Below are 57,671 nucleotides of genomic sequence, written 5' to 3'. Positions count from 1 at the left end.
TTGATGATTCTGAGGTAGCTGATTATCTCAGCAGAATTGGCACCAGACTGGTGGCCGTATCTGATCGCTATGTGGTTGAGCATTCATTTGAATTTTTTGCACTCAACAATTCGGAAATCAATGCGTTTGCGTTGCCAGGAGGTTTCATGGGGTTTCATAGTGGGCTGATCACAGCTGCACAGAGTGAATCCGAACTGGCCGGTGTCATGGCGCACGAAATCGCACATGTCACGCAGAAACATCTGGCCAGAATGATCTCTGGTAATCAATATACCGGGATGATTGCTTCGATTGCAGCGTTGGCCATTGCCATTTTAGCCTCACGATCCAATCCTCAGGCTGGCTCAGCAGTGATGGCCGCCACGCAGGCCGGGCTGATTCAGTCACAACTGAATTTTACGCGCAAGCACGAGAAAGAGGCCGACCGCATAGGATTCGATATGTTGATCAAAGCGGGGTTTGATCCACATGGCATGGCTTCATTTTTTGAACGCATGCAACATGCCAGCCGTTATCATGAAAATAGCGCGCCTTCATTTCTCAGAACTCATCCGATAACGTATGAGCGGATTGCTGATATTCAGAATCGGGTTCGTGAAGTGAGTTATCGCCAGGTACCCGATAGCATAGAATTCCACCTCGTTCGCGCCAAGCTGCGTGCTCTGCAGGGGAGCGCATTTCAGAAAGTATCGGAGTTTGAAGTGCGGCTGCAAGACAAGCGCTACATTAACGAGACTGCGGAGCGCTACGGCCTGATTCAGGCGCTACTCCGCGCCAGGCAATATGGGCGAGCTGAAAAAGAGTTGAATGTGCTTTATCAGACTGTTCAGTCCGATCCCGCCGCTCAGCTGCTCAAAAACCACAGGCTAGGCAAACCTATCCAGATAGTGGGGGATTATATACAAGCTGCAGCCATGATCGATACCCTCGCTTCGCGGGTTAAATTTGAGAATGGGCAGATTGAAGATGCTTTCAAACTTTATCAGACTGCCCTGGCAGCTTATCCCCATTACCGCGCTCTCATTTACGACTATGCCGACGCGTTACTGCGACATGGCCAGCCACAAACGGCGCTCGATTTCGTCAGGAAGCAATCGCAATTTATGCGCAACGATATCAGACTTCACCAGCTTGAAGCACGTGGTCATGAGGCAATGGGTAACCGTTTGCTACAACATCAGATGCAGGCCGAAGCGCTGATTCTGGAAGGAAAATACAAGCAGGCAATCGGGCAGCTGGAAATTGCGTTACGCCAGAAACACGAAAATTTCTATCAGCTATCGAGTGTGGAAGCGCGTTTGCGGCAATTGAAAGAAGCGGTTGCTGAATTTGAAAAAAATAAATAGGCATCATTTAACGCTTGCATTTCGATATTCCATTTGCTGTACCTGATTCTGTCAAAACGCTGGATTTTTAGCAGAAACGATTAATCCAACTAAGGCGTTATTCTTGCCACAAGAAAAAACAAAACATGTTAAAAAAAATTATAGTTATCATTGTCTTGCTGGTAGCCGTTTTTTATGGCTATGCTTTCTTCAGTAATGATACCGATCCTGTTCAGTATAAATCCGGGCAGGTTGATCGTGGCAAACTGGTACGCACAATTTCCGCCAATGGTACGCTTACCCCGCTGGAGCTGGTCGAGGTTGGTACCCAAATTTCCGGTACGGTTACCCGGATTTACGCTGACTTTAATGATCAGGTAAAAACAGGCCAGATACTGGCGGAACTTGATCCGGCATTGCTCAATGCCCAGTTGCAGCAATCCGCCGCCAATCTAAAAAGTGCGCAGACCAATCTGTCCCTTGCTATCAATAAGCTGTCGCGTAGTCGTCAACTGGTCAAGAAAGGATTTATTTCCGGTGAAGCCCTGGATGAAGCCGAGCAGCAGCTCAGGGCTGCCCGTGCACAGGTTGAGGTCAATCAGGCGCAAGTTATGCGGGATCGCGCCAATCTTAACTACAGCGTCATCCGCTCACCGATTTCCGGTGTGGTGGTGGCGCGTGATGTCAATGTTGGACAAACCGTAGCCGCCAATTTCCAGACACCCACACTGTTTCAGATTGCACGGGATCTGCGGCAGATGCAGATCAACATCAGTGTTGCTGAAGCTGATATTGGACAGATCCATATAGAACAACCTATTGCCTTTAGTGTAGATGCCTTTCCAGAACACAAATTTTCTGCCGTCGTCAAGCAAATCCGTTTAAATCCCACTATTCAGGAAAATGTAGTGACTTATAACGTAGTCGCAACCGTGTTTAATGAAGACGGCAGTCTATTGCCTGGGATGACCGCCAACGTGCGTTTTATCGTGGCTGAAAAACCGGAAGTACTCCGCATTCCTAACGCGGCACTTCGCTACAAACCTGCTCAGGACAAAATGGGTGGGAGTATAAGCCTACAACCTGGCTACCGACTGGTTTACCGGTTGGACAACAATCTGCCTGCTCCCATTCAGATTCGGACAGGTATAACGGATGGCAAGCTTACCGAAGTGCTTTCGGGTGAACTGGCAGAAAATGACTTGCTGGTCATTGAAGCGATCTCTGCCAGGCAAAAGAATGACAAGCCAGCGAGCAATATCCGGTTTCGGATGTTCTGATGAATACGTTAACCAGCTTATCTGATCAGGTTGAAACCCCTGAGCTTGCAACCGTCGTTCTGGTTGAGAATCTTTGTAAAAGCTATTATCTGGATAGCGCGAACGAGCAGCCTGCCGAACTCAGAGTACTGATCGACATCAATTTCAGTATTGCATCGGGTGAATTTGTCGCCATCATGGGGCACTCCGGCTCCGGTAAATCTACCTTGATGAATGTGCTCGGCTGTCTGGATTCACCATCGAGTGGACATTTCTGGCTGGGCCAGCAAGACGTTGCCACTCTGACCAATGACGAACTGGCAAATGTACGCAATCGTCAGATCGGATTCGTTTTTCAGGGGTTCAATCTGCTCAGACGCATGACGGCGCTCGATAATGTAGCGGCTCCTCTACTGTATGCCGGAGTGGGTCGCAAGCAGGCTCGTCAACGTGCCATGTCGCTTTTGGAGCAGACTGGGCTGGGTGGTTTTGCCATGCATCATCCCAACCAGCTCTCCGGGGGGCAGCAACAACGGGTCGCGATCAGCCGTGCACTGGTTAACCAGCCACAACTTATTCTGGCAGATGAGCCCACCGGCAATCTGGATACGCAAACCAGCCACGAAATCATGCAGCTATTTGATCGACTCAATCGTGAAAATGGCATCACCATTGTGATCGTAACGCATGAAGATGATATTGCCGCCTGCGCCGGTCGTTTGATCCGTCTGAAAGATGGACGCATTATTGAAGATACTGCAACCCATCATTTGAAGAACCCCGCGATGCTCGCCAGACAATGAATCTGTTAACCATTTTTAGTGAAGCAGTACGTGCGCTGCAAGCCAACCGCCTGCGTACTTCACTGACCATGCTTGGGATGATTATTGGTGTTGCCGCCGTGGTATTGATGCTGTCAATTGGTCAGGGCGCGCAAACCAAAATCAATGATGCGATTGCCTCGATGGGTAGTCATTTGCTGATTGTCACACCCGGAGCTACATCCGCAGGTGGATTACGCTTTGGTGGTGGCAGCGTCAAAACCCTTACTATTCAGGATGCACAGGCAATTGCAGAATTATCGACAGTTACCGCCAGTGCGCCAGTTGTCACGGGAACCGCTCAGCTTAATTACGGCGCGAATAATTGGAGCACCTTTCTCAATGGCATCACACCAGATTACTTTTCAGTCAGCAACTGGCAAATGCAGGCCGGCGAAATCTTTACCGAAAGCGATCTGCGTGCTGGGGCGCGCGTAGCTGTTCTGGGAGCTGTCTCGGCAAAAAACCTGTTTGGTGATGATGATCCGGTGGGCGAAACTATTCGTATCGCTGACCGGCCTTTTACCATAACAGGAGTGCTTGCCGCCAAAGGTCAGGCGCTCGATGGCCGGGATCAGGACGACCGGGTATTCGTTCCCCTGACAACTGCGCAACGGCAGATTCTCGGCAATCAATTTCCGGGTGTGGTCAACTTCATGCTAGTGCAAGCTACCTCAGCTGACAGCATGGAAGCCGCGCAACAGGAGATCACCGAATTGCTACGCCAGCGCCACCGCCTGCTTGACGGCATAGAGAATGATTTTACCGTCAACAATCTGACGGCGCTTGCATCCGTTGCTAGCAGCGCAGCAAAAATCATGTCGTGGATGCTGGGGGCAATTGCATCCATTTCATTGCTGGTTGGAGGTATCGGTATTATGAATATTATGCTGGTATCAGTAACCGAACGCACCCGTGAAATCGGCATACGCATGGCAATCGGCGCCAACCGTCGTGTGATCCTGACACAGTTTCTTCTGGAGGCGTTGATGATCTGTATTCTCGGCGCGTTGATCGGTATTTTGCTGGGTATGGGCGGCGCCTGGCTCGTGAGCGAGATGGCTGACATTCAGATTGTGATCACCCTGGGCATGATCAGTCTCGCAGTTTCTTTTGCATCCATCATCGGTATTTTCTTTGGTATTTATCCGGCCAGAAAAGCCTCATCACTCAAACCAGTTGAAGCCCTCCGTCATGAATGAGGTTTGACTCTTCACACAAAGCAGGCAGAGATTTTAGTCAGGTCTGGTCTGGTTTGTTGGAAGATGACATCACGGCAAGCAAATTTTCCAGTTGCTGTATTTCCGGCAGGCATCGTCTACCCTCGCATACCCAGGCACCAACCTTGCCATCGACTGGCAAGGGTTTGTTGATGTTATCCGGTAGATTAGTCAATTCTGCTGACAGGGTAACTATCACAGCACGCAAAGTGTGAGGCTGTAACGTTGACCGCCAGGTTGACAGTGCTGTTTGCGCGCCTCGTAAAATCACAATTCTCGGTGGAGTCAAGAATTCTTCGAGTGCGATCACCAGGCTGCAATGGGTGCCCGGCTGTTGCGCCATTCCACCCGAGAATAGCTGCAGGGCGCGCTCTGCAGCCTGCAGATAACGCGGCTCACCAAGAAGATAACCCAGCCGCTGCAGCGCAATGGTAGCCATTCCGTTGCCGGCAGGAATGGCGTTATCGTGCCCTGTTTTGCTGCGATGAATCAGTTTTTCATGATCATGACTGGTAAAGAAAAAACCACCAACTGCCGGATCTTCGAACTGATCGAGCAGCATTTCTGCCAGTATCGTCGCAAAATCAAGGTCACTCTGGCGAAAATTGATTTGCATCAGACTGAGCAATCCGTCCAGTAAAAAAGCATAATCATCCAGATAGGCATTCAAATGCGCCTTGTCATTCTTGATGGTCGCAAGTAATCGACCGTCCCTCCATAGCCGTTGATGGATAAAATCCACAGTCTGTTCCGCCAGAGTGACCCAGTCTAAACGCTGAAATACCTGTCCGGCCCGCGCCAGTCCCTTAATCATGAGCGCGTTCCAACTGGTGAGAATCTTGTCATCCCGGTCAGGCCGAACGCGCTGTGCACGTGCCAGTAACAGCTTCTCGCGGGCAGATTCAACCTGTTGCCGCAGAAACAGCTCGCTTAGCTGATGCTGACTGGCAATTGCCGCAATCGATTGAACGACTTCCAGATGCCAGAATGTATGTTCGAAATTGGGTGGGCGATCCAGGCCATAGTAAGCAGCCGTGACGGTATATTCCTCTGGAGTCAGAATGGCCTGAATGGCTTCCCGTGTCCAGACATAGAATTTGCCTTCGTGCCCTTCTGAATCCGCATCGAGCGACGAACAAAATGCCGCTGAATCTTGATCATCCCGAGAAACCCACATTTCCCGGACAGCCCAGGCAATGGTTTCCTCCACCACTTGCTGGAACAGGGGATTTTGGGTCAATAACCAGGCATCGGCATAAAGCGGCAGCAAGAGCGCGTTGTCATAGAGCATCTTCTCGAAATGCGGAATGCGCCAGTAACGATCGGTGCTGTAGCGGCAGAATCCACCACCAAGTTGATCGTAAAGCCCGCCAGTAGCCATTTTTTCAAGTGTGTGGGTGACGAGTTGCAAGGCATCGCTATTGCCATCGATAACAAAACGCTTCAGACAAAATGCCAGTTCAGCCGGGTGCAGAAATTTGGGGGCGTCACCAAATCCACCAAAAGTACTGTCATGCAGCTGGCGCAGGCGTATCCATGCATCCTCGATCGGCTGGTGAGAGTGGAAAAAAGCAGCGTCAGGAAACGAAGTATCCTGAGCAGGTAAAGTCTGGGTCAGTAATTTCAGCAAGGTATGGTTTTGCTGCGCGATATCTGCCTGTCGCGTGTGAAAAAACTCGGCTACTCTCGGTAGCAGATCGACAAAGCCGTGCATGCCATGGCGTGCGGTTCGGGGAAAATAAGTGCCTGCAAAAAACGGAATCTGATCAGGGGTAAGAAACATCGTCAATGGCCATCCACCGGAGCGGTGGTTAAGCATGTAATGCGCCTCCTGGTAAATCTGGTCGAGATCAGGCCGTTCCTCGCGATCCACCTTAATATTGATAAAGTGGGCATTCATAATCGCGGCTACTTGCGCCTCCTCAAAAGACTCATGCGCCATGACATGGCACCAGTGGCATGCCGAATACCCGATCGAGAGCAGAATCGGTTTGTTTTCGGCACGCGCCCGTTGCAGGGCAGCTTCCCCCCAGGGGTGCCATTCCACCGGGTTGTCAGCGTGCTGCAGCAGGTAGGGACTGGTTTCCCCGGCGAGGTGGTTAGTCACGTGGTATGTTATCCGGTTGTCAGTCCGTTACTGCGCCACGGCTCGCGGTCGAAACCAGTTTGGCATATTTCGCAAGCACACCACGGGTGTAACGTGGCGCAGGCGGCTGCCAGGCGGTGCGACGTCTCACCAATTCGGAATCCTCAATATTGAGTTGCAGCAGGCGGCGATGCGCATCGATGGTAATGGAGTCTCCTTCTTCCACCAGCGCAATCACTCCACCTGCAAATGCTTCTGGTGCAACGTGACCGACGACCATGCCATAGGTGCCGCCGGAAAAACGACCATCGGTTATCAGTCCGACTGAATCACCCAGTCCTTCTCCGATCAACGCTGAGGTCGGTGAAAGCATTTCACGCATACCAGGCCCGCCTTTTGGCCCTTCATAGCGAATGACAACAACATCACCTGCCTGGATTTTGCGCGTCAGAATCGCTTCCATACAGGCTTCTTCAGAATCAAACACACGTGCCGGGCCAGTGATAACCGGATTTTTGACGCCAGAAATCTTGGCTACGGCACCTTCCGGTGACAGATTACCCTTGAGAATTGCCAAATGTCCCTGTGCATAAACCGGGTTTTCCCACTGGCGAATCACATCCTGGTCCCGGCGCGGCTGGGCAGGGATATCCCGCAATACTTCGGCTACTGTTTGGCCGCTGATGGTCAAGCAGTCACCATGCAGCAGGTCGTGTTCAAGCAGTATTTTCATCACTTGCGGAATACCGCCCGCATGATGCAGGTCGGTCGTCACGTAACTTCCGGAAGGTTTCAGGTTACACAGTACGGGTACCCGCGCACGAATTTCTTCGAAATCATCGATACTGAATGTAACTTCGGCAGCATGCGCGATGGCCAACAAATGCAGGACGGCGTTGGTCGATCCTCCTACGGCCATGACGACTGTTACTGCATTTTCCAGGGATTTTCGCGTGATGAGATCCCGTGGGAGAATCTGCTTCTTGATTGCTTCCACCAGTACCTCGGCTGAACGCACCGCACTCAGCCGTTTTTCCTCATCTTCTGCTGCCATCGTGGAAGAGTGTGGCAGACTCATGCCCATTGCCTCAATGGCGGATGACATGGTGTTGGCAGTGAACATTCCACCACAGGAACCCGCACCGGGGCAGGCGTGGCGTTCCACCGCCAGCAACTCGGCCTCATCAATTTTGTGGGCTGAATATTGGCCGACCGCTTCAAACGCGCTGACAATCGTCAGATCCTGGCCACGATAATGTCCGGGTTTGATGGTGCCGCCATAGACAAAAATCGCGGGTACATTCATTCTGGCAAGGGCAATCATCGCGCCAGGCATGTTTTTATCACAGCCACCTACTGCCAGAATGCCATCCATGCTTTCCGCCTGCACACAGGTTTCGATCGAATCGGCGATCACTTCCCGCGAGACCAGTGAATATTTCATGCCTTCGGTACCCATTGAAATACCATCGGATACCGTGATGGTGCCGAACATCTGTGGCATCCCACCTGCCGTTTTGATGGCGTGTTCCGCGCATTGGGCGAGTTCGTTCAATCCCAGATTGCAGGGGGTGATGGTTGAGTAGCTATTGGCGATACCCACGATTGGTTTATCAAAATCTCCGTCACCGAAACCCACTGCACGCAACATAGCGCGATTGGGTGTGCGCTTGGCGCCCTGAGTAATGTTCTGGCTGCGTCGATTATCTGGCATTTTTTATCCTTGAAGTGTAATGGTTACTCAATTTAAGCTAGGCGGGTATTGCCGTATAATGGCCATTTTACCGTAAATCTAACCCTCAACCGCATGCTCATTCACCCACAATTCGACCCAGTTGCGCTGGCTATTGGCCCTCTGAAAATACACTGGTATGGACTGATGTATTTACTGGGATTTCTGTTCTTCGTGATTCTGGGGCGTTATCGCATCAAACAAAAACCAGAAGCCGGCTTTACGCGGGAAATGCTTGATGATGTGCTTTTCTTTGGCGTGCTCGGTGTTGTGTTGGGTGGGCGGCTTGGGCAGGTGCTATTTTATGAACCTGACTACTACTTTCAACATCCACTGGAAATTATGGCTATCTGGCAGGGGGGTATGTCGTTCCATGGCGGTTTCCTTGGTGTGGGGATCGCCATGATTCTACTGGCCAGGAAGTATCATCTTTCATGGCTTAAGGTTACAGATTTCATTACGCCACTCATCCCGCCAGGGCTGGGAATGGGGCGCATCGGTAATTTTATTAATGGCGAATTATGGGGACGTCCAGCCGATATGCCATGGGGAATGGTTTTTCCGTATGTTGACAATCTGCCACGGCATCCTTCGCAGCTATACGAATTTGCGTTAGAAGGTGTGCTGCTTTTCATCATCGTCTGGGTGTATTCTGCAAAATCCCGACCACCGGGTGCTGTTCTCGGTGTGTTCATGATTGGTTATGGTCTGTTTCGCTCATTCGTTGAGCTTTTTCGCGAGCCGGATGATGGTTTTCTCGGTCTGATGACATGGGGTCTCAGTATGGGGCAATGGCTGTCGCTGCCAATGGCAGCAGTTGGTGTGATGCTGCTGTTTTGGTCACATCGCAGATCGGTGAAGAAATAAGAATGACGCACAAATTACGCGCGCACCAAGACAAGTTTCTGATGCCATTGAAACACCTCTTAAAGTTGTGATGAACCGGGAAACCACTGGCGATACCAGATATCAAATTGCACTTTCGTCGGATTGTACCTGTCTCAAGCTGACCGGAAATTTTACGCTGACCGCCTTCGGCAGTTCACTGGCAAAGGTATCTGCCGAGCTGGCGCAATATGCCGAACGGACTGATTTAAGCTGGGATTTACGAGAAATCCAACAACTCGATTATGCGAGCGCCGTCATACTATGGCAGGCGTGGGGCGGAAAACGACCCGAAGGGCTGTATTTGCGTGATGAACAGGCCAGGATGTTCAATCGGTTACAAAATATTCCACCGGTACCGGATAAGAACTACGCCACCATTTTTCTGCCAGTTTCTACATTAGGCAAAAAAATTTTTGAGGTGCTGGATCACGTGCGAGGAATTATCAGCCTCTCTGGTCAGGTAGTGTTGGATTGCCTATATTTGCTGACCCATCCTGCCAGGATTCCTTTCCGAGAAATTTCTGCGACCCTTTATCGTGCCGGTGCACAAGCACTCGGCATTACCGCAATCGTTGGTTTTCTGATTGGAATCGTGTTGAGCTACCTTTCCTCTGAACAACTGCACATGTTTGGTGCGGATATCTATATTGTCGATATCCTGGGGATGAGCATCATTCGCGAATTGGGACCGATGCTCGCTGCAATATTGGTTGCTGGCCGCTCCGGTTCCGCCATGACGGCACAATTGGGAGTGATGCGCGTTACCGAAGAGCTGGATGCGCTGACTGTAATGGGTATTCCGTATAGCCTGCGACTGATTTTACCCAAAATTATCGGCCTTGGCATTGCCATGCCATTGATTGTATTATGGACCAGCGCCATTGCTCTGCTTGGCGGCATCATGGCGGCAGATTTACAGATTGGACTGAGCTATCACTACGCCATTACAAACCTGCCAGGAGCCGTACCGGTTGTCAATTTATGGCTGGCGCTTGCCAAGGGCGTGGTCTGTGGCATGACTATTGCCCTGATTGCCTGCCATTTCGGATTACGCATTAAACCAAACACCGAAAGCCTGGGTGAAGGAACTACCCTGTCAGTAGTCATTTCCATTACTTCCGTCATCATCATCGATGCAATATTTGCAATTATTTTTTCGGATGTCGGGATTCAAATCGCTGGCTAATGGATGCCCCAGAAAATCTGGATTTGAGATTCAATGGTTTTCATTTTTTTACGGCTGATATAGAAATTACAGGGAATTGAACCGGTAACGATACCGCCACCATTTAGAGCTGTTTGGCTGAGCCAGTAATACAAGCCCGCCACCATCGGATAACTTGTAGGCTTTCTCTTTGGGCTTTGCTGCCTTGATTGCTGTATCTGTGAGCTTTATATGAGGGTAAGTTTTCAGAGGTACTTGAACTTACCCTCGATATTACCCGCATTTTAATCTTGTTACCCACATTTCCCGTTGTTGCTCAGTGTCGCCTTAAATCTATTGAAACTGTTTATCTACAAGGGTATATTTGGCAACTGTGGGCGACTACTGGTGCATAGCTGGCGGAGAAGGCGGGATTCGAACCCGCGGTACGGTTAAAGCCGTACACACGCTTTCCAGGCGTGCACCTTAAGCCACTCGGTCACTTCTCCACTGGTTATTGCAATAACATTAGTAGCGCGGCCGCCAAGCATAAACCAGAACTCCCCAGGGGGCAACTATATTGCCCATGTCGCGCATAGTTAACTTCAGACCCGCTGGAAAATTGCTGTAATAATTTACTGTCTGTACAATGCAAACAGTAGCCAGGGGCACTGAAACACATTACCAGCTATGATATATCCGGCTTGGAATAACTATTCTATTAGCGAGGCTCTATTTTGCAAAGAAATACCCCTTTTTTCTGCACCAATTATCAATCTGCGTTATTCGTTCTGGCATGTTTGTTTTTTATGTCATGCTCGTTGTCAGCGAATATGGCAACGCATGAATATTTCCTGGATAACGGCCTCAAACTCATCATCAAAGAAGATCATCGCTCTCCGGTGGTGATTCAACAGATATGGTACAAGATCGGCAGTATGGATGAAGTCAATGGTAAAACTGGTGTGGCGCATGCACTTGAGCACATGATGTTTAAAGGGACAGCTCAAGTTCCTGCAGGTGAGTTCTCTCGCAGAATAGCGGCGGCAGGTGGTGTAGAAAACGCTTTTACTGGAACGGATTACACCGCCTACTTCCAGCAGTTACACAAACAGCACCTGCCAATGGCGATGAAACTGGAATCAGATCGCATGCGAAACCTGATACTCACGGAAGAAGAGTTCTCCAAGGAAATTCAGGTGGTGATGGAAGAACGGCGGTTGCGCACTGATGATCAGGCACGTTCGCTATTATTTGAAAAAATGATGGCGACAGCTTTCCAAACTCACCCCTACCGCCGTCCGATTATTGGCTGGATGAATGATCTGGAACATATGCGTGTCAGTGATCATCAGGAATGGTATGACAAATGGTATGCCCCCAACAATGCTGTGCTGGTAATTGTTGGAGATGTGAAACCGGCAGAAGTACTTGCATTGGCCAAACAGTATTATGGCCAGATCAAGTCCTCCCCTCTGCCAGACCTTGCTGAACGCAACCCACAACACGAGCCAACACAAGTGGGCATCAAGCGCTTGCGGGTCAAAGCACCCGCCGAGCTTCCCTATTTACTCATGGGGTATAAGGTGCCAACCCTGAGAGACCCACAAAATGACTGGGAGCCTTTTGCACTTGAAATTCTGGAAGGGATTCTGGATGGCCATGCTTCGGCCAGACTTAATAAAACACTGGTACGTGAAACCCATATGGCAGTTTCGGCAGGTGCAGGTTATAGCGCGATCGCCCGTGGACCCGGTATGTTTTATTTGGATGCCACACCCAGTCAAGGAAAAACTGTTGAGGAGCTGGAACAGTCCATTCGGCTGGAGATTGATAAGATCATCCAGTCCGGCATTACGGAACAGGAATTGAGCCGCGTGAAAGCGCAGGTTATCGCTAGTCACATTTATCAGCTGGATTCGATATCGGCACAGGCAATGCAGATTGGCCGCTTGGAGAGTGCAGGTTTCTCACAACGGGATGAAGCAGTCATTTTGGAAAAATTAAAAGCAGTTAAAGCTGAACAAGTCAAAGAAGTTGCCAAAAGATATCTAGCAGATGACGTGCTGACTGTCGCCGTACTGGACCCACAACCCCTCGATAAAAAACCATCCACCAATAAATCGATTAACTTGAGACACTGACCTGCAACCGTTATCTGCAAATAGTTCGCAAGTATTACACTTGGGTGGTTCTTTAATTTCCTGCCACACATCAGAAAAATATTCGCTTGCTGTTTAATCCAATGTTTCGGCCGACACGCACCATCATCGATACCACCGCATTACAGCACAATCTTGCAGTGGTTAAGCAAAAAGTCGGCCACGCACGCACGATCGCCGTCATTAAGGCAGATGCTTATGGTCACGGCTTATTGCATTCTGCACGCGCCCTCAGCGCAGCAAATGCCTTTGCTGTACTTGAGCTGGAAGCAGCCATACAACTAAGGGATGCGGGATTTCAGCACCCCATTATTTTACTGGAAGGATTTTTTTCGCCCTGTGAACTTGATGTGATCAGTCAATATCGTCTGAGTACGGTTATCCATCATCATGAGCAACTCTACATGCTCTCAGCTTACCGAGGAAACAGCAAGCTAGACATTTTTCTGAAAATAAATACAGGTATGAACCGCCTCGGTTTCAAGCCAGAGTCAGGGAATTCAGCGTTTTATGCATTAAAACAACAGGAGTTCATTGGAGAAATTACGTTGATGACACATTTTGCCTGCGCAGATAATGCGGCAGAAAATCATCTGGTGACCCAGCAACTCGACAAATTCTCGGCACTCAGAACAGAATGTGGCATGCAGCTGCCCTGCTCTCTTGCAAATTCTGCCGCCATTCTACGTTATCCGCAAACACATGCAGACTGGGTACGTCCAGGCTTGCTGCTCTATGGGGTATCTCCACTACCAGAAAAGACTGGCGTAGAAATGGGATTGCAACCTGCCATGACATTGACAAGCCAGATTATCGCCATTCAGAAGCTTAATCCGGGAGACAGACTGGGGTACGGTGCGCAATTCACTGCCAGTGAAACCATGCGAATTGGTATTGTAGCTACTGGCTATGCCGATGGCTATCCACGTCATGCGCCCACTGGCACACCCGTGCTGGTAAATGGCCAACGCACACGAATCATAGGAAGAATTTCCATGGATATGCTCAGCATCGATTTACAAGGAATAGACCACGCAAACATCGGCAGCACAGTGACTCTTTGGGGAAGAGGGCTGCCAGTTGAACAAGTCGCTGCAGCAGCACAAACAATCGGCTATGAACTACTGGCGGCGATCTCTCCAAGAGTGCCGCGTTGCGTCACGCCTTGAAGAGTAGTGCGGCTGCCCACTATTGAACAAGCGTTTTTATAAAATCCTATTGAACGTTTGCTGCTTTGCGTAAAGCTTCCACCGTTGCGGCAAAGTTTCGCTGCAATATTCTTTGTTCCATATTTTGCCTGACTTCTTCAAAGGATGGTGGCGTAGCTTTTCTGACATCATCCAGTTGAATCACGTGCCAGCCAAAAGATGTTTGAACCGGTTGCTGTGTCATTTGCCCTTTTTTAAGATTCTGCAATGCATCAGCAAATGGTTTTACATAAACGGCCGATGAGGTCCATCCTAGTTCCCCACCCTTTTCTTTGCTACCGCTATCTATAGAGTGATCTTTGGCAAGCTTTGCAAAAGGTACTTTTTTCTTAATTTGAGCAATAATATCTTTTGCTTCTTTTTCTGTTTCCACAAGAATATGGCGCGCGTTATATTCCTGATCGCCCATTTGAGCTTTGACAGCATCATATTCCTTACGAAGCTCTGCCTCGCCGATCTGATTGCTGCGAATATAATCGGCCTGGTAGGCTCGAATCAATACCGCCTGACGGGCCAGATCAATCTGAGTTTTAACATCAGAATCACGATCCAACCCTTTTTTAATTGCCTCCTGAGCCAGTATCTCCTCGGCAATCAGATTTTCCCGCAATGCATTTCTCATTTCATCTGAATCTGGCTGCCCTTGTGCTACTGCTGCCTTAATCATTAAATCAAGGCGTGCTTGCGGAATGGCAACACCATTCACCTTGGCGACTTCACCACCACTTTGAGCATTCACCACAGTAGTCATGGTCATAATAAGCACGAACATACAAGATACTAATTTAGTTAAGCGCATAAAATTCCTTCTCTTTCCAGAAAATAAAGTTAAATAAACACACAACGATCCATACAAAATTCAGCTAACGATAATCAGACTTGGGCAGTCAAACGCGATCCCAGTCATTTTTCTACTCAAATTCACCCACGGGACAGCCCTGTTTACAAATTCAGGATACTACAAGCAATTGAATGATTGATCAAAAGATAATTCGCAAATTGTCATATTGAATGTCGCACTGCGAGCGTTCACGCTGCCAGATCGCTATCAGGCAATCCGTCAATCTGGCAAAACCTTTTTAAAGGGCTTTACGCTGACTTTTGCATAAACACCAGCCAACACATAGGGATCCAGATTTGCCCAATCCCGCGCAGCACCTAATGATGCAAACTCAGCTACAATGGCACTGCCAGAAAAACCAGCATCTGCCGGATTCTCCGCATCGATCGCTGGACATGGCCCTGCCAGAATTAGTCTACCTTCTTCCTGCAGATGCCGTAGTCGTGCCAGATGCGCAGGTCGATTGGCCATCCGTAATGGCAAACTATCCGCCACATCTTCGGCGTAAATCAAATAAAGCATATAGCTTCGCGCTCCATTAAAACTACAGTTCTGTCGTTAAGCAGCAACGATATCATTAAGATATAACCGGTGGCAGCTGGGCTGTCAGCGCTCCTCGCTCTGCAGTTGCCGTTCCCAGTAAAGCAAATCCCAACAAGTTTCCTGTTTCAGATCGATATAAGGCTTTCACTTTGTCCATGTCCACTTCGATCTCCCATTTTCCACTGACCGCCGGATCGGGAGGTGATACTACGGTTGGGCAGGCAGGCGTTTTCACCAGCACTGGCATTGCCGGATAATGCAGCAAGGTAGGTGTGCCTGCAAGCGTAGCTGACAAGGCGCGTCCCGCATGGGTAATAGGCATAATGAAAGGCAACACTTTTCCTTCCACTTCCGCACAATCACCCAATGCATAAATTTCCGTAAAATTGGTTTGTAAATAACGATTTACTTTGATGCCACGATTAACATGGATACCTGCAGCCTCCGCCAGCGCGATGCGAGATTTCAGACCTATGGCGGACAAAATCAGTTCCGCTTCAATGAATTCATTTTCCCCGAAGAAAAGTCGATATTGCCCAGCATGTTTATCGATTCGGCTAACGCTACAATTAAATTTAAAATCAATTTTGACTGCAGCCAATTTGTCATGCATAAACTGGCCAGCTTGCGGAGGGAGCAATCGTCCCAACGGCTGAGGGCTAAGATCAAGTACAGTTACCTGATGGCCCTTCCCAGCGAGATCATTAGCAAATTCGCAACCAATTAAACCCGCACCAAGTATGGCGATACGTTTTTTCCCTTCCAAGGCCTCACGAAACCGGCGGTAGTCATCCAGATCATTGACTGACAACACTGCTTCCGCTCCATCTCCAGCAAGCGGCAATCGAATGGGATCCGCACCCAAGGCCAAAACCAGACGCTCAAAAGGCAGCTTTTCACCGTTTTCGAGCATAATGCTGCTGCCCACAGGGTCGATAGACGCCACCCTGGTATGGGGGTGAATATTCATATTCAATTGTGAAGCCATCTGAGCGGCATCTGCACTCAGGATCGAATCGGGCGTTTTACCGGTTGTTAACGCATTGGATAACATTGGTTTTGAATAAAAACCACCATGATCGGCTGAGAGCATCGTAATCTGGATTGTGTCACTCAGCTTTCTGAGTTCACGCGCAACTGCATAACCTGCCAATCCGCTACCGACAATCAGAACTGAACGCAAGATGATCTCCTTATCCATAAAAATGGGTAATTGTACCTCACCAATTTATAGTCTGTCGGTGCGGGCAAGCTATATTAACGCTTGAAAAAGTAAAATGTGTCATTATATAACTCGCTGCAGTGAACGATTAGCGTTTACCCAATTCAAAAACTTTTATTAAGCCAATAGAGGGAATAAAGATGAAACGAATTTTTCTGTTTATTGTAACCAACCTTGCCATATTGGTTGTGTTGAGCATCACGCTGCGTCTTCTGGGTGTTGATCGAGTACTGGATGAAGATGGCAGCGGGTTGAATTTTAACGCGCTGCTTGTTTTTTCAGCAGTCATTGGATTCGGGGGTTCATTTATTTCGCTCGCCATGTCGAAGTGGAGCGCAAAACACATGACTGGCGCAGTAGTAATCGATATTCCCTCCAATGCGACGGAAGGATGGCTGGTAGACACCGTCAAACGTCAGGCCCGAATAGCGGGAATCGGTATGCCAGAAGTGGCCATTTACGACTCTCCTGACATCAATGCTTTTGCAACAGGCATGAATAAAAATAACGCTCTGGTCGCGGTGAGTACTGGTTTACTACAAAAAATGACACAAGATGAAGCCGAAGCAGTACTCGCTCATGAAGTCAGCCATGTCGCGAACGGCGATATGGTAACCCTGGCGTTAATTCAAGGCGTGGTTAATACCTTTGTTATCTTCCTGTCTCGTATCGTGGGGCACTTGATCGATCGTGTGGTCTTCAAAACAGAAGAAGGCCACGGCCCGGCCTATTTTATTACCAGTATTATTGCCCAATTGGTATTGGGAGTACTGGCCAGCATCATTGTTATGTGGTTCAGCCGTCAGCGTGAATTTCGTGCGGATGCGGGCAGTGCCGAATTATCAGGACGCGACAAAATGGTCGCCGCGCTGCAAAGACTGCAAAAGGAATATGAGCCTTCCCATTTACCAGAAAAAATAGCAGCATTTGGTATTTCAGGACAAAAAAGCAAATTTGGCCAGTTGTTTATGTCCCATCCGCCACTTGAAGAACGTATTGAAGCACTTCGTGCGGCTCGCTGAGAGCAGGAACCATGTAATGCTGTGCACTGATCAGCGCATACTGATCAGTGCATTTCTCAAAAGTCTATCGCTTTAAAACCATTTCCCTAGAACAAATCGCCATTAAGATCTTCAAATTCTTCAATATCTTTCTCCCTGGGAACATCCCCATCTTTAACCAGACTCTTACGACGTTGCAAATAAGCATCGCGTACAAATTCATATTTATCCAGCGCGGCCTCCTCCAGCGTTTTATCGAGATCCAGATTTTGTGCACGAATATCGATGACTTGTCCGGCTGTTACCGGCAATCGTACCGTTAAGAAATTAAATTTGTTGTACAGAGAGGATCTCAGCGGATCAAAAATTACACTATCGACACCCATGCCGACCGCATCCCTCATCGTGCTTGGACCAAGCATGGGTAGAACAATATAAGGACCCGTACCCACACCGTAATACCCAAGAGTTTGACCAAAATCCTCGTTGCGCTTACTGATATCGATGTCACTAACCTGACTGATGTGACTGGCCAGGTCAACCGCACCCAATAATCCAAAAGTTGTATTGATCAGCACTCTGCTCGAACTCGCCGCTGCATCGGCAAATTTAAGCTGCAACAATGAGTTGGCCGTGATGGCTACATCTCCAATATTTGAAAAAAAATTACCGACTATCATTTCGATAGGATCCGGAACAACGGCACGGTAGCCCCGCGCAGCAGGTTCCAGAACAAACTCATCGAGCTTTTCATTAAACGAAAATATGGTGCGATTCATCGACTCCAAAGGATCTTGCTGATTATTTATGGAAGCGCAGCCAGAGATGAAGCAGATCGGTATCGTCAGTAACAGTATTTTCTGTGGATAAGAAATCATCATTTTTATTGATTATTAAGTCGTAACAGTATTATGCCGTGACAGTACCAGCATCACAATAAAAGATGCAAATACTACAAATTCTGCTTGAATACGCGCTCAGCAGCGGTCAAGGTTTTTTCAATTTCTGCATCACCATGAGTGATCGAAACAAATCCCGCTTCAAAACTTGATGGTGCAAAATATACCCCCTCAATTAACATCGCATGGAAGAAACGATTAAACGCTTCTCGATCGCAAGCTATCACCTCAGCAAAGGTTTGGGGTGGGTTTTCGCTAAAATAGATACCGAACATACCCCCTTCAGACTGAGCACTGAATCTCACGCCATACTTTCTGGCAGCGGCAACTAAACCATCTGTCAATTGCCTTGTTCTGATCGATAGTTTTTCAAAAAAACCTTCCACTTGAATCTGACGCAATGTTTCCAGACCAGCAGCCACAGCAACCGGATTACCAGAAAGTGTGCCTGCCTGATAAACCGGACCCAGTGGCGCCAGACATTGCATCACATCACGTCTTCCACCAAAAGCAGCCATCGGCATTCCCCCACCGACAACCTTTCCTAAAATTGTCAAATCGGGCTGAATGCCATAAATGCCTTGTGCGCATTGCAAGCCAACACGGAACCCGGTCATTACCTCATCAAGAATCAGCAGACTGCCGTGCTGTACACACAATTTCTGTAACGTCGTCAAAAATTCCGGATCAGCTTTGATCAGATTCATATTGCCAGCAATCGGCTCAACAATCACTGCAGCAATCGCACTGCCCAACTCACTGAAAGTTTTCTCCAGCCCCGCAACATCGTTGTAATCCAGCACCAGGGTATGACTGACCGTCTCTGCAGGAACACCAGCCGAACTAGGATTTCCAAAAGTCAGCGCACCCGACCCCGCCTTGACCAGCAACGCATCGTCATGCCCGTGATAACAACCTTCAAATTTGATGATACGACTTCTGCCCGTGAAGCCACGCGCCAGCCGGATGGCGCTCATAGTTGCTTCTGTTCCTGAACTCACCAGCCTGATTTGCTCAATAGATGGCAGCAAGGTACACAATAATTCAGCAATTTCCAGTTCGGCTGCAGTAGGCGCACCAAAAGACATGCCATTCTGCACCGTTTCCTGTACCACCTTAACCACTGCGGGATGCGCATGCCCCAAAATCAGCGGTCCCCAGGAACCCACATAATCAATGTAGGACTTCCCTTCTACATCCCAAAAATAAGCGCCCTGACCACGCTGAAAAAAAACGGGTGTCCCTCCGACCGACTTGAAAGCTCTTACCGGAGAATTCACCCCACCCGGAATAAATTGCTGGGATCGTTCAAATAATTGCTGATTAGTTATTGTCATTTAAAAATATGCGTCTAAAGTTTATTGAACAAACGGGAAAATTCCTGGGTGGTTGCGCAGATATCGTCGCCAGTAAACAAACCCTGACAAACTGCAATGGCAAAGCAACCCGACTGGAGCAAAGCAGGGGCGTTATACAGATTGATACCACCAATCGCCACTGCCGGTATGCGCAAATCATCCTTCGCTCTCTGCAGAAGCTCCACCCCGGCCTGAGCAGCATTTATTTTAGTTGCAGACTGAAAAAAAGCACCAAATGCAACGTAGCTCGCACCTTGTGCCTCTGCTGTTACTGCCCTATCGAATTGATTGTAGCAAGAAACCCCGATAATTTTATCGTCAGCCAGATATTTTCTTGCCACCGGTACCGTAATATCATTCTCTCCCACATGCAAACCTTCTGCATCAATTTCCAGGGCAAGATCAACATCATCGTTAATGATCAGCGGAACATCATATTGCCGACATAACCAGTGAATTTCCCTCGCCTGCGAAAACCGAAGGGACTGATCTGCAGCTTTATTTCGATACTGCACGCAAGCCACTCCATTCGCCAATACCTGCTCAATCATCTCACACAAACGAACGGTACAATTCGTATCGGGTGTTATCGCATACAAACCTGCCGGAAAGGACTGAAGCATCATCCCTTCTCACCCTTTATTTTTATCATGTGGCTGCTCATGCTTGTTCAGACTTTCATCATCCATCCAAAAAAAACGATCCGGTATATGCTGCCCCATCCCCAGGCGAAACCCTGCTTTGAGCGTTTGCCAAGTATATTCCTGGGCCTCAAAAACACTATCGTTGATGGAAACTCCCTGCGCCAGCAATGCGGCAATAGCAGAAGATAAAGTACAGCCAGAACCATGATACGATCCAGACAAACGCTCCCACACATCCGAGCGTAAAACACCACCATGACCATAAAGTGTATTCACTACCTTGGGCGTATTCTCGTGGCTACCCTTGATCAATACGTACCCACACCCCCATTCCAATAGTTTATTTGCACACTCACCTAAACCATCCACTTCCTCATCATCTTCATATTCAAGCGCAATACGCCTGGCTTCGACACTATTCGGAGTAATAATAGTCGTCTGTGGAAATAACATTTCACGCATTGCCGTAATAACCTGGTCATTTGCAAATGAATCTCCCCGCCCTGAGCTAAGGACTGGATCCAGCACTAAAGGAATATCGGGATAATCCGAGACAATTTCAGTAATGGCCGCAATAATTTCAACACTACCAACCATTCCAACCTTGAAAGCCTGAACCGGCATATCCTGAAGCAGCGCGCGCGCCTGATCGATGATCCACTCCGCATCCAATACGAAAAAATCTTCCACCCCAACCGTATCCTGCACAGTCACGGCAGTCAGAACCGAAACGGGATAACACCCCAAACCGGTAATCGTCATAATGTCAGCCTGAACACCTGCCCCGCCACTAGGATCACTTGCAGCAAAGGTCAAAACAACGGGAGGTGGGGTAGTAGGTGGTTGTAGCATGTAATATTGTCGTAAAATGTCGCCTCATTCTAACTTAACAGGACACGCTAATCCATCATGACCATTGAGAATAAAAACACCTACAATCGCTACATGTGCATGATCTGCGGCTTTATCTATGATGAAGCCGAAGGCTGGCCACAGGACGGTATCCCCGCAGGCACACGCTGGGAAGATGTCCCCATCAACTGGACCTGTCCAGAATGCGGCGCCCGTAAAGAAGATTTTGAAATGGTCAAGATATGAAATAAGCGCATATCGATATACCACTCACGGCGTTCATCTCTACCAGGGGAAACAAAAAATGCGGATATTGCATACCATGCTGCGTGTCGGCAATCTCGATCAATCCATTCATTTCTACACCCAAGTGCTCGGCATGCGAGAGCTACGTCGCAAGGATTACCCGGAAGGTAAATTCACCCTTGCTTTTGTCGGCTATCAGAATGAATCAGAAGGCGCGGTACTGGAACTCACCCACAACTGGGACACCGATCACTACGATCTCGGAACCGGCTTTGGCCATATCGCCATCGAAGTTGATGATGCCTATAGCACCTGCACAAAAGTCAAACAACTCGGTGGCCAGGTTACCCGCGAAGCCGGCCCGATGAAACACGGCGCCACCATCATTGCCTTTGCAACCGATCCTGATGGCTACAAAATAGAATTTATCCAGAAAAAGATCACCTAAAAACCCGGCAACTCAATCATTTTTATGGCGTTGCAAAAATAATCACGACAAAAAGGAAAATTCCTGCCAGATAAGTGCTACGAACCACGCATCTCATACGCCAATGAAATTCGGACGTAACGATCCCTGCCCTTGCGGCAGCGGAAAGAAATACAAACAGTGTTGCCTGCAAGCCCGGGAAGCGCAGCAAGCCGAAGATTTTTTATGGCATCGAATACGCCAGGTAATTGAGGGACTGCCTGAAAGACTGCTGAAATTTTCGCAAAACCATTGGGGCGAGGGTGCCTTGCTGGAAGCATGGGGAGATTTCACGTTATGGCGTGAAGAGGATTTTTCTCCAGACACGCCGCACATGCAGTTATTCATGCCCTGGTTCTTTTTTAACTGGCACCCGGATTATTCAATCCACGATACAGGCGTTCCGCGTAAAAAAACAACCGGAGAAGCATTTCTCGGCAAGCATGGTCCGCAACTCGATCCGCTCCTGAAACGCTACATCGAACAATGCTGCACAGCGCCATTCAGTTATTTCGACATTGTTTCGGTGCGCCCCGGTGATGGGTTCATGCTGCGCGACATTCTGACCGGCGAAGAATGTTATGCCACCGAGCATTCCGGGTCAGCCCAGGCGCAAGCTGGACAAATCATATTTGGCAAACTTGTCAAAGTGGATCATGTCGCCATACTGGAAGCCAATGGCGCTTTCTTTCTTCCACCCGCAGAGAAACTTGCCATTCTGGAGCTGCGGAAAGAATTATGCGCATTGGAGAATCCGCCGTCGCACGCATTGCTCGGAAAATATGAACATGCAATGCTCGCGATTTATCATGAAATCTATGACCGGTTATTCAACCCCCCCATGCCGTCATTGCGCAATACCGATGGCGATGCGGTAGAATTTCAAAAACTTATTTACGACATACCCTCCCCGCAAGCCGCTTTCAGCGCGCTCAAACAGCTTTGTATCAACAGCACCGAAGACGAACTTCTGGAAGACGCCGAGTTTAACGCCGCAGGCGAGCTACGCCGTATCGAATTTCCGTGGCTGAAGAAGGGCAATGCGAAACACAAATCCTGGGATAACACCATCCTCGGCCAAATCCGGATCAACGACCGCCAGCTCACCGTCGAAGTCAATTCCGACAAACGAGCGCAACAACTCCAGAAACAAATCAAAAAATTACTACCTGAAGCCCGCTACAAAACCAGTGTCATCGAGTCGCCGCAGGCTATGCTGGCACACATGCAGGACGAAGGCGAAAGCGAAAGCGCCCAAACCAGGCAACGGCGGCAAGAACAGGAAGAACTGAACAATCGCCCGGAAGTACGGGAAGCAATTATGGAATTCATGCGCGAACATTACAGCCAGTGGCCGCATGCAAAACTGCCCGCCCTGAACGGTAAAACACCGCTACAAGCCATCAAAACCAAAGATGGTCGGGAAAAAGTCGAAGCGCTGCTACGCGATTTTGAGTTAAGAAATGTAGACTCCAATTTGCCGACCGACCCATCCATTCTCGACGAACTGCGCGAGCGACTGGGTTTAAGCAAGCCTGAAAAATAAATTCACAGACTCAGTTTTTGAGCCTGTGACTTCGGAATAACGCAAGCCTGTAAATTATTCCGAATGGGAAGCAGCATGTCTCGACGCGCATAGCCCTAAATCAATCACGGCACTGATCAACGGGCTTTTCCTGCCTGCAACAGCGCACGCCAAGCCTTACCGGGCAAAATAGAAAACCTTGCAAACTTCATCCGTGGCCAGATTCCGGCATTACCAGAGCGAATTGCTTTGGCCGTAACTGCTGGATCTCGGAGAAGAAATATCGGCTTTGATTGCACGGTTGAAAAAAAGGCAATAATCCTTGGGATCGAATTACCACGAACCCATAGATTTTGTCTGGGACAACTGACTATTTCTGGAACTCGAATTTCGGTCGAGCTGATTCTTGATCACCTTGCCGCCAACTAGATGAAGCATAACGGAGATCATAGAGAGTTATCCGCGTATCACACAGGAAGATATTTGGGCTGCGTTGGCATTTGCAGTGAATGTTATGCAGATAAAGCCGTTTATTACAGTTTACTGATATTGAGAAAACATATTCAAATGGATCAATTGACTGACTTAAAAGCAATTCTGCACTCCAAACGGGCTAACATTTATTACCTGGAAAAATGCCGTGTCATGCAAAAAGATGGCCGCGTTCTCTATTTAACAGAAGCTAAAGATGAGCAGCTCTACTGGAATATCCCGATAGCCAATACCACCGTCATTTTATTGGGCACCGGCACCTCTATCACCCAGGCCGCAGTACGCATGCTTGCATCGGCGGGTGTTTTGATCGGTTTCAGCGGCGGCGGTGGCACGCCACTGCTGGCAGCCAGTGAAATCGAATGGCTTACGCCGCAAAGCGAATACCGGCCCACCGAATATGTGCAAGGGTGGCTGTCCTTCTGGTTCGAGGCGGAAAAACGTTTGCAGGTAGCCAAACACTTCCAGCTCCTGCGCATCAATTACTTGCAAAGTGTATGGAGCAAGGACAGAGATATGAAGAATGAAGGCTTCCTTATCGACGACCAGGACGTCACGCGAGCATTCTCGGGGTTCTCAAGCAAAGTAGAGCAAGCGAGCAATGTCACCGAATTATTACTGATTGAAGCCCAGCTAACCAAAAACCTCTATAAAGCTGCTGTCAGCCGCACCCAGCAAAAAGATTTTGTCCGCAACTATAACAATACGGATAGCGCAAACCTGTTTCTCAATCACGGCAATTACCTGGCCTATGGTCTGGCAGCCAGTACACTCTGGGTATTGGGCATACCTCATGGTTTTGCCGTCATGCACGGAAAAACCCGGCGCGGCGCTTTGGTGTTTGATGTGGCGGACTTGGTTAAAGATGCTTTAATTCTGCCATGGGCCTTTATTTCCGCTAAGGAAAAAATGACTGAACAGGAATTTCGACAACAATGCTTGCAGAAATTTACCGAACATAAGGCGCTGGATTTTATGTTTGATACCGTCAAACAGGTCAGTTTGCAAGGTGGTGCAATATGATGGTCACTTTCGTATCCGAGTGTGAGAAAAAGGCATTGACCAGAACTCGCCGGGTACTGGATGCTTTTGCCAACCGCATCGGCAGCCGTACCTGGCAAGCCGTAATTACTGAAGACGGTTTGATCGCCGTCAAAACTTTATTAAGAAAAACCGCCACCAAAAATACCGCCGTTGCCTGTCACTGGATACGCTCCAGAAGCCGAAGTGAGCTAGTTTGGATTGTGGGGAATCGAGATCAATTTAATCCACAAGGCATCGTACCCGTAAACACCACTTTTAAAGAATTAATCATGGATATACCAAGCGATAAACCCAATCCCGATTTTTTGTATGCCAATACTCATTTGCAACCATTAACTGAACATTTATTTGCCGTTGGCTATGTTGCGGAACAACTGTACAAACGACTGATGCCGAATCATGCAAAGCAATCAACCGCTACTTTTGTGGCGGGGTGTTTGCATGATCTAGGAAAAATTGACCCATGCTTTCAGGATTGGGTGAGGAATCCAAAGAAAAAGGGCTTTGTAGCAGAAGATGGGCAGCATATTGACGATACAAAATTTAGTTTTGACAAACATCCTCGCCACAATGAAGTTTCAGTACTGCTTTACCATTTACTCGATCACATTGCGCTAAAACAGATCAATACAGATAACAAAAAATCCATTAAACATGTTATTTATTGGCACCACGCCAAACCATTTCGTAAAGAAAAAGATTTTGTAAATTATGGCGACATTTACAAAAAATTGAATGGCAACCTAAAAGACCTAACATTCACTGAATTTTTAGCAAAAGTAATTCAATTATTGAAAAGCTTATGCACGCTCGATGCAAAGTATCGGACGGTGGAAGAATCAGTAATTTCAAAAATCTTCAATGAAGAAGTTGATTTAGACATTATCAAAACATTAGATGAGTCACTGTTACCGTATTATAAGAAATATGATGCTCAGGACAGTATTGAGAAATACCCCTCACAAATTCAGCATAATGCTGACAATAACGTCATGCGTGCCTGCGTTATTTCGGCGGATCGCTGGGTATCAGCACTTACTCCATCAGATTTACACGCACATATTAAAAATAGCTCGTTCAATTCACTAACAGATGAACTTCTATTATTGGAATCGTCGCTTTGCTCACATATTGAAACCTGTTTAACGAAATTTCCAGCCAGCGAACGCAGCAAGAAACAAAATGAAGTTGCAAACCAGCTAACTGCCGCACGGGGCGTTGCTGTGCTTGCAGGACCGGCGGGTTGTGGCAAAACCAAAATCGCATTGGAATGGGCTAAATTGAAAAATGCTCAGCAACTAATTTGGATTTGTCCGCGGGTGCAAGTCTGCCAAGGCATATTTGATGACTTAATATCTAAAGATTATTTTGAAGAGCTGCTTCCAAGTGCGCAGATAGAAATTAATACCGGAGAATTTAAATTTACCAACCAGTGGGGAAAACTCACTCCTGAAGATGAATATTTCTCAGGTAATATCATTATTACCACGATTGATCAAATATTTAGCGCCATCATTACCCACGGCAGAGTTAATACTTTAATTAATTTTTTGAACGCACATGTGGTGTTTGATGAGTTTCATGAATATATCAATATGCCCGCTTTTAATTTGCTATTTGCTGAGTTGATAGCTTGTAAACAACAGCAGGAGCAATTAGCTAACACCTTATTGGTTTCGGCCACACCATATTATTTTTATCTGAAGCAAGTATTGCAAATCGATCCAGAAGATATTGTTGCTATGCCTTCATTTAATCCAAGCCGCTACCGTATTGAGTTCAAGGTATTTGATGAAACTAAGCAAGACGACACTAATCCACTGTATCAATCGTATCAATCCAACACCATCGTTATTAGCAACACAGCTATAACTGCGCAAAAAAGCTTTATTCGCAATCAGCACCAAGAAAACGCAGTGTTATTGCATTCCAGGTTTAAAAAAAGTGATAAGCAGAAATGGTTTGAAGAAGTTTATGAGTCGTTCAAAAAAGACGGCACGCTCAAATTTAATGTTTTACGCAGCGGACCAATTGTTCAAGCCTCCCTGAATATTACCTGTGATCACATGGTCGCAGAAATCACCAATGCAGAGAATTGTTTGCAGCGCTTAGGCCGGCAAGATCGTTTTGGTGTGAATAAGGAGGTCAATGTTCACTGTATCGCGGTTCCTGAAGCTATTGATCAAGGCAAAGGTACAGGAACCGCTGCCCGGTTTTTATCGCGCATGTACACTTTTGGTTCTACAAAAGCTTGGTATCAATTTATAAAAGCCGAGTTGAATGATCAATCTTTTACATTGCCGCAGTTATACAAGTTATATGAACGGTTCTATCAATCTGATAACGGTCAAAAATTCATAGCATCCGACCTAACTTCATCGCTTAAGGAACCTCTGAAAAACAAACATTCTGAACGGCAGTCACTCAAAAACTGACCACTACTTCAAATAGTGACGCTGATTTTTATGAAAACAGCCGTTCCTCTCTGGAAACAAGCTCATTTACTGGCTTGTTTTCAAATTTCAGACGCAACAAGACATCGACGTTCATAAGCATCACCACGGATGACGTTGGCAATGGCTGTCAGGAAGGTCAAACGGGCCGCATTTTTGGCCAGGCCGCGATAGCGATTTTTAGCATACCCAAAGCGGATTTTGATATCCCGAAACACGTGTTCGACTTTGGCGCGGCGTTTCGCCAGCTCACGGGCGGCACCGCGCAGTAGTTGAGCCGCCCCGGAATCGTCTTTCGTGAGCCTGGCCAGTTTGCCCGGACGCACCGCGATCACGCAGGCTGGAGGGCTTTCCGCCGGCATCTCCGGGCGTTTATCCAGCCCCTGATATCCGGCATCGCCATGAACAAACTGTTCCTCGCCATGCAGCAGGGCGGCGGCTTCGGCAACGTCGCTGACATGCCCCGAGGTTACTTTGAGCGTATGCACCAACCCGGTTTCATGATCGACGCCGATATGAAACTTGCTGCCGAAAAACCATTGATTGCCCTTTTTGCTGGAATGCATTTCTGGATCACGCGACCGGCTCTTATTTTTGGTTGAAGTCGGCGCGGCAATCAGGCTGGCATCGACGATGGTGCCGGCTTTCAAGAACAACCCACGCTCACCCAGCGTTTGGTTGATGACCTGGAAGATCTGATCCATTAACCCGTGTTTTCCAGTAAATGCCGAAATTGCAAAATGGTGCTTTCATCCGGCACGGCTTCCAGACGAATGCCGCAAAAACGGCGCAGTGATTCAATCTCATACAGCGCATCTTCCATGCCCGGATCGGAATAGTTGTAGATAATTTGCGCAACATGCGCGCGCAGCATCAATTCCAAGGCAAATGGTTTGCGGCCACGCCCATTGCCTGGCGCATAGTGTGGTTCAATAACATCAATCATAGCCTGCCAAGGCAATAATCCATCAAGTTGATCGAGAAACTTCTCGCGGCGCGTGACTTTGCCCTTATTGGCGTATTCGGCATCAGCAAAACTCATCTGTTGGTAAGGTTTCATGAAGAGCTTCTCGAAAAAGTTTGATGCAGAATTATATTACTTGCGGGGAATTAATCAGAGGTTCCTTAAGGCAAGTGTGAATTTAATTAATCAGAAAGTAATTGATCCCATCACTATTCCACCCAAAAAAGCGTTGCCGAAAGGCCGAGCCAAAATCAGCAAGAACTCCTTGCGTGGAGAAAACCGCTTTGTGCAAATGGCGGTATGCGATGTCAATGAACCCAATCAACCAAAATTTCTCGATCAATACGCTTACCAAACACCAATCAATGAACGGGATGACTTTGATAATCTGACGGCTTCCAAGGATGAAATCGAAGGTTATGGTGACAGCGATAAAAACTTGCTGGCCTACATGAAAACTAAACACCATAACATTATGGGTGGTACCAAAGCCTACAAAGACTTTATTTTGCTCAATGAAGCAAGAGACCCGGAATTTCCCATTTACCTGAGTTATACGTCTAATGATTTAATTCGGGTTGGGGGAGAAAGCGCACGGCATAGCCATGCTATTTACTATGCCGTGTGCGACAAACAGCCAATCGGTGCAATTTCAATCAAGCAACTTAATTCAAGTGAGGAATGATGTATGCAAAAAATAACCGGCATTAAAAGCGTGGATTTTAAAGTGGTTGCGCTGGGTCATGGAGTAGTCAACTGGAATGGACCGACAACACTTGCAGGCGATGATGGCAAGACAGTAGATAACCATACGCTGCCAAAACTTAGGGGATACAGCAACTTAACCGGCAAGATAAAAGAGGAAACGGGCTATAAATACAAAAAGCAGGCTGCTGATATAGATTTTAAAGAAACCCCCATGTATATCAGCCAGAATTGCATCCGACATCATTTATTTAGAGATCAAGCATTTGATTTGCACTATGCCAAAGATAAAAACCTACAAAACGTGTTGGCTTCAATTACGGGTTTGATACGTGGTTATGTTGTGCCTTCAAGCCAGTGCAAACGCACAAGCCCATTACTGCTGGAAGATTTTGTTGACCAATTGGGCAATGGCAATTTTGAGCAAATGGGGCGTTCCGGCTCAAAAGAAAAAGGTAAAGATGATAAAGGTGATGATGTAGCCAGCAACTCCTTTTTTTCCAAAACTACTTTTGGTGAAACCCAATATCTTGCATATGGTTCTATCAGCATTGAGCAACTACAATTTATTTCGTTGGATAAAAAGTTTGATCGCGCTTCCATGACTATTAAAGAGGGTGAAGGTGAAAAAATCGCCGAAGCTGTGCAAAACTTTATCAAAAGCCTTGACTCTGCCCGTAATCCAAAAGCTATTTTCAATAAAAACTATGTTCGCGGTGGCACTATATTTGAAGAGGGAGAAGTCGGCATTTTATTGGATAACGAAGCCATTGATATTTTGATTCAAGAAACCCTCCGCATGATTGACGAATTAAGCATTCGCCAGGCCAAAGGCTATATGTACGCGGATAGTGTGCTCGTGGACTATAACGACAGCCATAAAATGATGCGTATAAAACGCTCCGAGAGTGACATATCAGAGACCCCAGAAGCGAACTACGCTGTTTACTTCTACGCTAAATAGAGGTTAGTTATGCGTATTACGATTAAATACGAAGCGGCTTGGCAAAATTCATTTTTGGATGGCTCTAATAATGAGTCATTACCCAAGGGTGGACGTGGGTTTATTGGTTCTATGACAAATCTATCTAAACGGAATAGTGATGGTAAATTTCCCAATTTTATTCAACGAGCAATCAGTCATGATACGGTGATGGGCGTCTTAAATAGACTGATTGGTGATCAACGAAAATTGTATCAAGCCAAAAAATGCCCAAGCTATTTTTTTGCAGAATTAGAAGGCAAAATTACCTTTGAAAATATTCATGATCGATCCAAACCCATCAATAAGGAAATTGTATACATTCGTAACATAACGGGGAGTACCGATCAAAATTCTTTCACTGGCATGATCAAAAGCAATGACCCTATTTTTAGCTCTGATTATTCAGATGCTTTTTGGGGGATACTGACTTTGGATTTTGAAGATGTATGCCAGTTCATCGTAAAGCCTGATTTTGTAGTTGAGAATACAAAAACGTTTGACCCTTTAGGTGTTCTTGATCAGTTAGAGCAATTAAACAAACTGAAAGCAATGGAAGTAATTGGGGTTGTTGAGAATGCGTTGGCAGAACTACAAACCAAGTTTCTCGATGCTGAATACATAGACGCCAAGGGTATGATTAAGCCAATCATGTTTTATTGTTCAGCTTTGTATTTACAGATTTCAAGATTAAATCAGCGCTTCGATTTATCTAATGCTTTGACAAAAAGTGGCGGGATCAGCGGCATTTCAAAACGAGGGTTTACGCCCAAGGATTTCATGGATCGTTTTACCACCGGCAGTAAAAAACCAATTTGGGGTAATCCCTATCTGTTAAAAGAAAAGCGCAAAGGTGAGGGCGAAGTGACTTCACTGCTAACTAAAGCCAATGGCATACTCGAAATTTATTTGGACATTTCTCAAGAAAAAGCTATACAGCTCAGAGACATGATAGAAGCCGCAGGTGTTTCAAGCTTTTATATGGGCAAAAAAGGGTTGGCGTATGTCGATGGCCTTAGAATATAGGGATAAATTATGAAACATTACATTGAAATAACCTTATTGCCCAATTTAAACATTAATTTGTTCAGCCTCTGGTCAAAAGTCTTCCAACAGATCCATCTTGGTCTGGTCGAAATGCAGGATGACCAGAAGCGAGTACCGATTGGCGTTTCATTTCCTGAATACGTCATTGGTGAAAAATATAGCGTGCTTGGTGATAAGTTACGGTTGTTTGCTCAGGATGAAGCTACACTTGCCCGGTTTGATACTCCAAAGTGGTTGTTTCGCTTGAGTGATTATGTGCATTGCACCAGCATTCGTTCCGTGCCGGTGAAAATAATAGGCTATGCAATATACCAACGCTATCAACCAAAGATAAACGCAGAGCGGCTGGCGCGGCGTTATGCGCGTAGGCATGGGGTTGATTATGGTACAGCTTTGGTACGCTATGGCGAGATGTCCAACAAATGTATTCCATTACCATTCATTCGCCAAAAAAGCCTGAGCAGTGGGCAGGAATTTTGTTTGTGGATCAAAAAAAATAGGGTGATAGAGCCAGCGGGATCGGCCTATAGCAGCTATGGATTAAGCGCGAGTACAACAGTCCCTGAGTTTTGAGTTTGGTTTTTTTATTTCTTCAAAATTGCTGGAAAAATGTAGCAGAATGCTACAATATTTTTGTTGTTTGGTAGAGTGAAAGAATTATGGCAAAAGCGATATCGCCTATACGATTGCAAGAAGAATTGATGCAGGCAGCGACACTGGCCGGTAAGCGCCATCACCGGAGCGCGGCAGAGCAGATTGAGTATTGGGCGGAAATAGGGCATAGCGTTGGTGCGTTCCTGAAGCCAGATGATCTATTGTTGGTCTCAGCGGGATTGGCAAATATCCGTGTTGAGCTAGTAATGGGGCAGCCTGTCATCCCGAGTGCGGTATTTCAAGTACTGGAGCAGAGCCGTGCAAGCGGCGCATTGGCACAGGCGGTTACATCCAGTCCGGCTAGGTATCAGGTTTCATTAGCTTTCCCAGGTATGTTGGAGCAAATCAGCGCGAACGGCGAAATCAAGGTGGGGAAATTCGAGCATGGCCAGTTTTTTGTTAAAACTGACGAATCATCCTGATGGAGAAGCAGCAGTTATGGCTACTTGCGGGCGGTAATGGTGCAGGTAAAAGTACGTTTTACCGCATGTATTTGGAGCCGAAAGGAATGCCCTTTGTGAACGCTGATCTGCTCGCCAGGCAATTATTTCCTGATGAGTCTGAAGCACGTAGCTACGAAGCAGCGATGATCGCAGGTGAGATTCGCGCACAACTCCTGCAGGAAGGGCGTACCTTCTGCTTTGAAACAGTATTCTCGCATCCATCAAAAATTGACTTCATCGCCCAAGCAAAGGTGATGGGTTATGAAATCATTTTAGTGTTTATTCATTTGGGAAATATTGCACTCAACCATGCGCGGATTGCCCAACGGGTCATCGAGGGAGGGCATCATGTCCCGGCTGAGAAAGTCAACAGCAGAATACCCAGAACCCTGACGCACATTCAGCAAGCGCTGTCACTGTGTGATTACGTGTATATCCTCGACAATTCCCGTGCAGATGATCCTTTCCAGCAGATCGCCGTTTTGCGCCATGGCCAGCTAGAGATTGCCAAGCAACCACTGGCGGAATGGAGCAAAGTGATGCTGACGGATTACCTGAAATAGCAAACAGATTACCAAATTTTTTCTGGCTCTTTAACAAGTCATAGTTATCAATTGGTTACAAAGCAGCCCGATTATTTTGGTTTTTTTGCGTTAGAATGATGTAACCATATGTTACAAATGGCTATTTGTAATGTATCGCTAAGTTCGCTGCCGCACAGGCAGCTTAGAAACATAACCGGTGCTTGATGGCAATACCGCCGGATGTTCGCTGCCGCACAGGCAGCTTAGAAATATTGCCCGCGCCCCCCCTGGAGAATTTATGGGTTCGCTGCCGCACAGGCAGCTTAGAAAGATAACTACAATTTCGGCAAAGGACTGCGCACGTTCGCTGCCGCACAGGCAGCTTAGAAATTCATGCTTGTCGAGGCGCTTTTCGTGTAGCTGTTCGCTGCCGCACAGGCAGCTTAGAAAATCTATACGACAAGCTGTACGCTGGCCTCAGAGTTCGCTGCCGCACAGGCAGCTTAGAAATGAATGGGATTTCTTGCGCGGCTCTTATACATGTTCGCTGCCGCACAGGCAGCTTAGAAAATAAGCTACTCTCTACGTCTTGCTGTTGTAATGTTCGCTGCCGCACAGGCAGCTTAGAAAGCTACGGCTTCCGCCCTCCGGCTCACGGGCTCGTTCGCTGCCGCACAGGCAGCTTAGAAAGCATCAGGCTGAAAAACGGCATTGTTAACTTCGTTCGCTGCCGCACAGGCAGCTTAGAAAACCAACCCAACTCGTGCCAGCGCCCCTACAGCGTTCGCTGCCGCACAGGCAGCTTAGAAATTTAAAGATTAACCGGTGTTATATTGTGTCCGGTTCGCTGCCGCACAGGCAGCTTAGAAAAAATACCGCTCAATCTGGGATCGCGGCGAACAGTTCGCTGCCGCACAGGCAGCTTAGAAAGATAATCCGCTGGAGAAACTGCAGGGATCGGTGTTCGCTGCCGCACAGGCAGCTTAGAAATGGAAGTGGCCTAGCCACTCCTGTGCCTGCATGTTCGCTGCCGCACAGGCAGCTTAGAAATCTACACCAGCATTTCCTCTGCTGCACCGGAGGTTCGCTGCCGCACAGGCAGCTTAGAAAAATGGTGCGCTGGATGCGATTAATGATTTCTTGTTCGCTGCCGCACAGGCAGCTTAGAAACTGAACCGTCAGATTGAACAGCAGGTTATTGTTGTTCGCTGCCGCACAGGCAGCTTAGAAATGGCATTCGTAACAACAGTATCACCAGTTTGCGTTCGCTGCCGCACAGGCAGCTTAGAAATGGGTCAACAGTCATAACGTTTTGCGGTCATGGTTCGCTGCCGCACAGGCAGCTTAGAAAGCTATCTTTTATGCGAGCTGCGAAAATTATTTGTTCGCTGCCGCACAGGCAGCTTAGAAAAGAAGCTGGAGCGCTAAATGTTTTTTGTACACGTTCGCTGCCGCACAGGCAGCTTAGAAATTCATGAGATGAAAGAGAAAAAAAAGCTCGGGGTTCGCTGCCGCACAGGCAGCTTAGAAATGATATATTGTCAGTTATATTGCCCGCGGCTGGTTCGCTGCCGCACAGGCAGCTTAGAAATTTCACAAGCTCTTCATGTGGTTTGAGTACACGTTCGCTGCCGCACAGGCAGCTTAGAAAAAGCGCAAGACCGTGCGCCGCGTGATTGTGTTGTTCGCTGCCGCACAGGCAGCTTAGAAATGCCAACGCCATGACACACAGGCAATGGGCTATGTTCGCTGCCGCACAGGCAGCTTAGAAATTCGTGCTCTACTACGTCACCTACACTGTGTAGTTCGCTGCCGCACAGGCAGCTTAGAAAAGAAAACCTCAGAAGATATCTTGCTATCAGCAGTTCGCTGCCGCACAGGCAGCTTAGAAAATCAATGATGGTGTCATTACCAAGCTCAATAGGTTCGCTGCCGCACAGGCAGCTTAGAAAAAGAGGCGATTGTATGATTGCGCAGCAGTAAGGTTCGCTGCCGCACAGGCAGCTTAGAAATATTAGGTCTATTTATGCAGACTATCGGCATTTGTTCGCTGCCGCACAGGCAGCTTAGAAAACCCGATCGACTCGATGATCGACAACTCGTTTGTTCGCTGCCGCACAGGCAGCTTAGAAAGGAATAAACGGCGAAGTAATTACCCCGGTTGAGTTCGCTGCCGCACAGGCAGCTTAGAAATGACAACATAAAAGTTTATGGCGATATAAGCTGTTCGCTGCCGCACAGGCAGCTTAGAAACTGGATCGCTGGATGCAAAGGATCAGCAAAAACGTTCGCTGCCGCACAGGCAGCTTAGAAAAGGTCGATGCTAAAAAAGCAATAAATTATGCTGTTCGCTGCCGCACAGGCAGCTTAGAAAATTTGCTCGACGCTGCAATCCTTCTCGAATCCGTTCGCTGCCGCACAGGCAGCTTAGAAAAACGTCGAGCGCCACGCCTACGCCGGCAGCATGTTCGCTGCCGCACAGGCAGCTTAGAAAAATCAACCTCACTATATTCAACGTTTTGAGCAGTTCGCTGCCGCACAGGCAGCTTAGAAATCTGTACTTTGTTTTCCCACTCTCTGCCTTTTGTTCGCTGCCGCACAGGCAGCTTAGAAACAGTATAGATGCCAGTTCGTGCACACCCCTGTGTTCGCTGCCGCACAGGCAGCTTAGAAATTTCACCCTTGCTACCCTGCGCAAAAAGCCAAGTTCGCTGCCGCACAGGCAGCTTAGAAAAGACTCGCAGAACGTCAGCCGGGCGCTGCGCGGTTCGCTGCCGCACAGGCAGCTTAGAAATCATACACGCGGTCATCGCTGCGGACGCCGACGTTCGCTGCCGCACAGGCAGCTTAGAAAAAAATCGATGATGCAGACATCGAAAACACGTAGTTCGCTGCCGCACAGGCAGCTTAGAAAGCTTACTTGAGCAGCAACTCAAAAACAAAATGGTTCGCTGCCGCACAGGCAGCTTAGAAATGCTCTTTTCGCTATTCCATTCCCGCCGGACAGTTCGCTGCCGCACAGGCAGCTTAGAAAAAAAGTATCTAGGCTCTCTCTTATTGCCAGCAGTTCGCTGCCGCACAGGCAGCTTAGAAAAGTTGCGGTTATTCTATAGCGTATAACCCCGCGTTCGCTGCCGCACAGGCAGCTTAGAAAGTTTTGCATACGAAACCGCGCAGCGTATACGTGTTCGCTGCCGCACAGGCAGCTTAGAAAACGTTTTAGTAACTCCGCCGCCTTGTCTTTCAGTTCGCTGCCGCACAGGCAGCTTAGAAATGCTAATTTTAGAGTTAGCAACTTGATTTCTAGTTCGCTGCCGCACAGGCAGCTTAGAAATTACTTTAACAAAGGAGAGCAAAAAAAATACAGTTCGCTGCCGCACAGGCAGCTTAGAAATTGTACTTCCATTATTTAGCCCCCTGTTTTCTGTTCGCTGCCGCACAGGCAGCTTAGAAATTGCTGTAGGTTCTGGCGTCCAGCATCGTTAGGTTCGCTGCCGCACAGGCAGTGAATCGCCCCGCACGTCATACTTGGAACCCTGAATTTTTAGAAGCCCCCTTCATATTAGGCTATAATGCGCAGTTCAAAATGTGTGCGGTAAGCTTGATTCGCTATAAACGTAGCAAGCGTGTCGCTAAAAAATTGAATATTTAGTAGCGTTAACAACTTAAATTCTGAAAATGAAACGTACCTATCAACCATCTGTTACTCGTAGAAAACGTACGCATGGCTTTCGTGTCCGCATGCGCACAAAAAGTGGCCGGGCAATCATCAGTGCACGCAGAGCCAAGGGCAGAGTGCGGTTAAGCGTATAACCTGTTAAGGGAACTTTAGGTTTATATGCTGACAAATTTCTGTATGTGTTGCAGTCAGTAACAATACCGGCTGCTCTGCGTAAATTGCCGCAATCGCAGCGATTGCGGCGGGCTGAGGAATTCCGGTCTGTGTTACAAAATAGGGTGGCTTTTACGGGGAGCTATCTTAGGTTGCACGTTAAACCTAACCATTTTGGTTTTGCGCGGCTTGGCTTGATCGTTGCTAAGCGAATTGAACATAAGGCAATTAGACGGAATCGAATCAAGCGCACTGCCCGGGAGGTTTTTCGTTTACAACAACAAACGATTATCGGGCTGGACTGTGTGATGCAGCTAAGAAATCCCGTTGATGCTGCTATGGATCGTTTTAGTATTCGTTCTGAAGCATTAGCGTTGCTGGCAAGGGCTGAAAGGTATCTTAAAAAAAATGCGGCAATTATTGATTAACCTTATTAAATGCTATCAGATTGGTTTTAGCCCTCTGACGCCACCTTCCTGCCGGTTTTATCCAACCTGCTCAAATTATGCGCAGGAAGCCTTGGCGAGATATGGTGTGGTGACGGGCATATGGCTCAGTATCAAACGAATATTTCGTTGCCATCCTTGGAATCCGGGTGGTTACGATCCGCTTCCTTGAGACTCATCAGTCCTTCTGCTATCAAGCAAAAGTATCTCTACTCGAACAAGCAGCAGTATTATTAATATTCAGATATCAGATCAAAAATGGATGCTAAAAGAATCGTACTTTTCGTCATTTTTTCAACCTCGCTGCTTTTTTTATGGGAAGCATGGATTAACGAGCAGGCGCGTTTTGAGCAAATCAACGTGGCTGCTGGTTCGGATGAGACTAGCCAGGTTGATCCCGATTTGCCCGTTCCCGGCGATTCATTAACTGAATCCAGCTCGGCAATGGGCAGTGGTCAGATTCCTGCAAATGCAGATGCCAGGGATATAGTAACCCCACGGCTACTGTCAACCGGTGAGCAGATTAGGGTGGTAACCGATATGGTGGTCGCTGAGATTGATACGGTTGGCGGAGATTTGCGGCGCCTGGAGTTATTGAAGCATCCTTCGACCGAAGATAAGGATACGCCTTACGCTCTGCTGCAAAGCCAGGCATCTCGTATTTATGTTGCACAAGCCGGATTGATTGGAGACGGGTTGCCCAACCATAAAACAGTTTACCGGCCAGAATCCACCAAGCGGCAATATGAAATGGTTGGAAGTGAAAACGAAATCACTATCCGTTTGCTGGCTGACGAAACAGATCATGTTGAAGTAACCAAGATTTATACCTTCCGTCGAGGCAGCTATGTAATTGACGTCAGTTTTGAAATAAAAAATACCGGCGAGAATACGGTACGTCCATTTGCGTATTATCAAATGCTGCGCGATAGCATTCCGCCCACAAGTAACACATTGATGGATCATTCCTATACCGGTGCAGCAGTTTATACCGAGGTAGAAAAATTCAGGAAAATTCCTTTCTCGGATATGAATAGCAACAGTGTCGATTATCCGACTAATGCGGATAATGGCTGGATTGCCATGCTTGAGCATTATTTCTTGTCTGCATGGTTACCAGAGCAGGGCCAGCCACGTGAGTTTTTTGCCAAACGGCAAAATGAAAATCTCTATACAACGGGAATTATTCTTCCCGTTGACGAAATTGCTCCGGGCGGTGCGAGAACATCTTCCATACAGCTTTATGCTGGTCCGCAGGAGCAGGATAATCTGGCAAAACTTGCTCCTGGTCTGGAGTTTACAGTTGATTATGGCTGGTTGACGATTATCGCCGTTCCCTTATTCTGGTTACTGTCTTTTTATCATTCACTGGTTGATAACTGGGGGTTGGCAATTATTCTGTTAACCGTCACTGTTAAGCTTCTGTTCTTCCCTCTGTCTGCCGCAGGCTATCGCTCAATGGCCAAGCTTCGTCAGGTGACACCCAAGCTGAAACGGATTCAGGATCAATATAAAGGTGATCGTCAGCGTATGCACCAGGCAATGATGGATTTCTACAGGGAAGAAAAAATTAATCCTCTTGGTGGTTGCTTGCCAATTTTAGTGCAGGCTCCCGTTTTTATTGCGCTATTCTGGACGCTGTTGGCTGCAGTGGAGTTGCGTTACGCACCTTTTGCGTTATGGATTAACGATTTATCCACTCCCGATCCGTATTATGTGTTGCCAGTTCTGATGGGGATTTCGATGTTTGTGCAGACCAAGCTGAACCCGACACCAACAGATCCCATTCAGGCGCGTGTCATGCAGATCATGCCAGTCGCCTTCAGTATTTTCTTCTTTTTCTTTCCGGCAGGCTTGGTGCTGTATTCGCTGGTCAGTAATGTCTTGTCAATTGCTCAACAATGGCAAATTACCCGCATGTATGACAAACCGGCTGTATCGACCGGAAATACCAATAAAAGCAAGGAAAAATAATCAATTCCGCCTGATTGTCGTGGACTCTGGCAGGTAGTCTATCTATGCCTGCTAACTGTTCGAACAATCAGGACATCATTGCAGCAATTGCCACTCCGCCTGGTAGGGGCGGTGTTGGCATTATCCGTATTTCCGGGAAAAATCTGCAGCCACTGGCGAAAGCTATCCTGGGGAAACTGCCAGAACCACGCCGTGCAGAGTTTGGAAGTTTTCTTGACGAAGACGGACAAGTGCTTGACCAGGGAATTCTGCTGTATTTTCCCGCTCCACACTCCTATACGGGCGAAGATGTGCTCGAACTCCAGGGGCATGGCGGGCCGGTCATTATGAATCTCCTGTTAACACGCTGTCTGCAGCTTGGTGCGCGTCTTGCTGAGCCTGGAGAATTTACATTGCGCGCTTTTCTAGCCGACAAAATCGATCTACTGCAGGCGGAAAGTGTAGCTGATCTGATCGAAGCCAGCACTGTTGATGCCGCTCGCTGTGCGATACGTTCCCTGAATGGGGAATTTTCAGCAACTATTGCCCAATTGGTGCAAGCGCTGACTGCGCTGCGAGTTCTGGTGGAAGCGACACTCGATTTTCCCGAAGAAGAGCTGGATTTTTTGCAGTCTGCGCAGGCCAGGGAACAATTACAGGCTATTCAACAACAGCTGGCGCGTGTATTGATCGCATCCCGCCAGGGCGCGTTATTGCAGTCTGGTATCAATATCGTGCTGGTCGGTCAGCCCAATGTTGGCAAATCCAGCTTGCTGAATCAACTGGCACGTGAGGATGTCGCCATTGTGACCGAATTTCCCGGCACCACACGTGATACCATTCGCCAATCGATTGAAATTAAAGGAATCCCGCTGCATCTGGTTGATACCGCTGGCCTCAGAGAAACCAGTGATATCATTGAGCAACAAGGGATTGCCCGTACCCATGCGGCAGCGAGGCAGGCGGGGCTCGTGTTGTTGGTGCTGGACAGCCGTCAGGGAATAACTGCAGCAGAGCGAAATATTCTGGCTGAGCTTCCGCAGGAGCTGCCGGTATTGATGATTTACAATAAAATTGATTTAACAGCCGAAACTCCTCGTGCGGCTGAAAATGAATATGGGCTAGTCATCCACTTGTCGGCTAAAAATGGTGAAGGCGTTGATCTGCTGACAGACGCATTACTCCAGACAATCGGTTGGCAAGGCAATGTTGCCGGTGAAGGGCTCTACATGGCACGGCAAAGGCATTTACAGGCATTGGTCAACGCCAGTCGGCATCTGCAAACCGCTACTAACCTGCTGGACGAAGGCAATACACTTGAATTACTCGCTGAAGAACTGCGTCTCGCTCAACAGGCGTTATCTACTATTACCGGTGAATTTACGGCAGATGATTTACTTGGTGAAATTTTCTCTGCCTTCTGCATCGGAAAATAAATGCGCTTCCTGAGCGTTCCGCATGAGGCTATTCAATCTTATCCGGGTATTTCTGCTGACCGTGCGCCTCAGTAGTAAGTCTGGGGAATTGTGATTGGCCGGAGGATGGCGTTGGTCGGGAGTAAAGCGAAAAAATGAAGCTGGCCGGTAAGCCGGGTTCTGTCGTGGACAGTCATTCCTCTAGGCGGACAGTTACCTGTCCGCTCAAGCAACCTACCCGCAGACTCGGCGAGCAGCGTCATTGTCTGCCTATTTGGTCTTGCTCCGGATGGAGGTTACCGCGTTTCACCGTAACTGAATACGCTCGTCTCTGTGGCCCTGTTCCTCGCCTTGGGTCTTGCGACTTATAGCGGCCGGCCATTAACCGGCATCCTGCTCTGTGGAGCCCGGACTTTCCTCTCCCTGGGTTGCCAGGCAGCGACTGTCTGGCCAGCTTCACCGGTCATTTTACCCGAAAACAGGGTCTGCCCCAGGGAAGCATTCATGCATAACGGGGTCCAGGGTTTTGCAGCAAATCCAGCAGGCCTTGTAGTGCGGTTGCTACTGCCTGACGCCTGATTGCTTCCCGGTCACCATTGAACAAGCAGGTGCGACTACTGGTTGACTGATTTTCCTGCTGGATGATCAACCAGGCGAAACAAACCGTTCCAACCGATTTGTTTACTGTTCCACTTTCCGGGCCAGCGATACCCGTAACCGCAACAGCTATCTGAGCTTCGCTCATTTTGATCGCGCCATGTGCCATTGCACGCGCAGTTTGTTCGGAGACGGCGCCAAAACGTGTCAATATGGTAGACGTGACCGATAGCATCTGCTGTTTAGCAAGATTATTGTAGGTGATAAAGCCTCGGTCGAACCAGTTGGAACTGCCGGGTACGGCAGTAATAACCTGTCCGATCCAGCCGCCGGTGCAGGATTCTGCTGTAGCGAGCGTTAACTCGTTTTGCTTGAGCAGCACCCCTACCTGTTGTGCTAGAACGAGCAGCTGTTTATCACTGGTTTTTAGCATGCCGGAAAAAGCTTAGAAATAGCTCTCAAATAACACCATTGATTTCCAGCCAGCTAAACACAGCAGCGTGTAAAACGCTGCTAGCAGATCATCAAACATAACGCCAAATCCCCCTTTTAGCTGTTGATCATAGTGATTGATCGGTGCGGGTTTCACAATGTCAAAAAAACGAAATAATAGAAATGCAGCGAGTTGCCATTGCCATTCATCTGGAATGAAGAAGAGTACCAGCATGAAGGCTACAATTTCATCCCATATTATTCCCGAATGATCAGGCACGTTGAGTGCGCGGCCTGTGACGGCGCAGGCCCAGATCCCCAGTATGAAAAATACGTCGATAACGAGTAACAGCGAGAAGGTATCCAGCCAGTGATTTAGAAACCAGTACAGAGGAAAGGCAGCAAGCGTACCAAACGTGCCCGGTGCGTAACGAACCAGTCCGATGCCGGCACCCATGGCAATGAAATGAGCCAGCCGAATATGCACAAAAGTAATATCCGGCTGCCTTTTGCGCGGGTATTCCGGTGAGTAATTTTCAGGCAAGGAAGTGATCATGGCCTTTTCTCTCGTGATAGACGGGAATGCCGGTTGCAGTTGATACGATCAGGCCATTACCCGCAACAATTTTACCGATACAGGTCAACTGGATGTTGCTCCGTTGTGATAGCTGCAGGAGTGTTTCATGGTTGTTTGCTGCTGCGGTAAAACATAATTCATAATCGTCTCCGCCTGCCAGCAGACAATCCACAGCAAGCTTGCATTCAAGATGTCCCGGTGTTAATTTTTTTCTTAGTGCGTTACTGCAGGGGATACGTTCAAAATCAATCGTTGCACCGACACCCGAGGATTTGAGGATATGGCCAAGATCGGCGAGTAACCCATCGGAAATATCAATGGCGCTGCTTGCCCGCTCCTGTAGCTGTTGACCGAGACCAACACGGGGAACGGGTTGGTTCAGCCGGTTTAAGCAGGTTTGCGCTTCCTGTGGTGTCAGTACGACTTTGCGTCGCAGATAGCCCAGTGCCATCGCGGCATCACCCAGTTCACCAGAAACCCAGATATCGTCTCCGGGTGCTGCGGTGCTGCGTTTCAATGCCATGCCATGCTGGACTTCACCCATGATCTGTACCCCGATATTTAGCGGTCCACAGGTGGTATCACCGCCGATCAGTTCTACTTCAAACTGATCGGCAAGTGCGAAGAACCCGCTGGAAAAAGCGCTCAACCAGGCATCATTCTGTCCCAACTCCTGCGGCATCGTTAACGACAGCAGCACCCAGCGGGGCGTTGCGCCCATTGCTGCCATATCTGACAGATTCACGGCAAGCGATTTATGCCCTAGATTACCGGGGTCGGTTTGTGCAAAAAAATGGTGATCTGCTACCAGGGTATCTGCGGAAACCACCAGATCCATCCCGCTATGGCAGGCAATGATTGCTGCATCATCACCCACACCCAACAGTGCCAGCCTGGATGGGCGCGTAAAGTAACGGCGAATAATATCGAACTCGGAATTCATGGAGAGATGAATGCGAAATAAGTTTGGCCAGGTATTTATTCTCTGCTGGCGGATGCCAGCATGCCGATTTCAGTTGTGCGCAGTGCTGCTGCCAGTTTGTCCATCACCCCGTTGACGTAGCGATGGCCATCGGTGCCACCGTAGCTTTTGGCCAGTTCAATAGCTTCATTAATGATGGCGCGATAGGGAATTTCCGGGTGGTGTGCGAGTTCGTAAGCGCCTAGTAATAGAATTGAATATTCGACTGGGCTGAGCTCAGTCAACTGACGATCCAGATAGGGCTGAATATGAGTTTGCAGCTCCAAGGCATGCCGCAATGCCCCGTTTAATAAATCCTCAAAATAGGCTTTATCAGCACGGACAAAAATTTTGGTTTCATGTAACTGTGCAATGATGTCACGCGACTCACCTTGTGCCTGACGCCACTGGTAAATTCCCTGCAACGCCAGTTCCCGCGACAGACGGCGACGATTCTTGAATTTGGGTGCAGGTTTTCCTGGTGGAACGAGAGTGGATTGCGTCATTCCTGATCGTCAATATTAATGTCGTCGAGTTTGGAAATTGTGATCGCCATTTCCACTGCAACCCGTGCGACTTCGGTACCTTTCTGGGTCATCCGCGCAATGGCCTCGTCATCCGTGCTGGTTGTGAGGATACCGTTCGCAATCGGAATATCGTAGTCCAGCCCCACTATCATCAGCCCGCGTGCAGATTCATTGGCAACTATCTCGAAATGATAGGTCTCTCCGCGAATAACCGCTCCGAGCGCAATCAACGCATCAAACCGATCGGTTATCGCAAGCTTCTGCAACGCTGGTGGGGCTTCCAGTGCTCCGGGCACGGTCACAAGCATCATGTCGGACTCATTTACACCCAATTTGATCAGTTCGGCGGTACAGGCGCTGAGTAAGCCTTCTGCAATATCAAGATTGAACCGGCTCATGACAATACCTATGCTGAGTCCTCTGCCGTCAAGTTCAGTTTCAAGCTCTGGGATGTTGTCATAGTAGGCCATGGTTAATTCCTTTTTATAAGTTTCTAAAAAATACGTTTGGTTTAGGTGGTTGATTCGGATTCCAGATAGCCGGTAACTTCAAGACCAAATCCTGTCATGCTCGGCATTTTGCGTGGTGTCGCCAGCAGGCGCATTTTCTGAACGCCAAGATCCCGCAGAATTTGCGCCCCAATACCATAATTGCGCAGATCGGGTCTGGATTTGTCCTCAAGACAAGGCCGTGTCGGCATGATACGCTCCAACAGAGCCTGCATGTCATCTTTACGGTTAAGGAGCACAATTACCCCCTGACCTTTCCTGGCAATCAGCGACATAGCATTGTGAATACTCCAGGCATGGGTGCAGTCATCGATTTCCAATATATCAATGATCGAAACCGGTTCATGAACGCGAACCAGAATTTCTGAGTCTGCATCCATCTCGCCCTTTACCAGCGCGAGATGCATCACCCCTGATATTTTGTCGTGGTAAACAACCAGGCTAAATTCCCCGTGTACGGTTTGTAGTTTACTTTCAGATGCCCTGGTAACCAGGCGCTCAGTACGGCTGCGATACTGAATTAGATCGGCGATAGTGCCAATTTTGAGCTGATGCCTGGCTGCAAAATCGATCAAGTCGGGTAAGCGTGCCATCTCGCCATCATCTTTGAGAATTTCGCAGATGACCGCTGCTTCCGTCAGGCCATCCAGTCGCGCCAGATCGCATCCCGCCTCGGTATGGCCTGCACGGACCAGCACCCCGCCTTGTTGTGCTTTGAGTGGAAAAATATGACCCGGCTGAACTAGATCTTCCGGCCGGGCATCTGCCTTTATCGCAGCCTGAATGGTGCGAGAGCGATCAGCTGCCGAAATGCCGGTTGTTACGCCACTTCTGGCCTCAATGGAAACGGTGAAATTGGTTCCCAGTGGTGAATGGTTAGCATCCACCATCATCGGCAGCTTGAGCTGATGACAGCGTGCTTCCGTCAGCGTCAGACAAATTAGCCCCCTGCCATGTTTCGCCATGAAATTGATTGCCTCTGGCGTGACAAAATCCGCTGCCAGAACCAGATCACCCTCATTCTCACGATCTTCCTCATCCACCAGAATGACCATTTTCCCGGCCTTGAAATCGGCCAGAATTTCTTCAATTGAACTTACCACCGGCTTCATGTTTCGTTATCCTGCATGGTTTAATAAGCGAGCGACGTATCGGGCGATCATATCGGTTTCCAGATTCACTTTCCCCCCTGGTTTTAAAAAACTAAAATTAGTGTGTTGCAGTGTATAGGGCACCAGATTTACTTCAAAGCTATTTCCTTCGACCCGGTTAACTGTCAGGCTGACACCATCAACCGTAATCGACCCTTTTGGCGCAATGTATTTAAGTAAGGCGTCTGGCGTTTGTATGACCACACCACAGCGATCTTTTTGCGGGCTGATTTCCTTAACCGTACCTACGCCATCAACATGTCCGCTGACCAGATGGCCATCAAGCCGGTCGGATAAACGCAGGGCCGGCTCAAGATTGACTTGATTGCCGACTTTATCCAGGCCATGTGTGCACGCCAGTGTTTCACCGGAGACCTCAAATAAAAATCTGTTATCGTCAATCGTCATCACCGTCAGGCAAATGCCATTGACCGCGATACTGTCCCCCACGGTAACCTCCCGCCAGTCGATTGCACCCGGATGAATGCGTATCCGTAAAATACCCTCGCATTGATCAATATGCTCTATGTTGCCAACTGTTTTTACAATGCCGGTAAACATTCAAAATTACCTGTAATTTTTAAAAACCATGCGGATCATCAATCTGATAAATCAGACAGATAACTGCGGTAAGCCAGATACACTGGTATAATCGACCGTTTTCATTTAGTTGCAGAATTTGTTTCCCAAGGATCGGTTTATTATGACACGCGCACTCCGTAATATCGCTATTATCGCCCACGTTGACCATGGCAAGACCACGATGGTTGATAAGTTACTGCATCAGGCTGGCACTTTTTCGGCGCACCAGACCATCGCTGAACGTGTGATGGATTCCAACGATATTGAGCGGGAGCGTGGCATCACCATCTTCTCCAAGAATTGTGCCATTGATTACGAAGGTGTGCATATCAACATCATCGATACCCCTGGCCATGCTGATTTTGGCGGTGAGGTCGAGCGTGTGTTATCCATGGTCAATGGCGTATTACTGCTGGTGGATGCGGTCGAAGGTCCTATGCCGCAAACCCGCTTTGTTACCCGCAAGGCGCTGGCGCTCGGCTTGCACCCGATTGTGGTCGTAAACAAGATCGATCGCCCCGGTGCGCGGCCTGATTGGGTAGTCAATCATACCTTCGATTTGTTTGACAAGCTGAACGCAACCGAGAAACAGCTTGATTTCCCAGTTGTTTACGCTTCTGCGCTCAATGGATATGCTTCGTTGGATCCAGCGCAACCCGGCAAGGACATGCGTCCTCTGTTTGATACGATTCTCAAATATGTTCCCGCCCCGACAGGAAATCCAGATGAACCGCTGCAATTCCAGATTACCGCACTCGATTATTCAAGCTTTGTCGGGCGTCTCGGGATTGGCCGCATCAATCGCGGACGTCTGAAACCCGGGCAGGATGTCATGGTTATTACTGGCGACAAGCCAGCAAAAAAAGCGCGTGTTAACCAGGTATCCGGTTTTCAGGGGCTGGATCGTGTGCAGCTAAGCGAGGCTACTGCCGGGGATATCGTACTGGTAAGTGGCATCGAGGAGATCGGGATCGGCACCACCTTAACGGATATCGGCCATCCGGAAGCGTTGCCCATGCCGGTTGTCGATGAGCCAACACTATCGATGAATTTTCAGGTCAACACATCACCTTTTGCAGGTAAAGAAGGCAAGTTTGTGACCAGTCGTCAATTGCGGGAACGTCTTGAGAAAGAACTGCTTACCAACGTGGCTCTGCGCCTTGAAGAAACAGCTGATACGGATTCTTTTCTGGTTTCTGGGCGGGGTGAGCTGCATTTAACGATTTTGCTTGAAAACATGCGACGTGAAGGTTACGAGCTGGCAGTCTCCCGTCCTCGCGTGGTCATACGCGAAATTGATGGTGTCAAGTGTGAGCCATTTGAGGCTCTGAGCGTTGATATGGATGAGGTGAATCAAGGTGCGGTTATGGAAGCGCTTGGTACGCGTCGTGGTGATTTATTGGATATGGTTTCGGATGGCCGTGGGCGGGTGCGTCTGGATTATCGCATTCCAGCGCGCGGCTTGATCGGTTTCCAGTCGGAATTCATGACCATGACGCGAGGTACCGGCATCATGAGTCATGTTTTTGATGAATACGGTCCTGTTCGATCTGATATTGCGGCGCGTAAAAATGGCGTTTTGATTTCAGCTGAACACGGGGAAGCCGTCGCTTATGCCTTGTGGAAACTCCAGGATCGTGGCCGCATGATCGTCAAGCCTGGTGATCCCCTCTACGAAGGCATGGTCATCGGCATACACAGCCGTGATAATGATTTGATCGTCAATCCAGTTAAAGGTAAGCAGCTGACTAATATCCGTGCTTCAGGTCACGATGAGGCGGTTGCGCTTATTCCACCTATTGAATTAACGCTTGAGTCTGCCATTGAATTTATAGCCGATGATGAATTGGTAGAAATTACACCTAAAAATATTCGTATTCGTAAGCGTTTTCTGCTGGAACATGAACGTAAACGGGCTTCAAGAACAGCGGCCTGATGTGATATATGGAATCTACCCCCCCCTCGGCTACCAAAAGCGCATAAGTCTTAAATATGCCTAAAGCCGGGTGGCAGAAAAAGTGTTACATTGTTTGACTTCGCCTGTTTCAAAGCCGGCACGAAACCAGCGCATGCGCTGCTCTGCGGTGCCATGAGTAAACGCATCAGGAACCACAGTACCACCAGACTGTTTTTGTAAACGATCGTCACCGATGGCACTGGCGGTTGACATCGCTTCTTCAATATCACCTGGTTCCAGCCATTTGTGGCGCTGTTGTGCTCGATGCGCCCAAACACCCGCGTAACAATCTGCCTGGAGTTCGAGTCGCACTAGCATCCCGCCATCACCGTCCACACGTTGCCCTCTGCGTCTGGCGTCATCCACTTTTTGTGAGATGCCTGTCAAAGTCTGAATGTGATGACCTATTTCATGCGCAATGACGTAAGCTTCAGCAAAATCACCTCCACCACCGAGTCTGGCGCGCATTTCTCTGAAAAAACTGAGATCAAGATATACCTTTTCATCCAAGGGACAGTAGAACGGTCCCATGGCGGCATGAGCGCCACCACAGGTAGAAACAACCCTGTCAGTAAACAGCACCAGTTTGGAGGGCCGGTATGAGCTGCCTGATTGCGCAAAAAGCTCGCTCCAGACATCTTCGGCTTCTCCCAGTATGCTCGCAATGAAACGGGACGCCTCATCATCAACCGGGGTAGGTGGGGTTGTTCCTGTTGTGGCACTGGCAACCTGACCGGTTTCACTTATTTGTGAAAGGATTCCCAGCATTTCCAGGGGGTCCTTTCCCAGCATCCATCCAACCAGCATTACAGCGGCAATACCACCCACACCCATTTTTCCGATTATTCCGCCGCCAGGCATGGAGCCCCCTCGGCGATCTTCGACGTTACTGCTGCGGCGTGCGCGCGACCATTTCATTTTTAAACCTCGAAGCGAATTTAACCAACCAATTACAAGCAGTTTTTCTGGAATTTTATCCGGATACGTGGCTCACATTCATTACTTCCCTGTTGTCAGATATTTCTGGATGGCTAGATTGCCAATTTCCTTTCCCATCGCTGCCCCCGTTTCTCCGGAGTTACGGTAATGTACGCCGTCATAGATTCGAGCCTCGATAACTTCCTGTACAAAATCCTCAATTTTTTCCCAGTTTCGTATTCTGCCACCAGCTGCATGGCTGCTGGTTGTCAGTACGGGTACCGGAGCATCACCTGCATCTGCTTGCAATACCGTACCTACCGCAGCGGCAACGATACAGTGTGCACACGGGTATTCCGGATGCATGGGTGTGTCGATCAGGGGTATCCAGGCAGGATCCCGTTCTGTCAGATTGTTATTATCGATATCACCATTGCGGATGGCAGTTATAGGCCGCCAAAAACCATAATGATATTTCGCATCAAAAACCGCAATCAATGCATCAGCGGAAGCCTGGGTAACCGCTGCAAACAGGCGGGCATTTTGCGTGATCTCTCTACCTGGCTGTTTGGCAACCGACCGGACAATGCCATGATAGATCGGCGGCATGACCTCTTCCCAGAATAGTGCAATTTCGGTTTGCTCGGTAGTACGACGTTTACTGTTACGTCCTCCGAGTGTTTTTACTTCATTGTAATCACGAACCCATAATTCGCTATTCAGCTCTGGTGGAGGGCCGGGGCGAAATTGGGCGGGGTTTTTCATCAACCAGGGCTTACGCATCGCCCACTGAGGCACTTCAGGAATGACGGTTGGCACATAGATGCCCGGGTTTGTAAACGGGCGATAGGTTTCTCCAGCAGTTGCGCCATCATTTGATCGAATGGCCAGAATTTTATCAGCTGCCGCTTCTCCCACCGCGATGCCTGCAGCTTTTGCTTCCTGTCCTTGCATAATTGCAAGTATGGCATTCATATAGGTTTCATTGATTGCCGATGCTTGAGTTGGCAGCAGGTTGAGTAATACATTGCGAGCTGCGGCAGCTATTGCCGCTTCGACCGAGGCGCCGGGTGCAACTTTAAGCTGCGGACTACTGACCGGGTAACGCCTGGTAATTGCGTTTGTAGCTTCGTAAACCGCTGCCTGCGTCATTGCCAGTGCTCTGTCAGCGGGCAGGGGGCCTATGTTTGCGTTCACTACGATATCACCGGCCCTTTGATTCCAGTCAGTGACAGCATCAGCTTGCACAGACGGTGCCAGCATCAACAAAATAATTGTCAGTATTAGTATTTTGTGGAGTAAATTTGTGTCATTCGGGTGCATTAATCGTACCTTCCTATTTTTATCTAAGCATGATCCAACCTGTAGAAGGCTGGCGCATATTCAGAGCATCTCTGAGAATCCATATTTCGCTGCTCGTCACACACTGCCAGCAGATGGGTAGGGCAGGGCTGCCTGCCCACTTAAGCTGTCTGCTGATTGCCGACAACTTTTACTCGTAACCATTCTCGCGGTTGATTGCCTTATGCGTACCATCGCAATAGGGCGCTTTATCTGTTTTCTTGCAGGTGCATAGCCAGGCAGATTTGCTCTCATCAGTCGTAAACGCCAGCGGGGTAATACCCGTATTTTTATGTGAACCATCACAGAAGGGTTGGTTTTTGCTCAGGCCACATCTACACCAGTAATACTGTTTACCCGCTTCAAGTTGAACCTGGATAGGTGCAAATTTTGGGGGTTTATTGGATTCACTCATCTACTTCTCCTTTTGTAATCGTGGTGATGTCATGACGTTAGTCGAATAATTTTAATGCAATTGAGCTGCCAGCGGGAATATTGTTTTCAGCCATTTCTGCTTGAAGATCGCGTAACTGTTTTTTGCTTTTTTTAATGCCATTTTCACTGAGTGGTACCCGGTTATCGTCCACCAGAATACCATTCAGGGTTGAGGAAAACAGTTTGGCAATATGCGCCATCTGTTCAAAAACTCGTTCTCCATTGGCTACCCTGGGCACATCCAGCAGAAAAGTAATGCCATGGGTTGTCAGAGTCCGCATGTTGGAAGGTAAAAACAGGGTAGACTCGAAATTACCCAGTGAAAACAGTACGGCATTGGTTTCGCTATCGCGGTATCTGAACACGCCTTCCGATTCAAGCACGAATCCGGAAGCCTCTGCCAATGCACGAATTTTGGTGCCGATAAAAGCACCGCCATCTTTGCTGATAATGTTGATTCCCATGATTACATCAACATCCGCACAGAATTTATCCAGCTCGAGCGCGATCGCGTAGGCATTTGCAATATCCGGGCAATCCGTTTCAGCGGCGATTTGAATAGCAAATTCGTCCATCATGTCGCGGAATCGCGACAGATTGATTTCACTGACTGGGCCGGATCGGTCCGCCAGCTGTAAACATCCTTTGAGTCGCACATAGCTTTTTCCGGCATGTGCAGTTTCCAGTGTAATTTCTTCCCATGACGATTCGTCCGTGCCCATGCCAAACCAGCGTACTGGTTTTCCAAAATCAAATTTTTGCTGCAACAGGTCCATCAATCGCTCATGAGGAATCCTGGAATGCGAATGGATCTCTGCCGTGTAGTTGATGACACTCTCAAAATGGACGGTTTCTGGTGTTTCGGTTGAGTCGTGTAAATATTGATCAGCCAGCGGCTGCTGATCAATCATTGTTGACTGATAGGATGGCTCGTCAGGAGCCGAGAATCGTACATTGTTACCAAATTCAGGCTCGATCCGTTCTGCCGGCATCGTCGATTTTTTTTCACCAAACAGGGCATCGCCATGCTCATGTTTCAATACGTTACCTGTTTTGCGGCGATAACGGGCTTCCTGCCAATAGTTGAACAGTAATACTCCAGCGATTACCACGATTCCAATTACAATCAGACTAAGTTGCAGATCACTCATAAAATTTTCTCCCTTCCTGCGGAATTATAATCTTTCTGGGTAGCCAGATTAAATAACCTTTTGCGCAAATAATTCGATCATTCAATTCTGTCAAACCGGGACAGCATTATTTTCAATCGTTATCATTTTCTCTATATCCACTGTCACGATGCGGGAAACACCCTGTTCATGCATGGTCACGCCGATCAGCTGCTGCGCCATTTGCATCGTGGACTTGTTGTGACTGATGAATAAGAATTGCGTATCCTGCGCCATGCGCTTGACCAGTTCGCAAAATCGAGTTGCATTGCTGTCATCCAAAGGCGCATCAACCTCATCCAGCAAACAGAATGGCGCCGGATTGAGCTTGAACAGCGAAAACACCAGTGCCAACGCGGTCAATGCCTTTTCTCCACCCGACAACAAATGGATCGAGCTGTTTTTTTTACCGGGTGGGTGTGCGGTTAACTGCACCCCTGCCAGCAGAATGTCATCACCACCAAGCAGGAGTTCTGCCTGGCCGCCACCAAAAACGGAAGCAAACAATTCAGCCAGATTGCGATTCACTTCGGTAAAAGTGGTGGCAAGGCGCTCTCTGGTTTCTCCGTCAATCTGGCAAATCGCCTGCTCAAGCGCCTGTATCGCCTGCTGCAGATCTTGTAATTGTGCCGCAAGCGTTGCCTCACGTTCCTGCAACGCTTCAAGCTCAGCCAGCGCTGCTAGATTGACCGCGCCCAGTGCGGCGATATCCTCGGTCAGTTGATTGACCCGTGCCTGCAGTTTCGCGGGTAATTCCTTGCTGGCATGTGGCGCAATGGATGAGGCATCCTCCAGCCCCAGCTCCAGCAATTTATCGATAAACTGCTTTTCGTTCAGACTGGCTTCCTGTTCTTTGAGTCGCGCCTGATTGAGCATTTCACTGATGGCATGATGTTCCTGCTCCGCGTGGATACGGGTCTGTTCCGTCTCGCTGATCAGCTTCTCAATCGCTGTGATGGTCTCGCGAATGGTTGCCAGCGATTGTTCATGCTGCAGCCGTTGCGTCTGCCATTGCGTCTGCCTGGCCAGCAGCGAAGACTGATCAAATTCAACCTGTGATTGCTCCAGTTGCTGGCGGCTTTGTGCCAGCGCCGCCATGTCGTGCTCGATTTGTTCTAATTGTCGTTCACAGTCGATGAGTCTGTCCTGAAAGCGTTTTTCATTGAAAGTGGCTTCACGCAACTGATCGCTTATTTGTTGAATGAGTGTGCGCTGTGCAGTCAAAGCCTGGCTGGATTTCTGAAATACTGATTGTGCCAGCCGCATTTGCTCGTCGAGCCCGGATTGTTCAATCAGGCAGGCAGCCAGACTGGATTCAGTCTGTTCCTTATGCGATAGTTCCTGTGCCATCTGCTGCGTCAGTTCCGCCAGTTCCTTATCAAGCTGCTGCCCCCGCAGAATAATATGATTCTGCTGCTGCACCAATTGCATAATCTGCAATTGGTGTTCATGAAACTTCGCTCGATGCTGGTCGATTTCATGGCGGGTCTGCGTAATTCTGGTTGCCAGATCGTGGCAATGCGCTTGGGCCTGCGCCAGAGTCTGCTGAGAAATGAGATACGCCGCTTCGATTTCGACATGCCTTGCAGCAAGATGCTCAATCTCCTGCTGACGGGCAAGCACACCATACCGTGCCGAATCCGGTGCAAAGTAACTGATGCTGTGGCGACTGAGAATATGTCCCTGCGCTGTGACCAGCCACTCTCCCGATGCGAGATATTTCCTGTCCATCAGGCCGGATTCAATATCCTGTGTGATAAATATACCAGCCAGCCAGCCTTCCAGTACCGGTTGCAGGGCGGGATTCTGGTAGCGCAACTGTTTCGCCAGCGGTTGTCGTTCAGGTTGATCGGTATGATGCATTTGAGTGTTGCGATGTTTTTGATCGATCCAATCAGTTGCTTCATATACCGTCCATTGACCGGGAGGATGCTGCCGCCACGCCAGCACTTGTTCAAGCTGATCGATGTTCACCGCTTCTATGCGTGCATGCAGCACAGATTCCAGCGCAGTTTCCCACCCCGATTCAATGCGAATCTGTTGCCATAGCCGTGGCAGGGTATCCAGCTGATGCTGGCTTGCCCATGCCTTCATCTCCTGATCGTGATGAGTCTGATGTTGCAAATGCTGTAACGCATCATGTTGCGCTTTGACCTGGGTTATTTCCTGCAGACAGGCCTGGTTTTTTTTCTCAAAGACAGCCTTTTCCTGCTGTGCCACTTTCAGCTGCACTTCCAGCGAGGTCAACATCTGCTGTTGTTGCGTCAACTGCGTGGATAGCTTATCAGCCCGCTGTTGTAAGACAGCGAGCGCGTCAGGGTCAACCACCGGCTGTTGTTGCTGCTCATTCTGTAATTTCTGTTGCTTCAGCCGTAATTGCTGCAGGATTTTTTCCGCATTAGCCAGCTGATGTTGCTGCAGTTTTTCATTATGTTGAACAGCCAGTAATTTTTCCCGTACTGCGGTCAATTGCATTCCCTCGGTTTTTGCCGTGGTTTCCAGTAACGGCAGCTGCTGGTTTGCTACCAGGGACTGTTGCTGCAAATCACGATGCAATGCGCTTGCCTGTTGCAGCTGATCCTGGCAGGTTACGCTATCGGTCTGCCTGTTCTCCAGCCGTGCCTCGTAATCCTGGAGATGATTGCCGATATCGGCAAGCTGTTTTGACAGGCGCGCCTGATTATCACGCATGTGCTGGAGCTCCTGGTTGATACGCGCAATTTCACCATCGGCTTCGTACAGTTTTCCCTGCAGTTCGAGCTGCTGATTACCGGCAGCTTTGTGACGGGTACGCAGTGCTTCCAGCTCCTGCTCTGCCGATTGTTGACTGTTCTGAATGTTTCCCAGGTTTTCAATGTGACGCCTGATATCTGTTTGTGCTTTAGCGCGTGCGCTGGCGGCCTGCTGTTGCTGCTGCGCGTACAGCATACGCTGTGCGGCCAGACGTTTCGCTTGCAATTCATGATAGCGCGCGGCTACTTGTGCCTGCGCCTGCAGGTGATGCGTCTGTTTACTGAATTCTGCCAGGATATCGTCGAGACGCAGCAAGTTGCCGCGCGCGTCAGACAAGCGCAATTCGCTCTCGTGCCGTCGCTCGCGGTAGCGGGAAATGCCTGCGGCTTCCTCAAGAAATGCCCGTAATTCCTGAGGCTTGGCCTCGATTACGCGAGAAATCATGCCCTGTTCGATAATGGCGTAACCGCGTCCGCTTACGCCGGTACCCAGAAAGATATCCGCAACATCACGCCGACGCACATGAATATTGTTGATGTAATAGGTGGACTCCCCCGCTTTTTGCATGACACGTTTGATGGCAATCTGGCCGTATTGCCCCCATTGCCCGGCGAGTTTGCCGGCGCTATTGTCAAATACCAATTCGACACTGGCGCGGCTCACCGGCGCACGCTTGGCCGAACCATTGAAGATCACGTCCTGTAACGATTCGCCGCGCAGTGCAGATGCGCGTGACTCACCCAGCACCCAGCGCACCGCGTCAATCACATTGGATTTGCCGCAACCATTCGGCCCAACGATGCCAACCAGATTTCCGGGGAGGGGAATGACAGTGGGATCAACAAAGGATTTGAAACCAGCGAGTTTTATTTCGGAGAGACGCAATTCGGACAGGCGGAAGGTTATAATAATGTGGATTTTAAACGAAAAATGTGCAACTAGACCAAAAAGCCTGGAAACAACGATGTCTACCCAACCTGATCAGCGTCTTGAAACCTTTGATAATCCGATGAAGATGCGTGATTACCGTATCCATATGGAGATACCGGAATTCACCTGTTTATGTCCTAAAACCGGCCAGCCTGATTTTGCGCGACTGACGCTCGACTACATTCCGGATAAAAAATGCGTCGAGCTCAAGAGTCTTAAGCTCTACATCTGGTCGTATCGTGATCGAGGCGCTTTTCATGAAGCCGTGACCAACCAGATACTGGATGATCTGGTAGCGGTGATGAAACCACGCTTTATCCGCCTGGCGGCCAATTTTTATGTGCGCGGGGGAGTGTTTACCAACGTAGTTGCCGAACATCGCAAGAAGGGTTGGCGGCCGTTACCGCCGGTTTTTCTCGAAGATTTCGATCCACAAATGAATTTTCGTAGCTGATGCCTTTCCGGTTTTGCCAACCATACTTATCAGATTGCCATGAATCAATATCGCGAAGAAACAGATGCCATAGGGACGGTTCAAGTGCCCTCTGCAGCGCTCTGGGGAGCACAGACACAGCGTTCCCTGGAAAATTTCCGCATCTCGAATGAACCTATGCCATCCGCCTTCATTCATGCGCTGGCATGGGTTAAGCGTGCTGCAGCCAGCGTCAATCTTGACTTGGGACTGCTGGATAATAAAATTGCTGCTGCAATTATCACGGCCGCAGATGAAGTGCTGGCGGGTGAGCATGCAGATGCCTTTCCGCTGGTTATCTGGCAAACCGGCTCTGGCACCCAAACCAACATGAACATGAATGAGGTACTTGCCAATCGCGCTTCAGAAATTCTTGGTGGGCAGCGTGGCGTTGCGCGTCTGGTTCATCCCAACGATCATGTCAACAAGGGACAGTCGTCCAACGATATTTTTCCCACCGCCATGCATGTTGCAGCCGTTCGGGAGCTTCATGATTCGTTGATCCCCGCACTCAAGGCGTTAAGTGAAACGCTTGCGGCCAAATCTGCGCAGTTTGCAGATATTGTCAAAATTGGACGTACTCATTTGCAAGATGCTACCCCATTGACTGTGGGGCAGGAATTCTCCGGTTATGTTTCACAATTGAATCACAGTCTGCAGCATATTGAATCCGCGCTACCTCATTTGCTCGAATTGGCAGTGGGCGGAACGGCTGTTGGCACGGGGCTGAATACTCATGCGGAATTTGGCCAGCGCGTTGCTGACGAGCTTATCAGGTGTACCGGTTATCCATTTATCAGTGCACCCAATAAATTTGAAGCACTGGCTGCGCATGATGCCCTGGTAAACGCCCATGGCGCACTCAAAACACTTGCGGCCGCCCTGATCAAGATTGCCAATGATATTCGCTGGCTGGCATCGGGTCCCCGTTGTGGTATTGGGGAAATTCAGATACCGGAAAATGAACCCGGTAGTTCAATCATGCCCGGCAAGGTCAATCCAACCCAATCGGAAGCTATCATCATGCTTGCCAGTCAGGTAATGGGTAATGATGTTGCCATCAATTTTGGCGGCGCCATGGGGAATTTTGAACTCAATACCATGAAGCCCCTGATTATGTATAACTTCTTACAAAGTGTGCGGCTGCTGGCTGATGGCATGGATAGTTTTAATCGGCACTGCGCCGTAGGGATTGCCGTCAATCAGGCGCGTATTGAGCGGTTCTTGCAGGATTCGTTGATGCTGGTGACTGCGCTTAACCCGCATATCGGCTATGACAAAGCGGCGCAAATCGCCAAGCTTGCCTATCGCAATAATCTGACACTCAGGCAGGCAGCCATTCAGCTTGGTTTTGTCTCGGAAGCGCAATTCGACGTATGGATCAACCCGATCAACATGATTGGGAATAACCAGAAAAAATAACTCCGAAAGGCAGGGCGAGTAAGGAGGGTGAAAACGAAGGGTATAAACAAAGAGGCGGTCGCCACTCCCGGAACTACCGGGAACGCCGACCGCCGAATATAAAACAAGATTAGGGGTTGTTATGATCTAATATTTACTGCCAAAATTAAAGCCCCAGATAATTGCACCCAGCACAATAAAAATAACCGTTGAGCCAATTGCAACCATCCATCCGCTCTTTTCCTTAGAAACTTCTCTTTCAGAAGTTTGTGCATCATAACCCGCATCACCCATACCCATTTTATATCCTCCTAAAATTAAACTACGTTTTAAAAAATGTCCCATTGCCCTGTGCAGACTGGACGTATCCAGCACTAACCGTTGACAATGAGGAATCTTTTATATCCGCAAGATAACTATTTTCAGGATAGAAAAGATTCGATGGTTAGTATTTACCGCCCATTCCGCTGCTCCAGATAATCGCGCCAATTATGATGAACGCTACTGTTGAGCCAATTGCAACCATCCAACCGGATTTTTCTTTTGTTGTTTCTCTTTGTGTGGTTTCTGCATCGTATCCCAT

53 protein-coding genes, 1 tRNA gene, 1 other RNA gene, 2 pseudogenes and 1 CRISPR repeat array (1 of these 58 cut by a window edge) are annotated in these 57,671 nt (G+C 48.5%); of the genes and pseudogenes, 30 read left to right on the top strand and 27 right to left on the bottom strand.

All coding sequences use genetic code 11. The features are described from left to right. From IPG31_07615 to IPG31_07600, 4 genes are all read left to right on the top strand, one after another. Positions 1–1,346: the 3' portion of a M48 family metallopeptidase gene (locus tag IPG31_07615; protein ID MBK6618224.1), read on the top strand. 169 nt of this gene lie to the left of the window's left edge; only the last 1,346 of its 1,515 coding nucleotides appear in the window; its start codon lies off the left edge, out of view; the stop codon is at positions 1,344–1,346. A gap of 125 nt (positions 1,347–1,471) precedes the next feature. Further along, positions 1,472–2,605 (top strand): efflux RND transporter periplasmic adaptor subunit, encoded by a 1,134-nt coding sequence (locus tag IPG31_07610; protein MBK6618223.1) that lies wholly within the window; start codon positions 1,472–1,474, stop codon positions 2,603–2,605. Next, a complete protein-coding gene (locus tag IPG31_07605; protein MBK6618222.1) occupies positions 2,605–3,387 on the top strand; it encodes an ABC transporter ATP-binding protein in 783 nt (260 codons plus the stop codon). The genes IPG31_07610 and IPG31_07605 overlap by 1 nt, the downstream gene beginning before the upstream one ends. Then, positions 3,384–4,607 carry an ABC transporter permease gene (locus IPG31_07600; protein ID MBK6618221.1) on the top strand — a complete coding sequence of 408 codons (1,224 nt, stop codon included), beginning with the start codon at positions 3,384–3,386 and terminating at the stop codon, positions 4,605–4,607. Before IPG31_07605 ends, IPG31_07600 begins: the two co-directional genes overlap by 4 nt. 37 nt (positions 4,608–4,644) lie before the next feature. Here IPG31_07600 and IPG31_07595 read toward each other — a convergent pair whose 3' ends face one another. Next, positions 4,645–6,732 (bottom strand): thioredoxin domain-containing protein, encoded by a 2,088-nt coding sequence (locus IPG31_07595; GenBank protein MBK6618220.1) that lies wholly within the window; start codon positions 6,730–6,732, stop codon positions 4,645–4,647. Between the two features lie 19 nt (positions 6,733–6,751). Next, complete coding sequence (gene ilvD, locus IPG31_07590; GenBank protein MBK6618219.1) at positions 6,752–8,425, bottom strand: dihydroxy-acid dehydratase; 1,674 nt, start codon at positions 8,423–8,425, stop codon at positions 6,752–6,754. A gap of 93 nt (positions 8,426–8,518) precedes the next feature. Here ilvD and IPG31_07585 point away from each other — a divergent pair, with 93 nt between their 5' ends. Together IPG31_07585 and IPG31_07580 are read left to right on the top strand one after the other, a co-directional pair. Continuing rightward, the gene (locus tag IPG31_07585; GenBank protein ID MBK6618218.1) at positions 8,519–9,310 is read left to right on the top strand and encodes a prolipoprotein diacylglyceryl transferase; all 792 of its coding nucleotides are present in this window, start codon (positions 8,519–8,521) and stop codon (positions 9,308–9,310) included. A 70-nt stretch (positions 9,311–9,380) separates the two neighbouring features. Next, the gene (locus tag IPG31_07580; protein ID MBK6618217.1) at positions 9,381–10,517 is read left to right on the top strand and encodes an ABC transporter permease; all 1,137 of its coding nucleotides are present in this window, start codon (positions 9,381–9,383) and stop codon (positions 10,515–10,517) included. A 66-nt stretch (positions 10,518–10,583) separates the two neighbouring features. Here IPG31_07580 and IPG31_07575 read toward each other — a convergent pair whose 3' ends face one another. Next, the gene (locus IPG31_07575) at positions 10,584–10,727 is read right to left on the bottom strand and encodes a DUF4102 domain-containing protein (protein MBK6618216.1); all 144 of its coding nucleotides are present in this window, start codon (positions 10,725–10,727) and stop codon (positions 10,584–10,586) included. A 165-nt stretch (positions 10,728–10,892) separates the two neighbouring features. Beyond that, a tRNA-Ser gene (locus tag IPG31_07570) sits at positions 10,893–10,984 on the bottom strand. 300 nt (positions 10,985–11,284) lie between these two features. Between IPG31_07570 and IPG31_07565 the strand changes: the two genes are divergently transcribed. After that, positions 11,285–12,619: an insulinase family protein gene (locus IPG31_07565; protein MBK6618215.1), complete on the top strand. Its 1,335-nt coding sequence runs from the start codon at positions 11,285–11,287 to the stop codon at positions 12,617–12,619. Between the two features lie 101 nt (positions 12,620–12,720). Next, on the top strand, positions 12,721–13,806 hold the full coding sequence (alr, locus tag IPG31_07560; GenBank protein MBK6618214.1) for an alanine racemase: 1,086 nt from the start codon (positions 12,721–12,723) through the stop codon (positions 13,804–13,806). Positions 13,807–13,852: 46 nt separating this feature from the next. Here the strand turns inward: alr and IPG31_07555 are convergent, their stop codons facing one another. From IPG31_07555 to IPG31_07545, 3 genes are all read right to left on the bottom strand, one after another. After that, the gene (locus IPG31_07555; protein MBK6618213.1) at positions 13,853–14,644 is read right to left on the bottom strand and encodes a peptidylprolyl isomerase; all 792 of its coding nucleotides are present in this window, start codon (positions 14,642–14,644) and stop codon (positions 13,853–13,855) included. Between the two features lie 261 nt (positions 14,645–14,905). After that, on the bottom strand, positions 14,906–15,208 hold the full coding sequence (locus tag IPG31_07550; GenBank protein MBK6618212.1) for a YciI family protein: 303 nt from the start codon (positions 15,206–15,208) through the stop codon (positions 14,906–14,908). Positions 15,209–15,263: 55 nt separating this feature from the next. Continuing rightward, positions 15,264–16,430 (bottom strand): FAD-dependent oxidoreductase, encoded by a 1,167-nt coding sequence (locus IPG31_07545; protein ID MBK6618211.1) that lies wholly within the window; start codon positions 16,428–16,430, stop codon positions 15,264–15,266. A gap of 161 nt (positions 16,431–16,591) precedes the next feature. Here IPG31_07545 and htpX point away from each other — a divergent pair, with 161 nt between their 5' ends. Further along, positions 16,592–17,473, top strand: coding sequence for a protease HtpX (gene htpX, locus IPG31_07540; protein MBK6618210.1), 882 nt, complete (start codon positions 16,592–16,594; stop codon positions 17,471–17,473). Between the two features lie 86 nt (positions 17,474–17,559). Here the strand turns inward: htpX and IPG31_07535 are convergent, their stop codons facing one another. The 4 genes from IPG31_07535 to IPG31_07520 all read right to left on the bottom strand — a co-directional run bounded on the left by IPG31_07535 (position 17,560) and on the right by IPG31_07520 (position 21,205). Beyond that, positions 17,560–18,330, bottom strand: coding sequence for a VacJ family lipoprotein (locus IPG31_07535; GenBank protein ID MBK6618209.1), 771 nt, complete (start codon positions 18,328–18,330; stop codon positions 17,560–17,562). A 74-nt stretch (positions 18,331–18,404) separates the two neighbouring features. Further along, positions 18,405–19,688: a glutamate-1-semialdehyde 2,1-aminomutase gene (gene hemL, locus IPG31_07530; protein MBK6618208.1), complete on the bottom strand. Its 1,284-nt coding sequence runs from the start codon at positions 19,686–19,688 to the stop codon at positions 18,405–18,407. Positions 19,689–19,702: 14 nt separating this feature from the next. Further along, on the bottom strand, positions 19,703–20,332 hold the full coding sequence (locus IPG31_07525) for a thiamine phosphate synthase (protein ID MBK6618207.1): 630 nt from the start codon (positions 20,330–20,332) through the stop codon (positions 19,703–19,705). Positions 20,333–20,341: 9 nt separating this feature from the next. Then, complete coding sequence (locus IPG31_07520) at positions 20,342–21,205, bottom strand: hydroxymethylpyrimidine/phosphomethylpyrimidine kinase (protein ID MBK6618206.1); 864 nt, start codon at positions 21,203–21,205, stop codon at positions 20,342–20,344. A gap of 57 nt (positions 21,206–21,262) precedes the next feature. On the opposite strand from IPG31_07520, the gene IPG31_07515 reads away from it, so the two are divergent. The 7 genes and pseudogenes from IPG31_07515 (at position 21,263) to IPG31_07485 (ending at position 27,413) form a co-directional block, all read left to right on the top strand. Continuing rightward, complete coding sequence (locus IPG31_07515; protein ID MBK6618205.1) at positions 21,263–21,451, top strand: rubredoxin; 189 nt, start codon at positions 21,263–21,265, stop codon at positions 21,449–21,451. A gap of 58 nt (positions 21,452–21,509) precedes the next feature. Continuing rightward, positions 21,510–21,899, top strand: coding sequence for a lactoylglutathione lyase (gene gloA / locus IPG31_07510; GenBank protein ID MBK6618204.1), 390 nt, complete (start codon positions 21,510–21,512; stop codon positions 21,897–21,899). A gap of 103 nt (positions 21,900–22,002) precedes the next feature. After that, a pseudogene (locus IPG31_07505) lies at positions 22,003–22,062 on the top strand (SEC-C domain-containing protein). 1,629 nt (positions 22,063–23,691) lie between these two features. After that, the gene (locus tag IPG31_07500) at positions 23,692–23,871 is read left to right on the top strand and encodes a DUF433 domain-containing protein (GenBank protein ID MBK6618203.1); all 180 of its coding nucleotides are present in this window, start codon (positions 23,692–23,694) and stop codon (positions 23,869–23,871) included. Positions 23,872–23,878: 7 nt separating this feature from the next. Then, positions 23,879–23,989: a DUF433 domain-containing protein gene (locus IPG31_07495; protein MBK6618202.1), complete on the top strand. Its 111-nt coding sequence runs from the start codon at positions 23,879–23,881 to the stop codon at positions 23,987–23,989. Between the two features lie 20 nt (positions 23,990–24,009). Beyond that, complete coding sequence (gene cas1f / locus IPG31_07490; protein ID MBK6618201.1) at positions 24,010–24,957, top strand: type I-F CRISPR-associated endonuclease Cas1; 948 nt, start codon at positions 24,010–24,012, stop codon at positions 24,955–24,957. Next, entirely contained in the window at positions 24,954–27,413 is a 2,460-nt protein-coding gene (locus tag IPG31_07485) for a CRISPR-associated endonuclease Cas3'' (GenBank protein ID MBK6618200.1), read from the top strand. Before cas1f ends, IPG31_07485 begins: the two co-directional genes overlap by 4 nt. An 80-nt stretch (positions 27,414–27,493) precedes the next feature. Here IPG31_07485 and IPG31_07480 read toward each other — a convergent pair. Continuing rightward, positions 27,494–28,473 (bottom strand): annotated as a pseudogene (locus IPG31_07480) (IS5 family transposase). 94 nt (positions 28,474–28,567) lie between these two features. Here IPG31_07480 and IPG31_07475 point away from each other — a divergent pair. From IPG31_07475 to mnmE, 11 genes are all read left to right on the top strand, one after another. Then, on the top strand, positions 28,568–29,080 hold the full coding sequence (locus tag IPG31_07475) for a hypothetical protein (protein MBK6618199.1): 513 nt from the start codon (positions 28,568–28,570) through the stop codon (positions 29,078–29,080). 3 nt (positions 29,081–29,083) lie between these two features. Then, positions 29,084–30,064 (top strand): hypothetical protein, encoded by a 981-nt coding sequence (locus IPG31_07470; GenBank protein ID MBK6618198.1) that lies wholly within the window; start codon positions 29,084–29,086, stop codon positions 30,062–30,064. Between the two features lie 9 nt (positions 30,065–30,073). Then, positions 30,074–31,108, top strand: a complete 1,035-nt coding sequence (locus tag IPG31_07465; GenBank protein ID MBK6618197.1) for a hypothetical protein — start codon at positions 30,074–30,076, stop codon at positions 31,106–31,108. 9 nt (positions 31,109–31,117) lie between these two features. Beyond that, complete coding sequence (gene cas6f / locus IPG31_07460; GenBank protein ID MBK6618196.1) at positions 31,118–31,702, top strand: type I-F CRISPR-associated endoribonuclease Cas6/Csy4; 585 nt, start codon at positions 31,118–31,120, stop codon at positions 31,700–31,702. Positions 31,703–31,788: 86 nt separating this feature from the next. Next, positions 31,789–32,205: a hypothetical protein gene (locus IPG31_07455; GenBank protein MBK6618195.1), complete on the top strand. Its 417-nt coding sequence runs from the start codon at positions 31,789–31,791 to the stop codon at positions 32,203–32,205. Further along, positions 32,205–32,789, top strand: coding sequence for an AAA family ATPase (locus tag IPG31_07450; protein MBK6618194.1), 585 nt, complete (start codon positions 32,205–32,207; stop codon positions 32,787–32,789). Before IPG31_07455 ends, IPG31_07450 begins: the two co-directional genes overlap by 1 nt. A 142-nt stretch (positions 32,790–32,931) precedes the next feature. Continuing rightward, positions 32,932–36,264: direct repeats of the CRISPR family, unit length 28 nt; unit sequence GTTCGCTGCCGCACAGGCAGCTTAGAAA. Between the two features lie 164 nt (positions 36,265–36,428). Beyond that, on the top strand, positions 36,429–36,563 hold the full coding sequence (rpmH, locus tag IPG31_07445) for a 50S ribosomal protein L34 (protein ID MBK6618193.1): 135 nt from the start codon (positions 36,429–36,431) through the stop codon (positions 36,561–36,563). A gap of 63 nt (positions 36,564–36,626) precedes the next feature. Next, positions 36,627–37,010 (top strand): ribonuclease P protein component, encoded by a 384-nt coding sequence (rnpA, locus tag IPG31_07440; protein MBK6618192.1) that lies wholly within the window; start codon positions 36,627–36,629, stop codon positions 37,008–37,010. Beyond that, complete coding sequence (gene yidD, locus IPG31_07435; protein ID MBK6618191.1) at positions 36,991–37,200, top strand: membrane protein insertion efficiency factor YidD; 210 nt, start codon at positions 36,991–36,993, stop codon at positions 37,198–37,200. The genes rnpA and yidD overlap by 20 nt, the downstream gene beginning before the upstream one ends. A gap of 86 nt (positions 37,201–37,286) precedes the next feature. Continuing rightward, positions 37,287–39,002 (top strand): membrane protein insertase YidC, encoded by a 1,716-nt coding sequence (gene yidC, locus IPG31_07430; protein MBK6618190.1) that lies wholly within the window; start codon positions 37,287–37,289, stop codon positions 39,000–39,002. A 44-nt stretch (positions 39,003–39,046) separates the two neighbouring features. Then, a complete protein-coding gene (gene mnmE / locus IPG31_07425; protein ID MBK6618189.1) occupies positions 39,047–40,417 on the top strand; it encodes a tRNA uridine-5-carboxymethylaminomethyl(34) synthesis GTPase MnmE in 1,371 nt (456 codons plus the stop codon). Positions 40,418–40,549: 132 nt separating this feature from the next. On the opposite strand, the gene rnpB is transcribed toward mnmE, so the two are convergent. The 8 genes from rnpB to IPG31_07385 form a co-directional block, all read right to left on the bottom strand. Beyond that, an RNA gene (rnpB, locus tag IPG31_07420) (RNase P RNA component class A) lies at positions 40,550–40,854 on the bottom strand. 44 nt (positions 40,855–40,898) lie between these two features. Then, positions 40,899–41,426, bottom strand: coding sequence for a nicotinamide-nucleotide amidohydrolase family protein (locus IPG31_07415; protein ID MBK6618188.1), 528 nt, complete (start codon positions 41,424–41,426; stop codon positions 40,899–40,901). Between the two features lie 12 nt (positions 41,427–41,438). Continuing rightward, on the bottom strand, positions 41,439–41,981 hold the full coding sequence (locus IPG31_07410; GenBank protein MBK6618187.1) for a phosphatidylglycerophosphatase A: 543 nt from the start codon (positions 41,979–41,981) through the stop codon (positions 41,439–41,441). Continuing rightward, positions 41,962–42,945 (bottom strand): thiamine-phosphate kinase, encoded by a 984-nt coding sequence (gene thiL, locus IPG31_07405; GenBank protein MBK6618186.1) that lies wholly within the window; start codon positions 42,943–42,945, stop codon positions 41,962–41,964. The genes IPG31_07410 and thiL overlap by 20 nt, the downstream gene beginning before the upstream one ends. Before the next feature lie 35 nt (positions 42,946–42,980). Then, positions 42,981–43,469 (bottom strand): transcription antitermination factor NusB, encoded by a 489-nt coding sequence (gene nusB, locus IPG31_07400; GenBank protein MBK6618185.1) that lies wholly within the window; start codon positions 43,467–43,469, stop codon positions 42,981–42,983. Next, on the bottom strand, positions 43,466–43,960 hold the full coding sequence (locus IPG31_07395) for a 6,7-dimethyl-8-ribityllumazine synthase (protein MBK6618184.1): 495 nt from the start codon (positions 43,958–43,960) through the stop codon (positions 43,466–43,468). The genes nusB and IPG31_07395 overlap by 4 nt, the downstream gene beginning before the upstream one ends. A gap of 41 nt (positions 43,961–44,001) precedes the next feature. Then, the gene (ribB, locus tag IPG31_07390; GenBank protein MBK6618183.1) at positions 44,002–45,111 is read right to left on the bottom strand and encodes a 3,4-dihydroxy-2-butanone-4-phosphate synthase; all 1,110 of its coding nucleotides are present in this window, start codon (positions 45,109–45,111) and stop codon (positions 44,002–44,004) included. A gap of 6 nt (positions 45,112–45,117) precedes the next feature. Further along, positions 45,118–45,711 carry a riboflavin synthase gene (locus IPG31_07385; GenBank protein ID MBK6618182.1) on the bottom strand — a complete coding sequence of 198 codons (594 nt, stop codon included), beginning with the start codon at positions 45,709–45,711 and terminating at the stop codon, positions 45,118–45,120. A gap of 142 nt (positions 45,712–45,853) precedes the next feature. On the opposite strand from IPG31_07385, the gene typA reads away from it, so the two are divergent. Then, the gene (gene typA / locus IPG31_07380) at positions 45,854–47,668 is read left to right on the top strand and encodes a translational GTPase TypA (protein MBK6618181.1); all 1,815 of its coding nucleotides are present in this window, start codon (positions 45,854–45,856) and stop codon (positions 47,666–47,668) included. Positions 47,669–47,728: 60 nt separating this feature from the next. On the opposite strand, the gene IPG31_07375 is transcribed toward typA, so the two are convergent. The 5 genes from IPG31_07375 to smc form a co-directional block, all read right to left on the bottom strand. Continuing rightward, the gene (locus IPG31_07375; protein ID MBK6618180.1) at positions 47,729–48,607 is read right to left on the bottom strand and encodes a zinc metallopeptidase; all 879 of its coding nucleotides are present in this window, start codon (positions 48,605–48,607) and stop codon (positions 47,729–47,731) included. Positions 48,608–48,688: 81 nt separating this feature from the next. Continuing rightward, entirely contained in the window at positions 48,689–49,930 is a 1,242-nt protein-coding gene (locus IPG31_07370; protein ID MBK6618179.1) for a vanadium-dependent haloperoxidase, read from the bottom strand. Positions 49,931–50,099: 169 nt separating this feature from the next. Next, on the bottom strand, positions 50,100–50,363 hold the full coding sequence (locus IPG31_07365) for a CDGSH iron-sulfur domain-containing protein (GenBank protein ID MBK6618178.1): 264 nt from the start codon (positions 50,361–50,363) through the stop codon (positions 50,100–50,102). A gap of 37 nt (positions 50,364–50,400) precedes the next feature. Beyond that, on the bottom strand, positions 50,401–51,534 hold the full coding sequence (locus IPG31_07360) for a cell division protein FtsZ (protein MBK6618177.1): 1,134 nt from the start codon (positions 51,532–51,534) through the stop codon (positions 50,401–50,403). A 90-nt stretch (positions 51,535–51,624) separates the two neighbouring features. Continuing rightward, positions 51,625–55,170, bottom strand: a complete 3,546-nt coding sequence (gene smc, locus IPG31_07355; GenBank protein ID MBK6618176.1) for a chromosome segregation protein SMC — start codon at positions 55,168–55,170, stop codon at positions 51,625–51,627. Between the two features lie 79 nt (positions 55,171–55,249). Here smc and queF point away from each other — a divergent pair, with 79 nt between their 5' ends. Continuing rightward, positions 55,250–55,669: an NADPH-dependent 7-cyano-7-deazaguanine reductase QueF gene (gene queF, locus IPG31_07350; protein MBK6618175.1), complete on the top strand. Its 420-nt coding sequence runs from the start codon at positions 55,250–55,252 to the stop codon at positions 55,667–55,669. Positions 55,670–55,708: 39 nt separating this feature from the next. After that, a complete protein-coding gene (fumC, locus tag IPG31_07345; protein MBK6618174.1) occupies positions 55,709–57,109 on the top strand; it encodes a class II fumarate hydratase in 1,401 nt (466 codons plus the stop codon). 126 nt (positions 57,110–57,235) lie between these two features. Here the strand turns inward: fumC and IPG31_07340 are convergent, their stop codons facing one another. Beyond that, positions 57,236–57,433 carry a hypothetical protein gene (locus tag IPG31_07340; protein MBK6618173.1) on the bottom strand — a complete coding sequence of 66 codons (198 nt, stop codon included), beginning with the start codon at positions 57,431–57,433 and terminating at the stop codon, positions 57,236–57,238. A 100-nt stretch (positions 57,434–57,533) separates the two neighbouring features. Next, positions 57,534–57,671 carry a hypothetical protein gene (locus IPG31_07335; protein ID MBK6618172.1) on the bottom strand — a complete coding sequence of 46 codons (138 nt, stop codon included), beginning with the start codon at positions 57,669–57,671 and terminating at the stop codon, positions 57,534–57,536.

Source organism: Nitrosomonas sp. (assembly GCA_016703745.1).
GTDB lineage: Bacteria > Pseudomonadota > Gammaproteobacteria > Burkholderiales > Nitrosomonadaceae > Nitrosomonas.
Note: the sequence above shows the minus strand (reverse complement) of the source record. Positions and strands in the feature narration are given on the sequence as shown.

Coding starts and splice junctions, on each gene's coding strand:
- yidC (MBK6618190.1), top strand. CDS start 37,287: ATGGATGCTAAAAGAATCGTACTTTTCGTCATTTTTTCAACCTCGCTG.
- typA (MBK6618181.1), top strand. CDS start 45,854: ATGACACGCGCACTCCGTAATATCGCTATTATCGCCCACGTTGACCAT.
- IPG31_07365 (MBK6618178.1), bottom strand. CDS start 50,363: ATGAGTGAATCCAATAAACCCCCAAAATTTGCACCTATCCAGGTTCAA.
- IPG31_07335 (MBK6618172.1), bottom strand. CDS start 57,671: ATGGGATACGATGCAGAAACCACACAAAGAGAAACAACAAAAGAAAAA.
- queF (MBK6618175.1), top strand. CDS start 55,250: ATGTCTACCCAACCTGATCAGCGTCTTGAAACCTTTGATAATCCGATG.
- IPG31_07455 (MBK6618195.1), top strand. CDS start 31,789: ATGGCAAAAGCGATATCGCCTATACGATTGCAAGAAGAATTGATGCAG.
- IPG31_07580 (MBK6618217.1), top strand. CDS start 9,381: ATGAACCGGGAAACCACTGGCGATACCAGATATCAAATTGCACTTTCG.
- IPG31_07535 (MBK6618209.1), bottom strand. CDS start 18,330: ATGATTTCTTATCCACAGAAAATACTGTTACTGACGATACCGATCTGC.
- cas1f (MBK6618201.1), top strand. CDS start 24,010: ATGGATCAATTGACTGACTTAAAAGCAATTCTGCACTCCAAACGGGCT.
- ribB (MBK6618183.1), bottom strand. CDS start 45,111: ATGAAGCCGGTGGTAAGTTCAATTGAAGAAATTCTGGCCGATTTCAAG.
- nusB (MBK6618185.1), bottom strand. CDS start 43,469: ATGACGCAATCCACTCTCGTTCCACCAGGAAAACCTGCACCCAAATTC.
- IPG31_07415 (MBK6618188.1), bottom strand. CDS start 41,426: ATGCTAAAAACCAGTGATAAACAGCTGCTCGTTCTAGCACAACAGGTA.
- IPG31_07610 (MBK6618223.1), top strand. CDS start 1,472: ATGTTAAAAAAAATTATAGTTATCATTGTCTTGCTGGTAGCCGTTTTT.
- yidD (MBK6618191.1), top strand. CDS start 36,991: ATGCGGCAATTATTGATTAACCTTATTAAATGCTATCAGATTGGTTTT.
- IPG31_07565 (MBK6618215.1), top strand. CDS start 11,285: ATGTCATGCTCGTTGTCAGCGAATATGGCAACGCATGAATATTTCCTG.
- IPG31_07385 (MBK6618182.1), bottom strand. CDS start 45,711: ATGTTTACCGGCATTGTAAAAACAGTTGGCAACATAGAGCATATTGAT.
- IPG31_07550 (MBK6618212.1), bottom strand. CDS start 15,208: ATGCTTTATTTGATTTACGCCGAAGATGTGGCGGATAGTTTGCCATTA.
- cas6f (MBK6618196.1), top strand. CDS start 31,118: ATGAAACATTACATTGAAATAACCTTATTGCCCAATTTAAACATTAAT.
- hemL (MBK6618208.1), bottom strand. CDS start 19,688: ATGACAATAACTAATCAGCAATTATTTGAACGATCCCAGCAATTTATT.
- rpmH (MBK6618193.1), top strand. CDS start 36,429: ATGAAACGTACCTATCAACCATCTGTTACTCGTAGAAAACGTACGCAT.
- alr (MBK6618214.1), top strand. CDS start 12,721: ATGTTTCGGCCGACACGCACCATCATCGATACCACCGCATTACAGCAC.
- IPG31_07410 (MBK6618187.1), bottom strand. CDS start 41,981: ATGATCACTTCCTTGCCTGAAAATTACTCACCGGAATACCCGCGCAAA.
- IPG31_07470 (MBK6618198.1), top strand. CDS start 29,084: ATGCAAAAAATAACCGGCATTAAAAGCGTGGATTTTAAAGTGGTTGCG.
- IPG31_07585 (MBK6618218.1), top strand. CDS start 8,519: ATGCTCATTCACCCACAATTCGACCCAGTTGCGCTGGCTATTGGCCCT.
- IPG31_07600 (MBK6618221.1), top strand. CDS start 3,384: ATGAATCTGTTAACCATTTTTAGTGAAGCAGTACGTGCGCTGCAAGCC.
- ilvD (MBK6618219.1), bottom strand. CDS start 8,425: ATGCCAGATAATCGACGCAGCCAGAACATTACTCAGGGCGCCAAGCGC.
- thiL (MBK6618186.1), bottom strand. CDS start 42,945: ATGAATTCCGAGTTCGATATTATTCGCCGTTACTTTACGCGCCCATCC.
- gloA (MBK6618204.1), top strand. CDS start 21,510: ATGCGGATATTGCATACCATGCTGCGTGTCGGCAATCTCGATCAATCC.
- IPG31_07555 (MBK6618213.1), bottom strand. CDS start 14,644: ATGCGCTTAACTAAATTAGTATCTTGTATGTTCGTGCTTATTATGACC.
- IPG31_07520 (MBK6618206.1), bottom strand. CDS start 21,205: ATGCTACAACCACCTACTACCCCACCTCCCGTTGTTTTGACCTTTGCT.
- IPG31_07515 (MBK6618205.1), top strand. CDS start 21,263: ATGACCATTGAGAATAAAAACACCTACAATCGCTACATGTGCATGATC.
- fumC (MBK6618174.1), top strand. CDS start 55,709: ATGAATCAATATCGCGAAGAAACAGATGCCATAGGGACGGTTCAAGTG.
- IPG31_07485 (MBK6618200.1), top strand. CDS start 24,954: ATGATGGTCACTTTCGTATCCGAGTGTGAGAAAAAGGCATTGACCAGA.
- IPG31_07465 (MBK6618197.1), top strand. CDS start 30,074: ATGCGTATTACGATTAAATACGAAGCGGCTTGGCAAAATTCATTTTTG.
- mnmE (MBK6618189.1), top strand. CDS start 39,047: ATGCCTGCTAACTGTTCGAACAATCAGGACATCATTGCAGCAATTGCC.
- htpX (MBK6618210.1), top strand. CDS start 16,592: ATGAAACGAATTTTTCTGTTTATTGTAACCAACCTTGCCATATTGGTT.
- IPG31_07370 (MBK6618179.1), bottom strand. CDS start 49,930: ATGCACCCGAATGACACAAATTTACTCCACAAAATACTAATACTGACA.
- IPG31_07450 (MBK6618194.1), top strand. CDS start 32,205: ATGGAGAAGCAGCAGTTATGGCTACTTGCGGGCGGTAATGGTGCAGGT.
- IPG31_07605 (MBK6618222.1), top strand. CDS start 2,605: ATGAATACGTTAACCAGCTTATCTGATCAGGTTGAAACCCCTGAGCTT.
- IPG31_07340 (MBK6618173.1), bottom strand. CDS start 57,433: ATGGGACATTTTTTAAAACGTAGTTTAATTTTAGGAGGATATAAAATG.
- IPG31_07375 (MBK6618180.1), bottom strand. CDS start 48,607: ATGAAATGGTCGCGCGCACGCCGCAGCAGTAACGTCGAAGATCGCCGA.
- IPG31_07525 (MBK6618207.1), bottom strand. CDS start 20,332: ATGCTTCAGTCCTTTCCGGCAGGTTTGTATGCGATAACACCCGATACG.
- IPG31_07545 (MBK6618211.1), bottom strand. CDS start 16,430: ATGGATAAGGAGATCATCTTGCGTTCAGTTCTGATTGTCGGTAGCGGA.
- IPG31_07395 (MBK6618184.1), bottom strand. CDS start 43,960: ATGGCCTACTATGACAACATCCCAGAGCTTGAAACTGAACTTGACGGC.
- IPG31_07360 (MBK6618177.1), bottom strand. CDS start 51,534: ATGAGTGATCTGCAACTTAGTCTGATTGTAATTGGAATCGTGGTAATC.